Source organism: Psychromonas sp. (assembly GCF_047632955.1).
Lineage (GTDB): Bacteria > Pseudomonadota > Gammaproteobacteria > Enterobacterales > Psychromonadaceae > Psychromonas.
The window spans coordinates 1-57,671 of record NZ_JBLIED010000003.1 but is presented as its reverse complement, the minus strand read 5'-3'; the positions used below and the strand labels follow the sequence as shown (position 1 = coordinate 57,671).

Below are 57,671 nucleotides of genomic sequence, written 5' to 3'. Positions count from 1 at the left end.
TATGGCCTAACCAACTATCGAGTGTTGCATTTGTACAGGCAATACAAAAACCGGTAATGATACGCATTGCGCCAAGCATTAAGGGTTCACTGTTGAGCCCGGACAATAAAATGGCGACCGCGGTTAAACTGCCGCAAATTGCAAAAGTTTGGATATGACCGACGCGTTGTAATAATCGACGGCAGTAGATTGCACCAAATAAAAAACCGACCGAATACATCGATAGAACAATACCTATGTTACCGACATCAACACCATCGAACTGCATTCTAACGGGTAATAGAATATTACTCAGTCCATTCCCAAGCATTATTAAAAAACCGCTTAGTAACAACAATGGGAAAGGTTTTAAAGTATTTAACACGGAAATATCTCTTACAGTAGTTAGCTTAGCGGGGATTAGCAGTTGCCGTTTCCATTAAACTAGGAATAAAAAGGAAAGCTAAATGTTTTTACATGCAACATCAACGTAACATTATCATGAGGTTGAATATAGGGCAAAGTTAAACGACCAAAGAGGCAGTAATAAAACCAGTGTCGACTAATCATTAAGCAAAAGCCGGACTGTCGTTTTATAGAATGAATTATCACTAGCCATCTGCCTTAATGGCAGTAAAAGATATCTTTCACTCCAATAGTGCCAATGATAAACAACCCGAACAACAACCAGAAAAAAAAATTTCCGATAAACCATTATATTTTACGTGCTAGATTTAGCGCTTAAATTGTAAATTCACCTTCATTTTGATTTAAAGGGCATTTATTAAGATGGTATTTAAAGAAGAGAATTTAAATGAGATTGTAGTCCTATTAATTACATTATGTATGCGGGCCTACAGTTACGCGGCCACATTAGCAGGTGGAAAAGCGTATAATTTTTAGCTGTGGATGGTCAAAAATACAGTAACAAAATTTTCAAAAAACCAAATTCACACTGACCAATGGCATGCATCAGGTAGTGATCAGGTATTTAAATAATTTTCCTGAAGATGGAATGCTAACCAGTAAACCTTATATTTTTAATATACAAACGGATAAAAATACGATCATAGCAGTCGAGACATTCAACCATTATCAGCAAGCTAAACAGCAGTGGAGAAAGGCATTGTTTGGCATGTAACAAACCACAACTGCAGTACTAGGGTAAGGAGTGCCGATAGCCTTTTAGATAAAGGTTTTTTCCCCTACCAAGATATCGAAAAGTTGATTACTGAATACCATAAAAAGAACGCCATAATGTTAGCCATAAACGCAAAAACAGCAATGCCAAAACTGCATGGATCTTCTGCTCATTCACATAGCGCGCAAACAGAGCGGCAAATAAAGGTTTATAATTCAGCAGGGAAAGCGGATCAAAAAACGTTCAGAATTTGGTTGATTGAAGAAGAAATGAGATACCACGGTAGACATTTGCATAAATGAAGGCGTGGTTTTCTTATCTGAAAACCACACTGCTATTAACAGTTATAACTTACAATTCTGACGTTTTACATTAATTGCAGGTAAAGCGGCTATCTCGGCCTTTAAGTTTTGAATACGTGTCGAATTTGACGGGTGTGTGGATAATAATTCAGGCGGCTGATTTCCACCGGAAGCTTTAGACATATTTTCCCACAAGTTAATACTTTGCTGCGGGTCAAATCCAGCTTCAGCCATTAGTTTTAACCCTATAGTGTCAGACTCAGATTCCTGCGCACGCCCGTAGGGCATTAACACCCCATACTGCACGCCTAAACCAAGCCCTGCCATAGCCATACTTTGATATTCCGATCCTCCCAGAGCAACGTTCGATAATTGTAATCCGGTATTGGCTAACTGGGATCTCGACAGCCTTTCGTTACTATGGTTCGCCATTACGTGACCAATTTCATGGCCGATCACGGTTGCTAATTGATCTTGATTAACCGCGACCTTGAGTAAACCGCTATAAACCCCGATTTTCCCTCCCGGCAGTGCAAATGCATTGATCTGTTCACTATCAAAAACAACCACTTCCCACTCTGTAAAATCAGTTTTAGACGCTATACGGGCGGTAATTGCGTTGCTCACACACTGTACATAGGCATTGGTTTTTTTATCTGTATTGATCTTTTCCTGCGCTTTTATTTCTTCGAATGACTGCGCCCCAAGTTGTGACATTTGCGTACCGGAAAAGAGTAATATCTGCTGCCGGCCTGTAGGAGAATTTGCACACCCGTATAATGTCAATGACGCGGCAACCACGGTCGACAATAAAAATGGCTTTATCATTTTCATACTAAAAATTCCTTTAGTTATCATTATCTCGCTGAACACTATAAAAACGGTACTGCGATATTGTTCGGCAAAAAGCGTCATTAACAGCTTTTTTCCCGTTTATCAGCACCCAATAAAAGTTTGAATGTAGATGTGTTTTATAAATGAATTGTAACCTACAGCGGTGCAAAATACGGAGATAAATCTTACAATAAAAAGCAATAAATAGGATTTTATCTTTGTCCATCGAATTAATTTTCAACCCTATCGGGCAGAGATGCCAAAGCAAACATTAAATAGGGTTTGCTTTGCAGCCTCTGCCCTTGCTCACCTATTTCAGTTTGGTAATACCCATTAATTTAAGCATGTATTTTTCATAAACAGGCTCGGTTGTGCCATTCTTCATCTTCATCATAAAGTATTTTTCAAAGGCAACTTTTGCAAAATGTACCCATTTCCCTTTTTTAAACCAAGTCACATTTCTCGGCGGTATTTGTGGAATAGCCACAAAAGCGGCCCCCGTGTCCCCCATATCAGCAAGACAAATTGCGCTCCAACTGGCTTTATAGGAAGGCGCTTTACCGGCAATTACATCGCTAATATTCCGAGTTATCGCGGTCATCATTGACTCAATCATATAGCCTGTTTTTGGCACGCCAAGTGGCACCGGTGTATCTTCTAAGGGTTTAATCGCAATGCAGACTCCCGCCGCGTAAATGTTTTCATAACGAGGACTGCGCTGGTATTCATCAACAAACACAAAACCTTTTGGATTACACAGACCTTCTACATTGGCGACGGCAGAGACGCCACGAAAAGGCGGGATCATCATGGCATGATTAAAGCTCAGCTCATGATTTTTTATGACCTCTTTGCGGTCGTTATATTCTTCAACATACATTTTACCCGCTTCAACTCTGCTCACTTTAGCATTACAAATCCAATGAATATGATGGCCACGCAGGTCACTTTCTAATAATCCTTTTGAATCGCCCACGCCGCCAAGCCCTAAGTGCCCGATGTAAGGCTCGCAGGTGACAAATGTCATTGGAACACGATCTCGTACTTTTGCATCACGCAGCGCTTTCTCCAAAATAAAAGCATACTCATAGGCAGGGCCAAAACAGCTTGCTCCCTGAAAGGCTCCCACTACCACAGCACCCGGATTTTCAATTAACGCTTTAACATTTTCAAAGGAAGCTTCTGCGTGATCTAAACTGCACACGGATTGCGTAAAACCGTCGGGACCGGCCCCCTCTATTTGATCAAATGCCAGCTCAGGTCCGGTTGCAATCACTAAATAATCGTAATCAAGTATCTGACTATCATCAATTTTCAACTGGTTTTTATGTGCAATAATCTCGGTCACTCGCCCGGCAATAAACTCAATTCCCTTTTTATTAACACACTCTTTTATCGGCAGACTAATTTGTTCACGTTTACGCCAGCCGACCCCGAGCCAGGGATTTGAGGGTACAAATTGAAAATCTTCACGTTCATTAATTAATGTAATCTGATGTTCACTTTTACTCAGTGCATCACGCAGTTCATAAACACCTGACATTCCCCCTGTTCCTGCACCTATTACCACTATATGAGACATAGTATTCCCCTTGTTAGTCTCCTGTTTAGATGCAGCAAAACAATCAGCGCATCTTTTATGGCACAGCACAAATCAGCACTCTTCACTTAGTTCATGCTTAGAACATAGAACATAGATGTTAAGTACAGTTAAAAATTAGGCTGCTATTAAAAAGTATAATTGCAATCAGAAAATAATCCATCGCCAAGGAGTCAGAGAATGAATTTCGAATATAAAGAACAATTTTTGTTATTGTTAAGACTTATCAAGGCTAAACTTAAAGCTGCGCTAAAATCCAAATTGCCACTAATTAATATCAACACGGCTTTAGTCACAGCGCCTAATTACGTTTTTTTTGTTGATTTAATTCTATTCAATGCCTTGAGCTGTTATGGTTCTGAAATATAGCTTTTTATAGCGTCTGCAACTGAGGAATGTCATGCATTTTCTGTCCTTATCCATCTTCTTAATCTGTTTTAACTCATCCGTTTATGCCGATATCCAAAATACATCAGCTGCACCACAAATAATTACCGCAGAGCAAGTTGAACTGCCGCAAAACAAGCAACCAGCAATCCAGAATCAGATCAGTGCAATTGAAAAAATCGCACTGCCCATGTCGGAAAAAAGTACTGAGCTAAACACTGAACTGAACATTGAACTAAGCGCTGAAAAAAGTACTGACAGTGCAATAAATTTACAGCAGCAATTAGACAAACTTAAAGTAGATATCGAAACAATTAATGCGCAAAACAGCGCCATTAATCAGGGAGATAGCTTACAATTCAGACAATCAATCCGGATTTTAGACAAAGATATTGTTATTGATAATAGTTTGTTGGCAATATTAATCGCCCTATTAAGCTTATTGGTTGCTTTTGTTGCCTATATCTCCGCACTTAACGCAAAAAATAAAGCCATCAAGAATGCTAAAAAAAGTGCGGAAACACATTCGCTTATGTGGTTGGAGGAGCAAGAGCCTGAAATTATTAATCGTCTGATAGAAAAAACCGAATCTTTGCACATTAACAGTATGCAAAAAACCTTAGGCTTATTGGATGAACGTGTATTTACCGCCCAAAAAACTGCTGCAGATCTGGGCCGTTTGTCGGACTTATACCAATCATTAACAGACCAATATGAAAATGATATTAGATTTCGGCTTACTCAGTTTGATCAAACATCAGATCCTGACGATATTAAAAAATTTGAGATCACTTTAAATAATCGCTTAATGCATAAAGAAAAAATTGATTATTCAGCAGCCGACAGCTTTGACCAGGCTATCGTATTATTTCACCAAAAAGACTACCTGGTATCCATCTCATTTTTAGACAAGGTTATCAACAATCCAAATAGCAGTGATTTATTACTGACAAATGCATTGTTTAACAAAGCTCATACCTTGCAAACATGTCAGCGTACAGAGGAGGCCATCACAGTTTATGATGAAATTATTATACGTATCACGGCAGATGATCCTCTTGAATTACAACAACAGGTTAGCAAATCATTTTTTCAGAAAGGGTTTTTACTAAAGCAACTCAATCAAGTTGAACAGGAAATTGCTGTTTATGATCAAATCATCGCCAGATTTTCAGATTCAACGGGGCTGTTTTTCGAAGTTGAGATTAACCGTGCACTCATTCATAAAGCCCTTGCACTCTGCACAAAAGATTCAACAACTGAAGTATTAGCTATTTTTGATGACCTGGTATCAAGATTGGGAGAAAGACCCGAAATAGAAATGCAGCAGATTGTGGCTCAAGCGCTGGTCAATAAAAGTGATTATCTGGATAAAGTCGGACAGCAAAAACAATCAATTACCGGTTACGAGTCAGTTTATACACGTTTTGCAGACAGTGCGGATCCACAACTTCAGAATCTGGTGACTCAATCACTGGGTAAGATGCTTACAATATTTGATCTGCAGGAGAAACCACTCGCGGTGATTGAACTGTGCGATAAGATACAAATTCGTTTTGCCCGTAGCAACGAATTGATCTTTAAACAACTCCTCGCACGAGCCTTACAAGATAAGGCAATGATTCTTTTGAAATTTAATAAAGCAAAAGATGCAATTAAACTTTTTGATAAAATTATTGGCCGTTTTGATAAAAGTAGTTCATCTTTCTTAAAGGAAAAAGTGAAAGATGCATTAACCTATGCTGCGCAGGTGTCGCTGCTCTGTGAAGAGATTGAAAGCACGAAGGACAGAATACAACAAGCCGAGAAAGCAAATCTCAAAAGTTCATTGAATTTTACGGTACTAACCTTTGTACGTTTTTTGATTGATGAGGCAACGGTCGAAACATTTATCGACAATGCCGAACAATTATCAGCAGACACAAAATTTGATCGCTCTTTTACCACTCTTAAAAATTTTATAAAACGTTTGCCACAGGTAAAACAGATACAGGCCAATGCGGTGGTTGATTTTTTTGAAACACACCATGATATTAATAAATTAAAACAACTGATAATTCACTAAATCCTTAATGATATATATCTTTTGGTATCAGCAGTTGCTGATACTACTCATTAAGTGGTCTATTTAGGCGCAGGAAAATGCATGAAAACAAGACATGAAAACAAGGCATGAGTTATAACTCCCATAAATGTACAGAAAATATTATATACAAATTAATGTCAGGTTTTTTGTAGTTAATCGGCAACAAGTTTGTCGATTAATCTGATCAGGTCTTTAATTTCAGTGCGCAGGTGAAGCAACTGTTTTTCTGTTAATGTCGAGCTTATTTCAAAAAGTAACTGCATCGCAAGTTGCCGATTTTCATTTGATTTTTGCTTGTACTCCGGAGTCATAAATTTACTTGAATCATTTAGCAATTTGTTCAATTCAACCCTTAATGTCCGCGGGTTTTCAGACTCAAACGTGGACCTTAATGCCTGCTGATAGCGCCTGACATAAGCCACATATTCAACCTGAGTTAACTCTGATTTTGACACAAAATGCTGCACAAAAGATTTTTGCCGAACAGTCGTTGAGCCTAAACGATCCTCTATAAAATCAACGATTCGTTGATATTTTTTGTTATTATATTCCTGCAGACTCTGCGCCTTAAACTGCTGCAAGCGATGTTGATTTTTTTGTTCTAAATAATCGAATAAATAATTAACCTGCTGTGCATTTAACAGTGGTGCCATTTGCGATAAATAATAACTGCCCTTCCTGCGTAATCTTTGCCAGTGCATCTCAATGCTATGCAGATGTGCTTGCAATTTTTCAGTCGATATTGGCAGTTGCTTAAGATCATCTGAGAATTTAACAAGTTGATTTCGATATTCAGCTAATTCATGGTGACGATGCCAGTAATGAACGGCATTTAACTGCGAGGCTAAAAAAATGTTTTGTTGTGCGTTTAATTCAACATAATCATCTAAATACCATTTGGAAATCCAATCCATATTATTGTAAACAAATTTATTTGTACAACCGTACAATAAGCAGCAAAAGCTCAGCAGGAAAAACAGTTTATAATTCACAATAAAGGTTTCCAAAGTTAAAATTGAACGCGGCTGAATAAAAGGTGCATTGGAAAATTAAAAGAGTATGGTTTTTAATATAAAACTGTAGATCTGAGCTGCACATTAGTCAAAGCTATAATGTTTTATTAGGCTACGCTAATGTATAAAACAATTTTTAACCTTGTCTATAAGGACAATACCAACATGAAAATAACGACGCTTACCATGCTGACGGTTTCTCTTATTTTAACTCTCAGTGCCTGCAGTGAAATAAATTCGCCACAGAGCGACCACTCTGCGGCGATTATTGAAGATTGCCCCAGTTCGCCAAATTGTGTTTCAAGCAATGCAAACGATAAAAATCACTTCATTTATCCCTTTCAACTGGCAACCACAGCAGATCGGGCATGGCCTGTTGTGCAGAAGGTCATTAGTGAGATCCCGCGCTGCAAGATTGTTCAATTAACAGATAGTTTCTTACAGGTTGAGTGCCGAAGTGCAGTGTTTCGATTTGTTGATGATCTCAAATTAAAACTGCAGGCAAGTGACGGTATTATCGAAGTTTATTCCGCAGCGCGTGTTGGACATTCCGATTTTGGCGTTAACCGTGATCGTATTGAGACATTACGGGCAGCATTGATCAAACGCGGTGTAGTAAAATAACTGGCTGTTTACGAATCTTTTTTAAATTGAGAATGAACAGTTCTTAGCGGAATCAGGAAAGCAGACCGTTGCGCACCAAGCCTCTGCGCACATTTTTGCATAATTTGGCAAAACTAGAGATATCTTGAAAAGTGGGTGTTTCTCCGCATGCAAGTTCCGATTCCCAGTGCATGATTTCCGTTTCAACTAATTCAATTAATTTTTTGGGGCAGCCAACACAACTGTCCCCGCAAATATTAATATTTGAATCCTCAAAAGGAAAGTCAGCTCTTACCAGTGTAATGATATTGAGCATTGCTGTTTTACAATCTGGTTTTTTAGTCATTTTTATTGTGCCTCCTTGGCAAAGCAAGTATAAAATGTCATTGATAATAATCCGCACAATGCCATCATCAACACCATCGGCCAGGCACTGCCACTGGGTAACACAGAGACCGCAGCGGCCACCAGTGCACCTGAACCAAACCTAATGGATCCGGCCAAAGAGGATACCGTACCCGCCATTTCGGGATATTCATTTAATAACAACGCCATACTATTACTGCCTACGGTTGAAATAGTACTCACAAATAACATCACCGGCACAACAACTCCCCATAAACCTAGATCCAGCATCTGTGCTAACACTAATAATAAGCTTGCGAGCAGTTGCACAGTCAAGCCTGCACGAAGCAGGAAATGCGAACCCAATTTTTTTACGTATTTGCCATTTAAGGTCGTCATTAACATCATCAAAAGTATATTTAAAGAAAATAAATAACCAACATTTGCTACGTCTACATCGTATAATTCGACATAAATAAAAGAGCCTGCCGTTAAAAATGCAAACATACCCGCAAAAGAAAAAGCCCCGGTAAAAATCAACCCGAATGCCATCGGTCTGGTAAATAAAGTATAAAAATGCCGAAAGGTAGTGCGCAGACGAAAAGGCTGTTTATTTTCATCTTTTAAGGTTTCAGGAATAGTTAAGCTGGCAGCGATAATCACCGCAAATGCAGTAAAGGCCAATAACCAAAAAATAGAGCGCCAACCGAACCAAACGGCCAGATGCCCTCCCACTAAAGGCGCTAATAAAGGGGCAATTGTCATGACCAGAATAATAAATGACATGGTACGAGCGAAATCTTCTTTGGCAAACATATCTCTGACGATAGCTTGTATAACAACGACTGCAGCGGCGCCGGCAAAACCTTGTGCCGCCCGTCCCCAGATTAATCCGTCAATACTGCCGCTCATTGCAATTATGATAGCGGCAAGCGCAAAAAAGAATATTCCCAGCAGCAAAACCGGTTTACGACCAAAACTATCGGATAAAGGACCGTGCACCAGCTGACCAATGGCAAAGCCGCCAGTATAGGCTGTTAAGGTAATTTGGATGGCACCGGCATTGACCCCAAACTCATTGGCAATACTTGGCATGGCCGGTAAATACATATCAATGGCAAGCGGAGTAAGTGCGGAGATAGCCCCCAGAATAATAATTAGCAAAAAACTTAATTTGGTACTATTGGCACTAGAAGATGAATCCATCTTGGTCTCTGGAATAAAAGGGAGGAAAAAATAAGATTAACATGAACCCGCTCTCCTTTATCAATTTTTTTCCACTTGACACATTGAATTATTATTATTGAGGATATTCGCTATCAGAAGGGGATCAAGACAGATAAAATGAGCTCGTTAGTGTGGCTCGAAGAAATTTTACAAAACGACTAACATTAACAGCGGATCGATAAACTAAAAAATGTCCGGTTACTGTATAAAGTAACCGGACACAAGGTCAGCTAATTCATTGTTTGCTTTACGCTACTTTTTCACTCTGTGCTAATTTGATCGCCATCACTTCGGCGTCAGGCTGATTTTCCGGGTTAAATTTATCAACGATAACCGCACAGGCAGCATCACCGGTTATATTTAACGCGGTTCTAAGCATGTCAAAGATCCTATCCAGCGCAAACAACAGCGGTAGACCTTCGATTGGAATACCGGCTGATAATAATACCGCAACAACCAGAAAGGAAGGACCGGGAACGCCCGCCTGGCCGATTGCCCCAATAGTTGCGGTAAAAATAATAGCCGCATAAGCCGTCACACTAAGGTCAATATTAAATATCTGCGCAAAAAACACCGCAACTAAACCATAGTAGATGGCGTTACCACTCATGTTAATAGTGGCACCTAAGGGTAATACGAATGAAGCGGTAGAGTTAGAAATATGCAGCTCTTTTTCGACTGTGTCCATGGTCACCGGTAAGGTTGCCATGGAAGAGGCCGTAGAAAGCGCAACTGCTTGAGGACGTTTCATCGCAGAGATAAATTTCCACACGGGTGTGTTAGTTAATATTTTGATTAATAACGGATAAAAACCAAAACAGAATAACAGAATAGCGGCAACATAAACAACAAATAACTTCATCACCACAGTTAACACATCGAAACCAAAGGTACCAACGGACTCCGCCATCAGACCAAAGACACCAATAGGCGCTATGCGCATAACAACGTTGATCATCCAAACAAAGGCATCCACCAAACCGTTAAGAATATTTAAAAGTGGCAATCTGCGATCTTCTCTTACCTTAGACATTGCAATGCCTAAGAAAAGACAGAAAACCAATATTTGCAAAATATTGGAATTAGTAAGTGATTTAAATATATTGGTCGGGATCATTCCTAATACGGTTTGGAAAAATCCGGGCACATTACCTTTGTCCGCATATTCATTAGAGAAAATACTGTGCAGGCCCGATAAATCAAGCCCTACTCCGGGTTTAAAAACCTCTCCCATGACAAGCGCCAAAGCAACAGCAACGGCCGATGTGAGCATGAAAAACACAAAAGTACTGATCCCAATTTTTCCTGCGGCCGGGCTATTCCCTAGATTTGCAGCTCCCGTAATAATAGCAACGGCAACCAAAGGCACCACTAACATTTTTATGAGGTTAATAAATATTGCGCCTAAAGGAGAAAATACCGAAGCCGATTCCCCCATATAAACCCCTACCAGGGTTCCTAAGATCATAGCTAAGACGACCTGCGCTCCGATGTTATTGATGATGCCTGATTTTTTAATTGTCACTTTTTTCCCTTCATTAATTTCAATTTTGATGATACTAAGCGGTTTTTAACGGGAATTAACCCGGCGGAATTGTCAGTAAAAAATACATATAAAAGTCATGGTTTTTAGTCATTTATTTTTATATCTGTGCTGTGATGATTTGGTTTATTTACTCGACGGCGCTTATTCTCTCATTTGTTACCTCGGCAAGTAACAAAAACAATTAAAAATTAATATCTTGCAGTGAAATTGTGCAGATTAATAGCGGGCTCGCCTACGAGGAGGCTTTATGAAGAGGAAACGGCCAGTTTGGTTTGAATAAACATACTGTGTTCAACGTATATTAATGTAGCAACCTTACGAATAATTGCCTCTTCAAGGGGATCAAGATGGCCATCGGCATAAGCCACTTCCCACATTGCTCTTATTAAATTAATCCGCGATTGCCTGTCTAACTCTCTTAATTTAGAAGTAAAATCGAACAGTGAATTTGAAGATTTTATTGTTTCTGTAGCGATCAAAACTAACTCTTTTGCTTTGGATTTATCAATGGACAACAGCTTGCATAATGTACTTTCTATCGCAGCAATCTCTTCCGGCTGCATTGTTTTATCAGTATGAGAGACCTCACAAAGTAGACAAACAATGGCAAGAGTATCATCATAGGCAGCGGTTTCGGGCTCTGCTTCCATCATCGAATTTAAAAAATCATGAATTTTGCTAAACATTTTTTGTACTCACTTTATTTATAAAGACACGCATTATGTCTTTTAGAACAACCTATGGTTAACAGATTGTCTGATATAACAGAAAAATACAATCTATATTGTTTTGCTGTTATTATTTATTATTTATTATTTATTATTTATTATTTATTATTTATTATTTATTATCAAATTTAATGGAGCGACTGATATGTCTGCGTATAAATTTATTATAATGTTTTTTGTTGTTGGATTAAGTGGATGTACTCAGCTGCAACAATTACAAGATTTAGAAGTGAGTTTAGTTAATATAGCGCCCGCAACGGTAACGGGTCTATCGCCTCGTTTTAATGTACGTTTATTAGTCTTAAATCCAAATGCTCAAGATTTAGAAATTGAAGGCGTAAATTTAAGCCTAAATATTAATGATAAAAAAATCTTATCCGGTGTGTCCAGTCAAATCCCTAAATTAAAGGGTTACAGTGAGACAACTGTCGAGATACAAACGGCTGTTAATATATTTGATTTATTTAAATTATTAACCTCTCTAAGCCAACATTCTGGTGATGATATTAAATATCAACTTAAAACAAGAATCGATCCTAAGGGGTTTATTGCCTTTAATCTTAACAAAGAGGGATTTTTAAATGAAAATCTTTTACAAGGATTAAGCGGCCGGTCTGAATAACCCCCATCACCAACCGGACAAACTAACGTACAACTTCGACTCGCACTTTAATAACACCTGAGTCAGGATTACCAATAGCGCGGAATGCCGAGCGTGACAGGTCAATAATACGCCCTTTAGCAAAAGGGCCCCGGTCATTGATGATGACAACAACCGATTTGTTATTTTTTAAATTGGTGACTTTCACTTTTGTACCAAAAGATAACTTTTTATGCGCTGCTGTTTTAGCATTTTGATTAAAAACAGCTCCGCTGGCCGTTAGTCTTCCTTGAAACTTATTTGCATAAAATGAGGCTTTCCCAACCTCTTTATAGCCTGTACGTTGCTCGCTACCCTGAGAGGGTAGCGCCGTACAAGCGACTACATTGACGGCAAAAAAAGCTATCATTAATCGTTTAATACTCACTTTCATCATTTAACTCGCTTTAATATAAACCGTTACAATACGGTAGGTGATAGCTATAACAACTAAAAAATTCAGCTCTCCGGGGTAAATATCGGCTTGCTATCAATAGAATTACATTTTAGCCTTACATTTTTTTACGATGGCTTTTGTCATGCCCTTGAAGATAAATAAGTGTGCGGGCATCAGTGCAAACCAATATAACAAACCTGAAAAACCGGCAGGATGCCACCAGGCTCGAATATCTAATTCCCGATAAGCCCCTTTATCCACGATCCTAAATTCAAGCCGTCCTAATCCTGGTGCTTTCATTCCCATTAATAAAGACAAAAATTGATTCTCTTTAAGGCCGATTACTTTCCAGGAGTCGATTCTATCACCTAAGGCTATTTTATCAGGCTGGCTACGATAACGCGTTAAAGAATTCCCACCAGCAAGGTGATCTATCCATTCTCTTATTCGCCATAAATAATTTGCATAAAAATAACCTTCCTGCGTACCAATTAATTGAATCTGCCGCCAAAGGCATTCTGCACTGACATCCGTTTTCAAAGAGTGACCCGTTTGCTTGGGATAATATGCGTAACCGGGTCGCCAATAAGAGAGCGCATCGGGATCAAATCCCCATACGTCACTGTTAATAATATTCTGTTCATTTTCTAAGGTTTGGGCCACGGCCTGTTCATAGGAAAGTAATGTTTGTGGAATAAGAGACTGAATCTCTTTGCCGTCGGCCGTTAAGTCGTAGCACATTCCCTCGACCAATGCTCTGACAATATTTGTGGGTACCGAGGTAATGACTTTAAACCCGAGGGCGGCAATCTTAGGTGTTAAAATAGACAGCGGGATAATACGTACTTTTTTACCCGTTAAATTGGCAATTATCTGCATCTGCTTTTGATAGCTAATTAACGCAGGCCCTGCCACATCAAGAATTTTATGCTCAGTGGCAGTCACTTTTAATAACTCCAACAGGTAATAAAGCAGATTTTGGAAGGCAATAGGTGAGTTGTGAGAATTTATGCACTTAGGGGCTATCATAATAGGCAGGTGATAAACTAAATCGCGCATCACCTCAAAAACTGCGGAGCCCGGGCCAACAATAATTCCGGCCCTTAATTCAGTGACGATAACATTGCTTTTTCTTAAAATGTCACCGGTTTTTTTGCGTGCGATAAAATGTTTGGAGTCACTGGAAGCCGGTTGCAGAGAGCCTAAATAGATAAGCTGTTTGACCTGACTCATTTTTAACTGGTCACTAAAGTTTCGAGCGTTATCAAGTTCAATATCAACAAAATTCGAGCCGTTATTCATGCTGTGCACAAGATAAAAAACCACATCAATATCCCGCAGAATAAGCGATAAATCAGTATTAACGGTTAAATTTAATGCCACTACTTTAATATTATCGAGTTTGCTCCAACTACCCTGTGAAAATAGGCCAGGATCGCGCACTGTCGCCGTGACATTATAACCTTTTTGCGCCAGCGCCGGGACCAGTTGACTGCCAACATAACCCGAAGCCCCCACCACCAAAATATTTTTTGTCATTAATAAGTCCCCCTTCTTATATTTATCATGAACAGCACATTGATGATGCGGCATATATTGTAAAGAGCAAGGCGACAAACCTGGCTCTTAGTTGGTACACAACATTTTTCGTTTAACTAGATGACTTTTCTTCTCTCCGGAAGTTCATCATTGACGGTATTACTAATGACGGTATCTTCAAGTAATTCGGGGTATGTTATAGATTGTTGACTCTTTTGCTGTGCCAAATTAGCCAGATAAAAAGTGGTATCTAATAAACGATTGGCAAATCCCCATTCGTTATCACACCAGACTAATAGTTTGACTAAATTCCCGTCACTGACGCGGGTTTGCGTGCCGTCAATAATACAAGAGCGGGGATCGTGATTAAAATCAATTGAAACAAGCGGCGCCTCGGTGTAACCCAAAATATCCGTTAAGTTAGTTTCAGAGGCCTTCAGCAGACAGGCATTAATCTCTTCAATAGTGACATCTTTACTGACCGTAATGCTGAGATCCATGGCGGTCACGTTAATGGTTGGCACGCGCACTGCAATTGCTTCAAATTTATTGGCAAATTTAGGCAGGATACGCTCTATTCCGGCCGCCAATTTGGTATCAACGGGAATAATCGACTGGCTTGCAGCGCGGGTGCGGCGCAAGTCGGAATGGTATGCATCGATCACCGGCTGATCATTCATGGAAGAATGGATGGTCGTAATAGTGCCGCATTTAATGGCAAATGTTTTATCCAAAGTATCGATTACCGGCACCATACAGTTAGTCGTACAGGATGCGCCCGAAATAAAGGTTTCGTCACCGCTCAGTTGTTGATGGTTTATTCCGTAAACAACCGTGGAATCAACATCGGAACCTGCCGGATGAGAAAAAATTACTTTTTTAGCGCCGGCTGCGATATGCGCATCGGCATCGGCTCTGGAGCCGTAAATACCGGTACAATCTAACACGACATCGATATCGTGTTCATGCCAGGGTAAATCAACAAGTTCAGAGACACGCAGCAAATGAATATCATCATTTTTAATTCTTAAACAATTATTGTTTAATTCAACGGGAAAAGGAAAACGCCCATGAGTGGAGTCATACTGCGTTAAATGGGCAATTGCCGACGGTTCAGCAAGTTCATTAATAGCCACAACTTTGATCTCATCTTGACGGTTATTTTCATATAATGCGCGTACTACACTGCGCCCTATCCGTCCGTAACCATTAATAGCAATTCTAATTGACATATAATTGTAAAACACCCAATAAAAAAACGAACACCATTGTAGGATAAATTTGCCCAGAAGCGAATATATTAAAGGCTTTAATTGCACTAAACCGCCTGCGGTAAGGTCATAACCATTATCATAAGCAATTGATTTAATATTACATTTACGTTTTCAAATCGGTCACAGTTGAAATAAAAGCGGCGCAACTAAAGGCGTTGGCATATTAAAATACACAGAATAAATACACTCATCCACGCTATAGCCCTCAACACAACGGCACTTGATGACACAATCAATTAACGGCAGCGACAACATTTGGCGGGTCATCTCGGGTGGTCGTTAACCGTTCTAACCAATAGGCGATAGTGTAAATAATTAACAATACAACAAGCAATTCAAAGGCCCGCAGAATGATTGAATTAAGTCCAAAGTTATTACCATATTGGCCAATGTAAAGTTGATATGGAATTAAAAAACCCATCAATGCATCGCTGTGAATCAGCCCTTCATTTTTATCCGGATGGTTACACCACAATAAAATGGTAAAAACCAATACGCTGGAAATAAATAAATAGGTAAATAAGTTAATTTCAGTACCTGAAAAAAATATCGCAACAATAAGGGCAAGACTGCATCCGCCCACCTGAGACAGCATTTTATTACGCGAATGAGTTTTCATCAGATCGTGTGTCGGTTGCATTGCCGATGTAATAAGTGGCACTAAACAAAATACGGCGCTAGTCACTTGGTTAATCATAATAAACGCCAGACCAACACCCACCAGCAGCAGCATTTTCAAACGATCCACCCCCCTTACCGGCATGGAAACAATAGGTGCCATCACCATCTTTTGTTTTATGGGCATAATGTGGTTGATAAAAGCGGCAACTAAAGCGGTAATAAGCGTGCTTAAAACAAGGTCTCTTACAATGTCGGGTATCGATAAGATGTATGCCGTGCTATTGGCATAGGTATCAATGAAAATGATCATAAATAGCGGCAGCGTGACCATTCTTGCTTTCAGGTTTGAATCGACTTTACGGCGCACATGGTCGAAGTACAGAATGCTGCATGTCCAAATAATAAAAGGATGCATCGCAAATACTTGGTTTACCATTACCGCCCCTAACGCTGCAAATAACGAGGGTAATATGCGTTTAATAATTTCCCAAATATGGCTCGAATCACAAGTCGTCGCAATCACGATAGAAAATAACACGATATAAACACTGACCGTTAGATGAAGCATTTTACTTAACATCAAGCACAATACGATAATCAGTGTTTTGCGAATTAACTCATACATTAATAAATATACCTTAACCAGCTTAATAGTCTCATCCAACTATCTGAAATAATTGAGCCGTCTCTGAGCATCACACTTGCGCGGCTTCCTGCAACAATTAAATTCAATTTTTGCTCTGGGATCACGCGCACCCGAATCTTCTGTTGTGGCCTAATCCAGCGCGTTTCTGAGGTTATTTCACCAAGGTATTCATGATTACTCAAGCCACTACTAATGGCTTGATCTATCGATGCGATTTTTCCTCTAAATACTTTATTGGGCAGCGCATCATAAACAATATTGACTTCCTGATCGCGTTTTAACGAACTTAGCCCTTTTTCAGTGAAATCCGCTTCAATCCATTGCTGCTCATTTTTAACCAAATGAATCACAGAGGTTAATGGCGAGGCATACATCCCCTCGGTGAAACTCAAATTAGTGACAATACTGATTTCTTTTGCTTTGACCAGCGTCCGCTCAAGATTAAGTTGCGCCATTTTCAGGCTGGCTTGCGCTGATAAATACTCGGCATAGGCTATCGTTTCATCTGATTGTGCACCATCAAGTGCTTCTTTACTGACGGATGATCCTTTACGTAATGATTTAATACGTGTTAAATATTTTTGCGCCTGAGTCCAACGACTTTTCATCTGTACAACGGCAGCTTGTGATTTTTGCTTTTCAATCTGATAGGGTTGCGGATCAATTTGAAACAGTGCTGTCCCCGGTGCAACGGTCTCACCTTCATGAACAAACAGCGCCTGGATATAGCCCTTCACTTCCGGCACAACATTCACCGAGGTGGTTTTAACTGTTGCTTGGGTGGTGAACGGCAAAACATTATCGCTGTAAATAAGGAATGCACTAAACCCGAATGCAATCACCAGCGTGACTGTGGTTATATATGCATAGACATCACGTTTCATTTATTATGTACCCTATTTTCAATAACTTATAAACCCCTGATTTAGAGTATAAAACAGGGGTAACTTAAGGTTTAATTAACCTTTTAACAGGGCTTCGAGCGCGCTTTGTTTGTCAGCATAAGGTGCTCTTAAACGTGACGTTTCTGCGCTAGTTGCACTTTGAATAACAACGGGTTTAGCATGAGAAAATTGCTTAAAACCATGCTCTCCGTGATAGGCGCCCATGCCTGAATGACCAACACCGCCAAAGGGCAGATCATCAATGCTGACATGGGTCATCACATCATTAATGACCAAACCACCGGAGGTTGTATGATCGGCAAAATGTTGCTGATTTTCTGGGTTATTACCAAAATAATATGCAGCTAATGGTCGTGCATTGGCATTGATGTAGGCAATAGCATCGAGACGATCCGTATAGGTTTTAATCGGCAATAGCGGTCCAAAGATTTCCTCCTGCATAATCGCCATCTGATCATTCACACCAATCACCAAATGGGGTGCGATAGTGCGGGTGAGCGCATCGTAAGGTGCTTCTTCCGCAGGCGCTAAACTGATAATTTGTGCGCCTTTGTCTTCGGCATCTTTTAATAAGCTAATTAAACGTTGGTAATGTTTATCATTGATGATGCTGGTGTAATCCGGATTATCAGCAATAGACGGAAAGGCTTGACTAACAAAGTGTTTCGAAGCTTCAACAAAACCGGATAATTTATCTTCTGGCAGCAGTACATAGTCCGGGGAGAGACAAATTTGCCCGACATTAAAAGTTTTTACCGTTAAGGTTTTTTCTACAGCGTCAGTAATATCCGCATCGCTATCAATCATTACCGGCGATTTTCCCCCTAACTCAAGAGTGACGGGGACCAGGTTTTCTGCTGCGGCGCGCATAACATGTTTACCAACGGCGCTACTGCCGGTGAAAATCAGATGATCAAAAGGTAACGCACTAAAGGCTTGGCCGACTTCTGCGTCTCCTAAAACAACTTCAAGTTCATCGGTGCCAAAGCTCGCGCCCACCAGCTCAGCTAATAATTCAGAGGTGCGTGGTGTCAGCTCCGATGGTTTTAACATTGCGGTGTTACCGGCAGCAAACACGCCAGCAAGCGGACCAAAAGCCAGGTTGATCGGGAAGTTCCATGGGCTGATGATACCGACCACACCAAGAGGCTGATGTTGAATACGCGTTTGCATACCAGGCTCGGGAGCATCAATCAGGGTTGCTTTCATCCATTCTGGCAGGTTCTCAAGTGCATGCTGCAACATCTTCATCGTAGTGCCCAGATCGGCGACCTGTGATTGGTATGAACTACGATGTCCAAAATCGTCATTCATTGCCTTAGTGAGTCTTTGATAGTTGTTGCGGATTAAATTAATACTACGCAGTAAGCGATCTTGACGAAGTTTAACATCGGCAGGACCATGGGTTAAATGCGCGCGTTTCATGGTTTGTAATACTTGCTGTAATGCTACATGCGAATTTGATGATTCCATCATAATAATCAATCCTTAACCTAAAAGTGTTTAACCTTGTGCTTTTGATTATTTGGCATATTGGGTTAGTGCGTTGATAGTAATAAAAGTGGTGCTCTGCTGCCAACAATGTTATTTTCGTAGGGGTATAAATAAATTTATGGGCACCTAATTAACTGAGGTTTATCATGTCACTTGTTCGTCTGCGCACTTTTATCGAAGTCTATCGTCAACGCTCCATCAGCAGCGCGTCTCGCATGCTCAATCTTACCCAGCCTGCTGTCTCCCAACACATCGCCGGATTAGAAGTCGCTATTGGTCGTCCTTTATTTGAAAGGTTAGCAACAGGTGTCACCCCGACTGCCGCAGCTGATGAATTGGCGCTTGATATCGGAGATAAATTAGATTTAGCAGAAGCCGCTTTAGCCTCAGCAAGAGCAAGGTCGATGGATGTTGCCGGTGTCTTGCAGTTTGTTGGCCATGCGGACTTTATTTCGGAGGTCTTATCGGAACAACTTTTACCGCTCCTCGAAGCGGGAATACGCGTTAGAATGCATACCGGTGATGGCCCCTTCGTCAATAACATGCTCATTGAGGGGCATTGTGACCTTGGCATTTCAGCTCATCCGGTTATCGACAGCCGCTTAAAAAGTGAAAGAATCATGACCAGTCGCGCCTTACCCGTTGCATCTCCTGATGTTGCACAACGGATTATCGAGGCGAAAGATTTGACCTTAGCGCTAACAACAGAGCCGATGCTCGCTTACAATTTAGAACTCTCACTGATTAATAATTGGATAATAAAAAATAAATTAAAAAGTGAACGCTTAATCCCGGCTGTTGTTAGTCAGGACTTAAGGGCGCAACGAAAACTGCTTATTCAAGGTTTTGGTTGGTCTGTCTTACCCGAATTTTTGTGCAGAGAACAAATTAAAAACAATGAACTGGTTGAAATCCCCTCTCCCGTTGGCACCTGTGAACTTCATTATTATCTGATTTGGGCACCAAGCGCACTTCGTCAGTTTCGGGTTGCTCATGCCAGACAAACGCTGCTACAAGGTTTAAAAGATCACCGATAAGTCCTACACATGATTCTCATGGCACACTTAATTAGCTTCTTGCACGGTAACTCTTCTTTTGTTCCTGCTGCGATGTTCTGACGTGTTTAATCAACTCACACCTTGCAGTTAATTCAAAATAAACTTTAGTTAGAAAGTTAACTATTTTAGTTGCTCTTCGCTAATTAATAGAAAGCTCCCTTTGGTAAAAGGGAGCTTGAGTCTTAAGTGTATTAATTACTTTAAATTTACGTTAGGCCAATGCAGCTTCAGCTCTTGATTGACGCATTTTTTTAAGTGTTAGACAAACCATTGCTGTTACCACTGCACCTGCTGCCATACAGAACAACGCAAGAGCAGGTTTATTCATCGCACCTAACAGCGCAACGATCGGGCCACCGTGAGCAACACTATTAGTGATACCGAATGAAAATGCCATCACGGCTGCAACCATAGAGCCGAGTACATTTGCCGGAATAACCGAGAGTGGATCCTGCGCTGCAAATGGGATCGCACCTTCGGAAATACCCACCAAACCCATTGCACCGGCTGCTTTACCTGCTTCAATCTCTGATGCTTCGAAGAGGTTAAATTTACGACCAAGTACCGTTGCCAGCCCCATACCTAATGGTGCAACTGGGATTGCACAAGCCATTGCCCCCATAAATTGAGTTTGACCACTTGCAATCATGCCCACAGAGAAGAGGAATGCCACTTTGTTAAACGGCCCGCCCATATCAAAGCCTGCCATACCACCAAGCACAATACCCAGAAGCACAACATTCCCGGTACTCATGTTAGTGAGTAGTGCATTCATGTTGTCCATTAAGCTTGCGATTGGCGCGCCAATAACAAAGATAAATAGAACAGAGATAAACAGTGAGCCGGCAATGGGGGCAATCATAATAGGAACAAGGGGTTGAAGAAACTTGTGCCAATTAATATTGACCAGCCATTTAACAAAGTAACCGACTAAAAGACCCGCAACAATAGCACCGATAAAACCGGTTCCTGCATCTGCATCGTAGAAAGAGCCGTTATTTGCAATCCAGCCTCCGATTAAACCCGGCGCTAAACCCGGGCGATCGGCAATCGCATAAGCGATGTAACCGGCCAAGATTGGAATCATTAGTGTAAAGGCGACAACACCGACATCAAGCACCTTGTTCCACAGACTTCCCGCGGGAATAGCCATTCCGGCTTCTGTTGGTTCACCGCCAATGGCAAGTGCTAGTGCGATTAAAAGACCACCCGTTACAACAAAGGGGATCATATGCGATACCCCGTTCATCAGGTAACGGTAAAGATTTGTGCGGGTTTGCGATACTTTACTCTCCGTAGATGAAGAAGCCTTATTCTCTGACTTGTATATCGGTGCAGTTAGCGCTTTATTAATTAACCCTTTGGCATCTGTGATCGGCGCTTTTACACCCGTTTCGATCAATCTTTTCCCTTCGAACCTATCCATATCAACCTGTTTATCAGAGGCGACGATAATGGCATCGGCACGTTCAATCTCTTCAGCTGTAGGACTACTCTTAACACCAATGGAACCATTGGTTTCCACTTTGATTTTGTAACCTAATTGTGCGGCACCTTTTTCAAGCGCTTCTGCCGCAAGGTAAGTATGGGCAACACCCGTAGGGCAGCCCGTAACACCAATAATAAACCCTTTGTTGGGCGCAGTAGAAACTTTGGTTGGCGCTACTTTTTCAAGCAGAATTTCCAGCGCCTGCGCCGGGGTTTTAGCAATTAGAAATTTATCAATGAAGCCTTCTTCAATCAATTTTGAAGAAAGCTCTGCTAACACGTCAATGTGTTGATTCGAGGTATTATCTGGAGAGGCAATCATAAAAAATAGTTTTGATGGTTTTCCATCTTCAGCGCCGTAGTCAACCCCCGCTTTACTTACGCCAATGGCAACCGCCGGTTTTATTACGGCAGTACTTTTTGCGTGCGGTAGTGCCACTCCTTCTTCAAAACCGGTATTGCCCAACTCTTCACGGGCTTGAACATCAGCAAGAAATTGTGCTTTATTGCTGATCCGCCCTTCAGTATCTAGTGCATCAATTAATTCTACAAAAACATCTTGTTTGGTTGTGCCTTTAAGATCAAGGCGAATCAAATTTTCATTGATTAAATCAGTGATCATCATAATGTTATCTCCATTGTCTGCTCATAGGTGTTATCTCTTTTGCTTAGTAATATTGTCGTCTAGAGTTAAGGGGAGCGACAGTGTATAAGAAAGACATTTACTGGAATATTGTAACTACATTGTTTGAGTGTGATCTTGCGCATAATTGATATTTTATTTTCAAACCGATTTGATCTGCATTTTATTACATTAAATCAATCATTTACGTATTCATCAATAATTTACCATGTGTCAATCAAGCATAAAGATAAATATTATCTTTTACCTTTCTGGATTTAAGTGATGTAGTAAGGGTGAAAAAAGATGATAATATTCACTTTTTTGGCATAACGTCTGCTATTACTAAAAGGAATTTTCAATGGATAATGTTTTTCATGATTTACTTGAAATACTACTTTCCGAGAGAGAAAACATTAACCGGATTTGGTTTGCAGGCAATAATCTCACCCCGCCACTGTTTAGTTACCAGGTTAACTTTGCTCGTTTAGAGTTGGTGATTAGCGGTGAGTATGTCAATCAGATAGAAGATCCTGACCAGGGGATCGTTGATATCAAAGTGCTTGCCGGCGATGCGCTTTATATTGCGCCTAACTGCTGGAATAAACCCGATTGGAATACCGACTGTTCGGTATTGAGCTTACTGTTTGGCCGCAGACAGTTAGGTTTTAGCCTGGTAGATAAAAGGAAAGGAGAAGCAGGTTTTCTGGATGTACGTAAGCACAGTATTCAAACTAGAACAGGTCATGCAATTGATCATATACTGGAAGCGCTGAATGCGCTTGCCAGTGAATCACGTAAAAGTCCAATGGATGAATATTTGTTATTTGCATTAATGAGTTATAGCCAGTCAATGATTGCAGATCCCGCTCACACTGCAAAAAAACGCAGTGAAGATTTGTATCAGGGAATTTGCATTTATATTCAGGAACACTTCCACTGTGCGATTACTCGTTCAAGCATTGCCACCCGTTTTAATATTTCCCCCAATCATCTATCGCGAATGTTTCGCCATCAGGGTCATATGACACTTGCGGATTATATTAGCTGGGTGCGAATAGACAGGGCAAAATTTATGCTCAAAAAATATCCATTCCGGCTGAACGAAGTTGCCACTCGCTGCGGTTTTCAGGATGTGAACTATTTCTTTCGAGTTTTTAAAAACAAAACGGGCCATACTCCAAGTGAATACCGAAGTATGTCTTAATGTTATAACGTTCTGTTATTTCTGGCCATAATATGAAGAACAATGGCTTTAATAGCTTCAGGCTCAATCGTACTGGTTAAAAAGTTACAGTTAACGGGATCCAGCAGCGCGCGTGAAATTTGAGTGAATGCTTTCACCACCTTCAGGCTTGCTGGTGCCGGAATTAACATGGCGATAATAAGCGTTATCTTGCCGCGGTTGCAATGCCAATCGACAGGTTTATCTAACCGCAACACCACTATTGCGGGTTTCGTTATACCTTCAATCATGATGTGGGGAATAGCGATACCATTACCGATGCCCGTCGATGATATTTTTTCTCTTTTGAGCATCGCTGCCAACAGGGATTGGGCCATTACTTTGTTAAAAATCGTGCTGATTTTCGACATTAAAATGCTTTTCCCAATGTCATCGTCAACCTCTATGGCTTCAAAATAATAATTGAGTGAAAATGGAAGATGAAAGGTAGGGTGATTTTTAATTATTGAATTACTGTAGTTTTCACTGCGCTTATGGGAGGTGTTAACGATTTCAAACTGATCGGCAATAAAGTCGGTAAGTACCATACAGGCAAGTTCTGCATCAGAGCCTTCGATCCAAAGTTGGCAGAGATCATTTTCCTTACAACCAAGGCTCATCACTTTCAGAGAGTGTTCGCTATTACTGGCTTCTGTTGTGGTGATATTTTGTAATATAATAACCGAGCGAAAATAGCCAGCAAGAGTTTTTAAGCGGGTTAATTTCCATACAGCAAAACCGTCATCACCTATAACAAATGTAATGCGCCGCTCTATTATCATTCAGTTATAGCCGCAAACAGTCTGCTAAAACACTGTTTGCATCGGTTAATACTTGTTCAATAGTGACATGGCGAATTTTACTGCCGGCAAAACGCGCACGCTGTTCAATTTCAATATCAGATGCAATTAAAACCATATCTGCATGGCTGATATCAACAGAATTTAACTGATCTTCAATGCCCATAGCACCTTGAGTTTCAACTTTTATTTGAATTTTCATTTTTTGCGCTTCTTTACGCAAAGCATCGGCTGCCATATAGGTATGTGCGATGCCTGTTGGACAAGCTGTGACTGCAACAATTTTCATTTCTAGGACACTTCTGCGAATTATTATTTATTGAAGGATATTCTATCGTAAAAACGCTATTTATCTTAATAATGAAACGAAAAATAAGTGTCTAATGTGATCAACGATATTATTAAAACAGTCTCTATCAGTCACATTAAGTAGAAACCCTAAAGCAACAGCTAGTCCACTGTTTCGACTGTGTATATCTCAACCTATTTAGCGATCAAGCAACCCATTTTTATTGAAAAATTAGAGATTCTTTTATTACTCATTAAGACAATTTGTTATGGCTGATCAAAAGCATAAATTGAACGATTTTTTCAATCAATTAATTTCTGAATAACGAAAAATTAGGAATGTCGCGGTTTTAAAGCAGCAGAAGAAGCTTGATATCAATCAGTCGGAGCATCACTTTCTATCCTTGAAGAGTTGAGCCAGCGTTAGCAATTTACTGCTAGCTAATTGGTGTCATTTTCTGGCTAAATATCCACCGTATTTACTTAGTGCCCGCGAGGTGCCTACCGTCACTTTAATTTAATTAGCAAATTCTGTGCTGACTATCACCAGGGAAAAAACTTACAAAAATAATTTTAAATAATTGATATTAAATAATAAAATTTAAAAACCCGCTTTAACAACAGCGTTAAAAACCCACCAGCACTTAATAAATAAAAGCATTGACAGAATCTTTTATGACGATAGACTGCACACCTTAATGATAATGATTACTATTAACAACAAGAAGGGACTACTATGCGCTTTAAAAAAACTTCACTGGCTTTGACTTTGCTTGCCGCTTTATCCATGACAAATACAGTTCAAGCCGTGACCAATGTTGACAGCGAGTTACAGCAATATAAAACCTTTGCTGTCAATAAAATTGACGCCCTTGTTATTCAAACTCAACAATTCGTTGATTACCTTGACCAGGGAAAAATAGCAGAAGCAAAAGCGCTTTATCCCCTTGTTCGTATGAACTTTGAAACCGCCGAGCCCATCGCTGAAAGTTTTGGTGATTTAGATCCGCGTATTGATTCGCGTAAAGCAGACCTTGAACCGGGTGAAAATTGGACTGGTTTTCATCCCATTGAAGAAATTCTTTGGGTACACAATACAACGGATGGCACTGAAAAATATACGGCACAGTTAATGTCCGATGTGAAAGAACTGCGCGCAAAAGTTGCCACTGTTGAGGTAACACCCGAGTTAATGGTACAGGGTGCGGTCGATTTACTTAATGAAGTCTCAACCAGTAAAATTTCTGGTGAAGAAGAAATATTTTCCCATACCGATCTTTACGATTTTCAAGGCAATATTGATGGCGCAGAAAAGATTTTCGTTATTTTCCGCCCTAAGCTAGCGGCAAAAAATGCCGACTTAGTCAAAACCCTTGATAACCGTTTTGCAGCAGTAAACCAATTACTTGCGGCACAAAAAATCAATGGCAAGTTCAAGTATTACACCGAGCTAACCGACCAGGATATTGCCGGTTTAGCGGAAGCGGTTAATAAACTGGGCGAACCTCTCGCGCAAATGGGAATTATTCTGGAGTAATCTATGACAAGTAAACGACAAACCAATGCGGTTGATAATTGTTTAAGCTTATCGCGTCGTCGCTTGCTAAAAGGAGCTGCCATTGGCGGCTCTTCACTTTTTTTAGGGAAAGCACTAGCAGCAACATCGACGGACCAAGAAATAACAACGACCACCAATACATACGCTGCGGGACAAATTCCTTTTTACGGCAAGCATCAAGCCGGAATCACAACACCAGCGCAACGCAATGCATACCTTATTGTCCTTAAGTTAGATAACTCTGATAGGCAGGCCGTTATTAAGCTTTTCAAAGAATGGACAAGACAAGCAGCTTTACTTACTCAAGGTCAAAATATTGATTCTTACAGTACAAACAAATTTCTTCCCCCTACAGACACCGGTGAGGCCGATAATTTAAACGCTTATAATTTAACCCTAACCTTTGGTGTTTCACCCTCTTTTCTAGAAAAATTGGGGCTTCAAGACAAAGCACCTAAAGAATTCAAACCGCTGCCTCACTTTCCTCGCGATCAGCTGCAGGCACAATACACGGGGGGTGATCTTTGCATTCAATCCTGTGCAGATGATCCTCAGGTGGCTTTCCATGCTGTCAGACAATTAATTCGTTATGCACGTACTTCAATGGTCTCTATGTTGTGGTCACAAAGTGGCTTCAATGCGCAAGACAGTAAAGATGAAACACCACGAAACCTGTTTGCTTTTAAAGATGGAACAGCAAATAAATTAACCTTATCCACGCCTGAAGAATATATTTGGGTTGATAACCAAGATTGGATGAAAAACGGTAGTTACATGGCCGTTCGCCGTATTCAAATGCATCTGGAAACCTGGGATCGAACTAGCTCTGGTGAACAAGACAATACCTTTGGACGCCATAAAAAACATGGTCAGCCAATGGGTCAAAAAAATGAGTTTGATAAGGTTGATAGTTCTTTAACCAAAGAAAATGGAGAACCGGTCATGCCTGTCGATTCTCATACACACCTTGCGCATAATACGGGTGTGCAATTGCTGCGTCGTTCTTACTCATATGCAGATGGTATTGACCCGCGCACCAGCCAGTATGATGCCGGTTTATTATTTATTTCTTTCCAGAAATCACCACAGCAGTTCATTACAGTACAAAATGCCTTTGGCAACGTCGATAAAATGAATGAATATATTACCCATGTCGGTAGCGGTCTTTTTGCCTGCTTCGGCGGTGTCAAAGAGGGAGAATACCTTGGACAAGCATTACTCGAAGGTTAGTTTTTATCGCCTTGCGAAAACCGTTACTTTTTGTTTTTTTATTGTTTTTAGCGGTGCATCTATTGGCGCTGAAAAAATAAATTTTTCACCGGCTTACATTAAGCTTTCCGATGCTATTGGCGCAACAAAAAGCAGCCAACAGGAAGTTGCTAAAAATAATTTACAGGAAATGGCTAACTATTTAAATGGTTTAAATATTGCTCAAACAGCCAATAAACAAGTCGTTTTTAGTGCACTAGAAACGGCTAAGAAAAATCCTTCAGTGGATAATTTAACGGCCTTATCTTCAGCTTTAATCAAACTTGAAAAGTACGTTAATCCCGTTGATTACAAGAGCATGCGTAAGCAGTTTATTAAACGGGTAATGCCAACTTTCAATGCGATGGCAGAGGCGGTAAATGATAAAGACATGGATGCGCTGCAAACAACCTTTCGCATATTCAACCGCGCCTGGGCTAAAAGGGAGCGTGTTGTTCACGAAACCAGTATGGGCCACTATGGCAGAATAGAAACGGCCCTTGCTCTGTTAAATGTTGCCAAAGCGAGAACAGCACTATCATGGGATGAAATTGCCTTACAAAGTAACCGCTTAGGTGAAACGCTGAGGAGTTTTAATAATGGCGAAATCATTGCTACCAGTAACAGTGATATGGGTTTAAGTGAAGGTATAACATTATTAAATACCGCATTAAGTGATTACCAACAGCAAAACAGTCCGGCAGGTAATCAACACTTACTTACCTTCATAAAAAATTGGCCGGTATTTGAAAATGAAGTCAGTACCCGTTCGCCTGGCTTATATACACAAGTTGAAAGTCACCTGCCTTTGATTATTGCCGCTGACGGCAACACTAAAAGCCAAGTAAAATTAGCACAATTGATCACCCATTTGTCAGCGTTAAATCCCGGCGCAAATTATACCGCTATGGATGCGGCGCTAATTTTACTGCGTGAAGGTTTAGAAGCATTGCTTATCGTGATTGCTTTATTCTCGGCAATGAAAGCAACGCAGCAAAAAAGTGGTCAACGTTGGATTATCGGTGGTGCAGCATTAGGGTTAGTGGCCAGTTTATTAATGGCATGGGGATTAGTACGCTTTTTACCCTCGAACCTCGCCGGAAGCACTCGAGAAATGCTTGAAGGGATAGTTGGCATTGTTGCCGTGATCATGATGCTCTTTGTCGGACTGTGGTTGCACAGTAAATCTTCCGTCGTTGCCTGGAGTAAATTTCTACAAAAGCATACTGCATCGGCAGTAACCGCGGGAAGTTTATTGTCACTTGCCACCTTAAGCTTTCTGGCTGTATTTCGTGAAGGCGCTGAAACGGTACTCTTTTATGCGGGAATTTTACCTAAAATAGCACTGAGCCAATTCTTTCTCGGTATTATCATTGCGTTGCTGATTTTGGCATTAATTGCCATTATCATTTTAAAAACTACGGTTAAATTTTCCATTCCAGTGCTCTTTAAAGTATTTACCTGGTTGATTTACTTCCTTGGATTTAAGATGCTGGGTGTGAGTATTCATGCATTGCAGCTAACCGGCGATAGCAGTATTCATGTGCTTGATTTTTTACCGACAATTAACTTTATTGGTTTTTATCCAACCACCGAAACAGTCGTTGCCCACTCTGTTTTTGTCTTTATTGTTTTTGCCTCTATTTCCTGGCAAAACAAAAAACAGTAAATAACAACATCAAAGGGGAACATCTATCTCCCCTTTGTTTAAACAGTCACAATCAACCACAATTAACCAAGTATTCAATTAAGTAATCAACCAAGTATTCAATTAAGCAATCAACCAAAAATCAACTAAGTCAGCGGTTTTTATCACGCCAATAATCTTGGGTGCCCATGTTGATTCTATTGACCTATACACGTGTAAGACAATCAACTGTTACATGTCAAATTATGTAAACTTGCATTTGTACATCGCGTGTATTTATGTAAATATACAGAGGTGATACGCGATTAATTTGGCAAGTAAATTTTTTTAAGGACAATCTATGAAAATAAATATTTCTGGTCACCATGTTGATGTTACTGATGGCATCAAAGAGCATTTAGAAGCAAAATTCGCTAAAATAGCGACCCATTTCCCTACACTTCTCTCGCTAGATATCATCATTTCCAAAGAGCACGGTGAGTATGATGTTGAAATTCGCACCAATTATGAAGGAACCAGCATTGCCGCTAAAGGTAGTGATTCGGTCATGTACCCCGCTATTACGAGTGCCGCTAAAAAATTAGATACCGTATTAAAGCACCGCAAAGGTCAATTAAAAGCAGATTTACATGAAAAGCCAGATGTGACTGAACCTGAAACTGCTGAAGAAACAGAAGAAGAACTTAAATTAAATTAACCCTACTCGTTAATTAACTACCCCAAAACGCAGCCCAGGCTGCGTTTTTTGTTTGGGTGCTATAAACGATTCAAGTTAGATGTCACCCATTTTTATACCAATAATCATGGGCGGCCATGTTAATTAGTTGAGGAGGGTTACGTGAAAGAAATCTATGCTAATCCGAAAAATAATTATACTAAACGTTTATTGAAAGCCATTCCAATTATGCATCCAAGCCAACGAAAAAGAGATTATCAGCGAACACCTGATAAGACTTTCCTTCAAGTAAATATCAAAGAAAACCATACCTATAAAAGCATGGTTTTCTTTTAAAGTTAAGAGCAAATTGTTCTATGAAATCAACAGATTACCTAAATAATTTAAACCAAACCTATTTAACCGTTCACCGAAAAAAAGAAGACTTTTTTTGGGAAACTTATATGGGGTTAAGCGATGACCATGCAGGCTCAACAGCAGCCGAAGCAAATTGGATTAACTACCTAAGCGAGTCTTCAAAAATCGGTGAAATTGAAGCACATATTGAATTGACTGAAGAGATACAAGACCAACAAGAAAAGCAGAAAACCATTTCAGGCCTTAAGGGTTGGTTAGCCATGTTCCGTGCGCATGCCATGGAATCAGATCAAGCTAAGCAGCAAAAACAAGGGCTTATTGAATTTGAATCGACATTGTTTGAGAAAAAGCAAAAGTATGTAATGACCTACTCCGATGAAAAAGGACAAACTTGCGAAGGGTCTTTACCTGTTTTAAGTTCAGTGATCCGTTCAAGTGATCATCAAGCAACTCGACAATCAGCGCATGCCGCATTATTAGAGTTGGAGCAATGGATACTTCAAAATGGTTTTATCGAGTTAGTTAAAAAAAGAAATGCCTTTGCTCGTTCCTTAGGCCACGACAATTTTTTTGATTATTCCGTTCTAAAAACGGAACATATGACCAGTGAAACGCTATTTTCAATTTTAGATGAATTTGAAAAACAAACTGCCGATGTGAACCAAGCAAGCCTTGATAACCTCAAAAAAGAAAAAGGTGATCAAGCCTTAGCGGCCTACAATTTTTCTTACTCTTTTGCTGGCGATGTGATGCGAGAGTTAGATCAATATGTGCCATTTTCTAAATCATTAAAGCGTTGGGTTGAGTCTTTTGGACGTTTAAATATTCAATACTCTGGTGCTGAGTTGACCCTTGATTTATTAGATCGTAAAGGTAAATACCCAAATGGTTTCTGTCATGGTCCTATTCCTTCATATTATGACCAGGGTAAATGGGTTGCTGCAAAGGTTAACTTTACCAGTAATGCAAAACCCGATCAGATGGGCAGTGGCTATGACGGCATTAATACATTGTTCCATGAAGGTGGGCACGCAGCGCATTTCTCTAACGTAAAAATGAATTCACCTTGTTTCTCAATGGAATTCGCGCCAACTTCAATGGCGTATGCTGAAACTCAATCTATGTTCTGCGATAGCTTACTAACCGATGCGGATTGGTTAAAAAGCTATGCGCTTGATGATCAAGGCGAAGTGGTCCCTGACAGCGTGATCCAATCGATGATCAATAGTAAACAGCCTTTCAAAGCCTATGGAGAACGCAGTATTCTGGTAGTGCCTTACTTTGAGCGTGCTTTATATGCACTAGCGGATGATCAATTAACAGCAGAACGTATCACTGAATTGGCTCGTTTCACTGAGAAGAAAATATTAGGATTAGCATGTAGTCCTCGACCTATGTTAGCAATCCCGCACTTATTATCAGATGAATCCGCTTGTTCTTATCAAGGATATTTATTAGCGCATATGGCTGTTTATCAAACTAGATCTTACTTTATGGAAAAACTGGGTTACCTAACAGACAATCCTAAAATTGGGCCGCTATTAGCAGAGCATTACTGGAATAAAGGCAATAGCGTTAACCATAATGATGGTATCAAATCGCTGACTGGTGAAGGATTTAATCCGAAATATCTGGCCGATGCCTGTAATTTGACCGCACAACAGGCTTGGCAAGAACAGCAAAGCAAAATTGCCGCGTTAGCGATAAGGGAGACTGCGCCGATCCACTCTTTGAATGCGACGATAAAAATCGTTGATGGTGCAACGGTGCTTGCCGGTAATCAGGAGTCGGATGAAAAAATGTGTCAGGATTTTGAGGATTATATTGTTGCACGATATGGCCGCTGATCTGCAACTGAGACTTGAGCAATAGGCTGCAGAGTAAGTACTAAGTACGGGACACCCAATGGTTTAAAAAACTTAACTTATTGATTTAATTAAAATCAGTAAGTGGGTGTCCAAACCTTCCCATCCAAATTTCCCTAAAATTCCCTAAAATTTCCACGTTACGGTAGTTCATCAGCATGAAAAAAAGCAACAATCATTTTTAAAAATAAAGTTCTGATAATCTCATATCAGTTATCTAACATATGTATTAAACACAACAAAACACTTGCATGAATGCGCAAGTGATCATATATTATCGCTAATTGAAATTTAACAGAGAGATAATATAAGTATGGATAAATTAACGATTGCACTAAATGAATTCATTCATGTGGGTGGCGCGCTTGTTGTGATAATAGGTGCCGTTTCTATTTTAACCGGATTTATGCGTGAGTATATTCCACAAGATAAATTACAAAAAAAACTAACCAAGCATGAGAAATGGGGACCTTTATTTGCCGCTTTACTGGGTATGTTAACGCCATTTTGCAGTGCCTCGGTTGTTCCTGTCTCAATGGGGATGGCAAGCATGGGAGTGTCGCTTGGCACTGTTATGAGTTTCCTGATCTCAGCACCTCTTTGTAATTTCATTGTATTAGCAATGATTTATGTCGCATTTGGCTTAAAACTGACAGCTTATTATCTGTTGATTACTTTAACAGCGGCTATTTTGGGCGGTTGGTTTATTAGCAAGACACCTTGGAGGAATGAAATTAAACGAGATGGAGAGCTCAATAATAAAAAAACACCACCCGCTTGCTCTGCATCTACACCTAAAACTCAATGTGCTTCAATGCCTAAACTTGTGCAAACCTGTGGTAGTGCGAATATAGGCAATGAATCAGTGGGTGTTCTGTCTATCGCAGAGATCGAACCAAGTAAGACTGTCAGTGCATTACGTTTTGCGATGGCTCTATTCAAAAGGATTATTCCTTATGTGTTACTAGGCGCATTGATAAGCGGTGTATCGGCAGCTTATTTGCCATCAGAGTTAGTTGCTGAATATGTTGGTGGTGACAATATCTTTTCTATCGTTCTTGCAGCGGTCATTGGTGTGCCACTCTATTTACGTATTGAAATGGCTATTCCACTTCTTAAAGTGCTAATTGTAAAAGGAATGGGAATTGGACCTGCAATGGCGCTTATTATTGGCGGAACTGGCGCCAGCCTTCCCGAGATTGCAATTGTTTCTTCTCTCCTAAAACCAAAAGCTGTGATTGCATTTGTTACGATTATATTGACAACCGCCATTATTGGTGGGCTTTTATTTCAATATGTAATCTAAAAACAAGTCAATTTGAGGTGCCTCTTCTCGATTTATTAGAGCGTGGGTTTTGTCATTAACCAACGTTAGTTTGAATAATTTTGTTTTATTGGATTTATTATGAAAATTGGGATTTTACTTTGCGGTGATGTACCGCCCTCTTTAGTCGAAGAGTTTGGTAATTATGCAAGTTGCCTACAAAGACAATTAAATTTAAACCGTTACGGTGATGTGACTATTTGGAACCTGTATGAAAAATCAGAATTACCCGAACATACTGACATATGCGATGTTTACATTATCGGCGGCAGTCCTGCTGGGGTTAATGATAATTTGGATTGGATCAATGCATTGGCAGGATTTATTCGCAACGTTTTTTGTAAAGGAAAAAAGCTTTTTGGTATTTGTTTTGGACACCAAATTATTCATCATGCACTAGGTGGTGTTGTGGCACGATCCCCTGATGGTTGGGGGATTGGTCCTTATAGCGTCACTTTTTTACAAAACTTTGAAAAAATAAAAACAGGAACCCCCCTTTCTCTGTTGGCAATACATCAAGACCAAGTCGTTGAGCCAGCTAAGTCTTTTAATGTCGTTGCTGGCAATTATTTTTGTCCAAATTATATGACTAGATTTAAAAAACAGGTATTAACCATTCAGGGGCATCCTGAATTTAACTTTCTTTTCTTTTCCGCTTTAATAAACCAGAGAAAAGATATCTTATCGAAACAAGCTTCAAACGCTCCCTTTGAAGAAGGCAATAGCTCTGCGGATAGCCGTTACTTTAATACCATGATTAACCTATTTATTTTTGAACGATAGAGGTAGTTGTTAATGAACGGAATATTACTTACAGAAACAGTAACAAAAATAGCCACTCGATTAAGCAAATTGTGTGCTTATTGCTATATATATAAACTGCTTTTAACACTTATTAATAGGGGGAGTTATCCGAACTGACAAAGAGTGGCCGTAACATTGCATTGTTAGGTATTTTCTGTCCTTTTTTCTGGTACGCTTTATTTTCAGGAGCAGATTCATCAACACTTTTGCTTAATGCGGTACATTCAGGCATCGTTTTCTTAATTGGAGTTGTTATAATGTTTGTCAGTTTTAAAAAGAACAATAAAAAATGAATAATGAACGATATATCGATGCTTTAAAGGCCTTGGCTGAACCACATAGATTGCGCCTATTCTGGTTACTAATACATGTTGATCAACGTATTACGGTTGCTGAAGCGATGGATGTGACTAAAGATTCGCAATACAATGTATCGCGCAACTTAAAAATGCTTTATAAGGCTGGGCTGCTCACCCAAGAAAAATGTGGCAAATGGGTTTATTACACGCTTGCACAACAAAAACTTCCTTATTGGTGTTTTCTTGTCGAGTCTGTGCGGGCTCTTCCTTCTGCTGGTTTCTCTGATGTATCTTCACGTTGTATCAAACGATTAGCAATGCGAGTAAATAATCAATGTGTAGTGGGCCCGAATAGTGATGAGTGGCTAAACCAGTTGTTACATGATAAATAATGAATCTAAGCTTTGATCATAAGCCGTGGCCAGTGCAGATTGATCGTGTAATGACAAAGCAAAAGGCTAAGGGCCGTGGCAATACAATAAAACAATTATAATACAACAATAGGGATGTTATGACTTTTGGATTAAAAAATCAGCCTCTTACTATAATGTAAAAGGCTGGTATAGAATCGGCAAGTTATTTATGGATGTAAAAACTCATGGCGAGTTGCTGGGTTTGATTTAAAAGTACCACCAAGGGACGTGGTCGTTGTTGAACTGGTTGAGTCCATGACACCACGAGATTTAACACAATAATGTACCGCATCTATTTTAACGGCAACATCTTTCGTTTCCAGCAAAGTTTGTAAAGCAACGAGAATCTGCTGTGTTAAACGCTCTTGTACCTGCGGTCGTTGCGCAAAGAAACGCACAATGCGATTAATCTTAGATAAGCCAATAATATTTTTCTTGGGTAAATAGGCGACCGTTGCTAAACCATCAATGGTCACCAGATGATGTTCACAGGTACTTATCATAGTGATGTCATTGACCTTAACCATTTCATCGAAATGCATTTTATTCTGGATGACGGTTATTTTAGGAAAGTTAGCGTAATCTAACCCTGAAAATATCTCATCAACATACATTTTTGCAATACGTTTAGGTGTCTCGGCTAAACTGTCATCGGTTAAATCTAATGACATTAGCTTTAAAATCTCTCGCATATGCGATTCTATCTTCACTTTACGTTCTTCAGGACTATATTGAGTAGGCGTCATTGGGGTTTCTAATCCACGCTCCATGAGAGCATCGCGTACTTGAATCGCTGATTCACTTAACATTACTGCTGATTTTGACATATTTCCTCTATTAATAAATAACCTTAATCAATAAAATTATTTGTATAGTCATATGGATATTTGCTGAAGCTGGACTATTTGTACTGAATAACATGTGCATTTCAGTACAAGCCATAACGATGAATATTATTTTGCGATGATTATAAATCAAAAGATGAAGAAGAAGTGAAATACCACCTAATTCTTCGGTTTAACATTATTTATGGCTGGAAAGTTTATTGCTTTATCGTTTAATGGATAAATTTAAATAGCCAAGCGCACCGTAGACGACTGCCACTTGCGCTGATCCAATAACCCTACATGAGTAAAGAACAAAATAATGCAAAATGAAAGACTTGACCCCAGAGCCTCCACAGAGCCTCCAGAGCCTCTGGTAAAAATAGAAGTTAAAGACTGTAGGCGTTCGACCATCCATTGTCTGCGATGCTCAAAGCTTTTTCCGCTGAATCTATCTTCGCCACATAAAAAAGCACGACGTACACAACGGGAAATACAATGATAGTAAGGCGTATCAACCAAGGAAATCTGTGTTGCACGATATTGCGTCATAATGAGCTCCTAATCATTCAAAACAGTGTCTGAATGAAATATAGGAGCGGATTAATACTTAGTCAATTAGGTGGGTGTCCAGCTATTTGTTCATTTTTGTACAGCTATTTTTGCAGCTATTTTTGAGGAACACCATTGTTGGCATAAACAGGCGTAGAGATTGCCAATGTAACAACTAAAATAATTTTATGAAATTTAATATACTTCCTTTCGTGGGTAACACCGCATTCACTAGCGAGTAAGATAGCGTTGTTTTTGCTACTCTTTCTTTTAGCAAAAAAACGCTATAATTGTATCGAATCAGCGGGCAGAAATTTGTTGTTTTTTTGTATTATCGATAGGCCAATCTTTATGGGCTAAATAAAGTAAAGCAATAAAGTTAGCTACTGGAATTAAGAATAAAATACCCATTCCCCCCTTGAAGCCGGCTCTAGAAAATATACGCCAACCTGCAAAAGCGATTAACGCCCAAATAGTAATAAGAATAATATAACCCATTATAATTCTTCCCTAAATCGAGGCCATTCTATAAAAGCTAAATACAGCAAGAATGCAAGATTCAATGCTGGAATCCAAAAAACGAATTTTGGAGTGTCTTTAAAGCCTGCTTTAGAGTAAATTTTCTCTATTGCATGTCCACTTGCAAACCAAATTGCTAATACAATTACTATTTCTACTACTGCCATACTATTCTCCTTTATTGATTGGTGGTGAAAAACTAACGCCAGCAGTAAACGGCGTATCACGGTTGATTTGATTACCTAGTTAGCTATCGGTTGCAGGTTCTTGACCTGTTAATATTTGTTGCTTTCTTTGAGCTTCAGGTAAATCATTTATGCAGTAATTGATGTAATACACTGTTAGAAAGAATGCATAAAAGGTATTCATTCTTAAGTCTATTTTATGCTCAGTTAAAGCGTATTCTTGCAATGCACTTTTAGCTCTAAATGACCAAACAATATATAAAACCCATGACGCAATTGAAACTAAACCTGCAATAACGTCAAACATTTCGTCTCCAAGATTTGATAATGTACCACCAAGCCCGATACAAATAGCTATCCAAGTTAAAAAAGTATTATCCGCTATTTTTTTGGAAGTTACTTTTTCTAACTTTTGAGTGTTGAGGAATATCCATATTATTGGATAGATACCAGCCGTCGCTATTGTTAAAAGAATAAAGTTTAAAGTTTTGGTGTTGATAGTATCTTTTAGTTCCGTGATTGTTGACATAATGTCACCTTGTTATTGATTAATTTGGCTTGAAAGCTAATGCACTGTTTAGCTTTATGATAAAGGTTTGTCGTTATAAAGATCACTTCCACAACCACTTAAGATAAAAGAGAAATTGAAATGATTTTTTTCATATGGGACATCCTGTTTATTGTGTTATTTTATTGTTTGTGTTCTATGTTCAGTAAATAATTAGTCGATGGTATTGTGTCTCCTTACTTTGAACCAGTTAATAAAAAAGCTAACAGCTTTATAAGCATCACTCGGAACAAAAATCGGCGCTGCCTCTCTCATAAAAAATGATCACAATAATATCTATTTAACATCACTAAATCAATATTTTAAGTAAAAGCTTAGTGAACTTTTACTTAAATATAGATATTAAGGTGCCACTTATCCGATTTTATAAAAAGATCCTAACCTGTTAATTTACAAACTAATTTAAGGAGCCCCGAATATCACATGCAGGATGATGCTTATCACTGATAAAATCATTAAAATAGCACCCTAAAGATCAACGGAGAACTCCTTATTATAAGTTTCCTCAGCGATTTTAAGCAGGTATGAGTATGCGAAACTTGTGCATCGATGGTTCATATCAGGGGCAATAAAAGTAATCTTTTGACTGGCATTCCCGTGAATGCGTTCATGGGCAGAAGTGTATTCAGAGGACTCGATGCTATTGGCCATTTTGGCGCGTATTGGGTTTAAATCAACGTAAGCCATGCAGGTGAGCAACGCATTTTCATCTAATAGAGCCTGTGATTTAAAACGCCCTTCCCACCAATATTTAGGGAGAATATTGGAACAGCTTTAGCTGGCCCGCAGGGTGAGCGCCATGGATGGCAGCGAATAGAATCGACCCGCGCAATTGTCTTCTTTATTCGCTTTACGGGCGATAAATTCATTAATACTGCGCATACTAATTTATCGGGAATAAATTAGAACAGCTTTAGCTGGCCCAGAGGGTGAATGCCAAGGATGGCGGTGAATCAACCAAGAGATATCCATTAACCTTTCTCGTCATCTATCGATGACCGCTTTTACCATTAATGACTGCCCTTCAGATAACCCTCCGCTTGCCTGCCATTGGCTTACCAATGTTGGCATTGAATAAAGACAACTCCAACGCAGACAAACTTCTTTATCGGTTAACTCACTGTTTTCTAATTCATTAACATGTAAAACCAAATGCCTTTTATTTTAACTACGGGGATTAGACATAATGGCATAAGCTCAGATATCCATATTAAAAATAAAGGTTAAAAATGGAGGTTAAAACTGTAGGCGTTCGACCATCCATTGTCTGCGATGCTCAAAGCTTTGTCCGCTGAATCTATCTTCGCCACATAAAAGAGCACGACGTACATAACGGGAAATACAATGACAAATTTTTAGGGAATAAATTTGAACAGCTTCAGCTGGCTTCGAAGAAGTGAATAACAGGGATGTTATTCATAAAATAAGGCGTATCAACCAAGGAAATCTGTGTTGCACGAGATTGCGTCATAATGAGCTCCTAATCATTCAAAACAGTGTTTGAATAAAATATAGGAGCGGATTAATACTTAGTCAATTAGGTGGGTGTCCAGTTATTTTTCGTTTTTTGCGGCTTTTTGTTTTAGCAAAAACCGCAACAACTGTATCGAGTCCGAGTGCAACGCCTTGTTAACTATATTTAACTTATTCCAAACTGTTTTTTTAAAAAAGAACTAAGCCCATAATGGTCAGGAAACTGACTGTAATAATCAATACCAAATAACTGCAGATAAAGTTTCAATGGTTCTATCAAATTAACTGGGATGTCAATTTTTTTCACTGCAGCGGGGCATTGCTTTTCGATACTATCTTGGGATTTACAATGCACAGTAAATCGCCCTCGTTGAGCAGCAATGCGACGATTACTATGAGGTGGTTGAATCGAAAATGGTTTTGTAAACTGACTCTCTCTCAATAAAATTTTTGAAACATCAAAATTTTTATTATAATTAGCCGTATGAGAATTCAACTGAGCAGTATCATAAACAATTGAATTATGGGTGCTTTGCTGACTCAACTCATATGGATCTAGTAACCAAATACAAGGAGATGGAGAATTTCCATTTAAAGCAAAGAATAAGGCAGTACCTAATGATGTAGTCCAATCCAACATCCTAGTAGGTAACCCGTAATGTTGCATATCTAAAAGAAGCGCCCAGTCTTCTTTATTACTATTATTGATAGCTGCAACATTAGCTTTATATTCATAAAACAGCCCTATCTCATTTATATCCTGAGCGCGATAGATAGTTGGTACCAATTCATAATTGGTTTCGGAATGGCCTCTATACCAAATGTCATCATGAGGCAGTAACGTTCTTGACTCGGAAACTATTTTATTGAAAAACGCTTCTATTTTCATATAACCTTTATATAGTTAACGAGGCTGTAGAATTTCTCCATCTTCAGAAAAAACACAATTTCTCTAAATTTAATTTACTTTTTAAAACAACAAGTTAAAAAGTATAAATTTTGATAAATTTATAAAAAACAAGTTATTCTACAGCCTCAACGCCGCGCTAAGCGGACTAAAAGAGCCTTGTTAGCATTATAGATTATTAACATCTACACGTTCAACATCCTGAGACAGCCTATCTAAAAACATGCATAAAGATGAAAATAGAACATCAAATGAATACCGAACACCAATTAAGGATATTAAATTTTTGTTGTCTCTAACAATACCATTATCTTGAAAAGCTTTATTTATACTTTCCCAAAATGCTTCTTCCAATTCAGGGTTTTTATTCAGGATCCCCTGCATTTTACTTCGGTTTTGCTCACTATCAAGTTGTGCATCAGTTATTCGATGAGCAAAATCATTTCTAATACTTTTAAAGAGTTGTAATTGCTCTACAGCGTGTGCTTTAAGAAAACCTAATCTATAACACATTTCAATTTTAGCGGAAAAACTACCAAGCGGTGCATATGCACCACTTACTAATTTATCTGCTTTTTTCAAAGGAGGAAGTAGGAAGGAAAGAATTAAATTTTCGAGAGTAACATCAAGAATTGAGCCAGCTAGTATGACAGCCCCTCTGTCACTCTCGGATGAAATGAGAATATGATATTTAGAAAACAAATCGCCACTTTCTTTATCTACGATATCAGACATAATAATTCCCTATAGTGCTAACGCCGCAATAAATGGCGTTTTGGATTGGCGGTGTTTTTGCGGCTTTTTGCAAAAACAGTGACAAGACTAAAACGTCCGATTTAATTGCTTTGTTATGTGTTTATTGCTGATCTTCTGGTAATGCGTGAGTTTGGAAATAACCATTGGAACGCCGAGTTATTGTATTACGACAATAAGGGCAAGTTATGTCTTCTGATTCCTTTGAACCTGGCATTTGCCCACCTGACTCAGTGACTTGATAATTTTTTTTACAACTACCGCACTTTTCTACTTCTGACATTTAATACTCCTTTAGGCAATCGATGTATTACTAGCTTATGACTTTTCACTTTCGACTTTATCTTTAGGTTGAAAGTCGGACCACCAAGCTATATGGTCACAGTCCATACATATTAAATCTTGTGTATCTTGCCCCATTATTTTCTCTTTAGCAGGGGTACTCGTTGAACCACAATTTGGACAAACAGCTCCGGCACGTTTCATATAAACCTCTTTTTGTTGTTAATTAAAAATTCACTAGCAATGGACAATACTGACACATAACAACTTATAAGCATCACTATGCACGAAAATCTGTGCCACCTATCTTATAAAAAATAATCATAATAACATCTATTTAACCTCAATAGATCAACGCGTTAAATAAAAGTTTAGTAAATTTTAAATTTAAGATAGTTGTTAAGGTGCCACCTCCCTCATTTCAAATAAAACACCCTAACCTGTTAATTTATAAATTAAATTTAAAACCTCTAAAATATGCCCTGCTGGGTGATACTCATCACTGATAAAATCATTAAAATAGCACTCTACAAATCAACGAGGTGACTCATTAATATAAGTTTCCTCGTAGATTTTAAGCAAGTATCAAGTATGTGAAATTGGTACATCAAGGGTTTCTATCGAGTGCAATAAAAGTGGTAACTGAAATGGGGTTATGCTTAACTTAAATTTCAAGCACCTTCGCATCTTGTTGAAAAGAACAGCCGGATAACCAGCAGAATAAATATTAAATTGAGTGGTTAAAATGACAAAAAGACTTTTTCTGGGCATCGCATTAAATAAACAACAGACTCAGCAGCTCTGTGAACTACAGGCAAACTTTGACTCAACCGTCAGGCTGGTTAGTGCGACAAATTTACACATGACCCTGGTTTTTTTAGGGCAAGTCGATGCTGAAACTGAACTTCAACTTGAGCAGCAAATTTCACTGATGTTTAAACCCAAGTTCACCCTGTCGCTGGATACATTAGACCATTGGGCAAGGCCAAAAGTACTCTGCCTGACGGGTCAATGTGATGATCCGGTATTATTGACACTCGCTAAAAACTGCGCGGCACTGTTATCTCAACATCAATTGCACGACGAAAAACATCCTTTTACGCCTCATATTACTCTGGCAAGAAAGGCTAAACATTTGCCCGAAAACATGCCAACCATGACCATTAAGCCGCTTTTGTTAGCACCCACAGCTATCCATCTGTTTCATTCCCAAAGCACAACAGAAGGTGTTAAATATCAAATTTTACGTTCCTGGGACCTTGAATAGGGGCAACAGCTGACATAATGGTTCAAATTAAGTTATTCTTAGTATTCTTCTCTCTTTAGACAATGAACAGGTTTTATGAACAATCCAGAAATTACAAAAACACAGCTGATTACCCTTCTAAACAATTGGGGTGAAAAAAAAATATCATCGCAGCAACTGCAGGACTGGATGATTACATTCTACGATCCGCCGGAAGTTGTTATTGGACCTAGCGAGCCAGAGTGGACGCAGGCAGCAATGAACATCATTATGAATGAGTATGAGATAGCTAAAATAAGCAAGTACCGTATTGAAAATTATGCTCTGGCGATTGCTTTTGCGCAATGCACCGAGGAGACTTTTAATCAAACCAAACATCTTTTTATCTATGACGGTTTTTCTGACTGAGTTGATAAAAAACTACTTCAAGATACAAATTCAAAGCCTGGCTACAGATAACATCTTTTAAGTTAAATAATCATTAAATTCTGCAAATGCAGAATAAATGAGGAATATTATATTTACACTTTTGCTTGCTGATTGGTTTATTATATTCTTCAATTGAAGAATTAATTCAGCAAGGTAATATTGGATGATAAAAAATCACGTCGGTAGACCTGCCACTAAGACGGACAATCGCGCCAAATTGATCACAGCGGCACGCACACTCTTTGTTGTTAATGACTATGACAAAGTATCGATTCGTGCGATTGCCGCACAGGCAAATTTAGATCCCGGCCTGATCCGTTATTATTTCAAATCGAAGTTAGGTTTGTTTAATGCGATGCTTAAGGAAATATCTGATCCTCTGATGGCGCAGTTTAGTGTCGTTGCTGATCAGCTCAGCGATGAAACCCCATATATTATCATGCAGTCCTACTACCGGATAATGAGCCATAATCCGGATTTCCCCAAATTAATCTACCGAATTGCTTCAATGCAGCCTACAGACGTCAATCAAGAGTTAAAGAATATCCTTAAGAATATTTTACAGCCGAAAAATTTAAACCTGTTTTCGCGTTTACAGAATAACGGTATTTTAGACGACAATGTTGATCCTAAATGTGCGTATCTATCTTTTTTCAGTATGATGATATTTCCTTTTTTAATGCCAAATTTATTTAAAACTGCGATGGATATTACTATCGCCCCTGAGTTTATGGAGCATCTTGCAGAGCAGAATAACCAACTTTTACATCAGGGTATTTTTACCAGCAAAACCACCAACAAGGACGATTTAAATGACCAGTAATAAAAAACGCTTTGTATTCCCGGGCATCATTTTAGGTGTGGTGGTTTTGTTTGCGGCAATCACGCTAAAACCCTCTCCAAAATCACAAGAAAATGTTGATAAAGCGCGTTTAGTTGAGGTCCTGGTATTAAGTAAACAAAACAGCGCGCCTGAGGTTAAAGGCTTTGGCCGAGTATCCCCCAAGAATAGCTGGCAGGGCATTGCCGAAGTGAGCGGTAAAATTATTTATCGTCATCCGGCGCTTGAAAGCGGTCGTTTTGTGCCCAAAGGCACGCTGGTATTGGCCATTGATCCTCTTCAATATGAATTGAAAATAGCGCAGGCGCAGGCCAATTTAAATTCATCGCAAGTGCAATTAGGACGAATTGACCAGGAGCAGCAGAACATCAATGCCAGTCTCAGTATTGAACAACAAAAACTGAGTTTATCGGTTCAGGAATACAAACGACAATCATCACTGAAAGAACGAAATCTGATTTCCAGTTCGAATCTGGAAAAAGAAAAAAAGACATTACTGGCGCAGCGTTATCTGGTGCGCGAATTAACCAGCCGACTTGAATTATTACCCGATGATAAAAAAGTTATTCAAGCACAAATCAGCGTCAATCAAGCTTTATTGGCAGAGACCCAAAGACAGTTGGAAAACACCCGTTTTATATTGCCTTTTGATGCTCGAATTGCCGATGTTAATATCGAGCAGGCACAAGCGGTGAGCAGCGGCGCGGTGTTGTTTGAAGCCTACCAGCCGGATATTATGGAAGTTGAAGCGGCACTGTCACTGCAGGATGCAAACACGCTGCGGGCGAGTATTTCATCAACTTTTGATGATCAGTCAGGCTCCGTTGAAAGACTCAATCTTAAGGCCAGTGTCGAGCTGTTAATTGGCAATAAAACACACAGCTGGCCTGCAAAATTGACCCGTATTGCTGAAAAAATAAATCCGGATCAGGCGACTGTCGGTTTCTATTTAGAAGTGACTCAGAATATGAGCGATAAGCAGCTGCTCACTAAGGGCATGTTTGTCACCGCTAAAGTGCAGGGATTTGCATCACCACAGTTTTTAGTGCCCGAGAAAGCACTGCATGGCAGCCGAATTTATGTGATGGACAAAGCTAACAAGCTGCGAATAAAACCGGTCACCATTCTGTTTAGAAACGATCAAGGTGTTGCCGTTTCCGGTGAAATAAATGCGCATGAAAGATTAATTTTAAATGACCTGATTCCGGCTATTTCCGGAATGAGTCTAAAAACAGCAGAGATGGATTCAGCAGTATCCGAGGAGAATGTTCAGTGATCCAGTATTTCACTCGTCATCCAACCCTTGCAAATCTGATCATGTTAAGTTTTTTTGTATTAGGTTTAAGCGGTCTTAATTCCCTGAAACGGGAAACCTTTCCTGAATTTACGCCTCCTTATATTATTGCCACGGTGATTTATCCGGGCGCCTCTCCCGCTGAAGTTGAACAAAGTATCTGCCTGCGACTGGAAGATGCCATTGACGGTTTAAGTAATATTGAAGAAACAACATGTGATGCTCAGGAAGGCAGCGCATCGCTCAAGGTTAAACTTGGCGGAGACGTGGATATTGGCCGCAGCTTGGTGGATATTCAAACCGAAATTAATGCCATTCAAGATTTCCCCAGCCAGATTGAATCCCCTACTGTTAAAGAATTAGACTGGGCAGAACCAGTCATTGATATTGCCATTTCCGCCGACACCAGCATGCCTGATTTAAAAGCCTACGCCGAGCACTTAAAACGCCGTTTAAAAATAGATGCCGACGTAGAGCTGGTGACTATTAGCGGTTTTTCTGATCACCAGTTACGTATTGAATTGAATGAAACAGATATGCGCCGTTTAGGACTGACGGTCGCAAACATAGCCGATAAAGTTGGTCGGCAAAACATCAAGATGCCGGCCGGAACGATTGAACTGCCCGATAAAAATTTATTGATTCGTTTTGACGAGCGTAAATTAACCCCGGCAGAACTGGGTAAAATCATCATTTCATCGACCATCGATGGCGCAGTGGTTCGCCTTCGAGATGTTGCCTCCATAACCGATGTTTTTGAACTTGAAGAGGCTTATACCCTTTTTAACGGCAAACCCTCGGCGATGCTCAAGATTCAAAAAAATAAAGCCGGTGATGCGCTGCGTATTAAAGCAAGAGTACAGACTTTTGTTGAGCATCAGCAACTGTTAGCCCCCGAAGGCGTCACGCTGACGCTGACCAACGATTTGTCCTCTTTACTGCAGGATCGTCTCAGCATGCTGTTAAAAAACGGCCTGCAGGGGATCATCCTGGTGTTCTTTTCGATGTGGTTATTTTTCTCCTTGCGTTATTCTTTTTGGGTCTCAGCCGGACTGCCCGTGGCTTTTCTGGGCGGCCTGTTTGTGATGAGTATGTTTAGCATCTCGATTAACGTCATGACCCTGGTCGGTTTATTGATGGCAGTCGGCATTATGATGGATGATGCCATTGTTATCGCTGAATCGGTGGCGGCCCATGTTGAAAGAGGTCTTTCGGTGGATCAGGCTGTGATCAAAGGGGTCAAGAAAGTGGCGCCAGGTGTTATTTCATCCTTCTTAACCACTATTTTCATTTTCGGCAGCCTGCTGTGGTTAGACGGTCAAATGGGACAAGTACTCTCGGCAGTGCCGCTGGTTTTGATCATCATATTGACAATCAGTTTGGTTGAAGCCTTTTTGATCCTGCCCAACCACTTGAGTCATTCCCTCAATGCCAGTAAAAATGATCAACCGCCGCTTAAATTTAAACGTATCTTTTTAGAAAAGTTCGAGCACTTTCGCACTCACTCTCTGGTGAAGATGGTGACTTTTGTGGTTAAGTGGCGTTACGCAAGCTTAGGCTTAACGTTTGGTGTTTTACTGATATCAATCGCGTTACTTGCCGGCGGAATAGTGAAGTTTTCGCCCTTTCCAAAGTTAGATGGCGATATCGCCGTAGCGCGTATTATTTTACCGCCCGGCTCAACCCTGGAGCAGACTCAGAAAACCGTTGAACATATTATCAGTGCGGCAAAATTAGTTGGTGAGCGTTATACCCAGGAAAAAAATGAACCCTCGCAACTGGTTCGGGATATCACCGCGCAATATAATTTTAATGCCGATGCCGGTGAAAAAGGGCCGCACGTGGCAACCGTACGTTTGGACTTGCTGTCGGCGGAAACTCGCCATTCATTGATTGAAGAGTTTATTGGAGACTGGCGGTTAAAAAGCGGAGAAATGGCGGATCCGATCGTCACTGTATTTAAACAGCCGTCCATGGGCCCTGCCGGTCGAGATGTTGAAGTACGGCTGCAACATGATGATTTAAATACGCTTAAAACAGCATCAGTAGAACTGCAGAGCTATTTACATGAATTTACCGGAGTTAACGGTATTCTCGATGACATGCGTCCGGGTAAGGAAGAAATCTTAATTAAACTGAAAGATGGCGCAGAAAGTTACGGTGTAGACGGTCAAATGGTTGCCAATCAGCTGCGCGGTGCATATTTTGGGCAAACCGCCGATGAAATTCAGGCCGGACCGGAAAACATTAAAATTCAAGTGCGCTTAAATAAAGATCAGGCGGCAAGCATACAAGCGCTGGGTAATTTCCCCATTATACTCGCAGACGGTAATCAGGTACCGCTTAACGCCGTGGCAACCTTTGACTATGAACGCTCCTTTGTGAGAATTCAGCGCATTAACAGCCAGCGCACCATCACCGTAATGGCCGATGTTGACAATAGTAAAGCTAACGGCACAGAAATAATGAATAAAGTGCAGACCCTTTTTATTCCGAAGCTGCTCCTGAAATACCCGGGATTAAGTGTGGATCTGGAAGGTGCCAGCAAAGAGTCGGCTAAAACCGCCAGTTCTTTTATAAAAGGTTTTTCTATTGGGCTATTTGGGTTGTTTGCAATTTTAAGCTTTCAGTTTAGAAGCTACCTGGAGCCCTTGGTGGTTATGCTGGCGATTCCATTGGCCTTAATTGGTGTTTTTTGGGGTCATTGGTTAACCGGGAATAATCTCTCTATGCCTTCTATTTTAGGTTTTGTGTCACTCGCCGGGATTGTGGTGAACGATTCCATTTTATTGGTGCAGTATATTCGCCACCATATTGATATTGGTGAGAATATTTATGAATCCGTTGTGAAAGCCAGTCGCGATCGATTCCGGGCGGTATTTTTAACCTCGCTGACAACCGCTGCCGGTTTATTACCCCTGCTGCTTGAAACCAGTTTACAGGCTCAGGTTGTTAAACCTATTGTGATCTCCATTGTGTTTGGTATTTTTGCCTCTACGCTGCTGGTACTGTTTATCATTCCAAGTGCTTATGCGGTGCTTGCAGATTTTGGTTTAATACATAAACATCAAGAATTTAAGGAAACAATTAGTGCAAAAAAATAACAATCTCTTGAGTAGTTTTTTCGGGCATAATTATTTTGTTACATAGATCTATAAAACAACGCAAACCGGGAGATTCTGAGATGGGGAGTGCTATATTGAAGTTACTATTATTTGTCACGAGGAATCAATATGCTCAATGAAAACCATGCACTGATTATCGACTTTCCCGAGTTCAAAAAAGACATTGTTCAGTTAACCCACCACGATCCTTTGTTTAAAGAAAAATCACAGCAGTATCACGAATTGGATTATAAAGTTCGTCAGCTGGAAATAATAGGCACTCCAACTGATGATCATCACATGACTCAGCTGAAGTTGGAAAGAGCCAAATTAAAAGATTTATTATATCGACAATTAAAAGGTCATCACGACGAATTAGTGTAAAGGTTTTTTATACATTATCTATTAGACGGGCCCTGCCCTGAAAAATTAACCATGGCGCCGGGATAAGATCCACAGCGTCATTCGTAAAGCGAAACTAAAACCACATGCGGCTGTTTTACTTATAATTTAAAGCCTGACATATCATTATCCGAAGATGCCAGACGGACCTTTTACGGACGTCTGGTCTGATAGCGGACTACTCTAACATCAGCAACTGATCATAATTTTCGACTGCGATTGAACATGAATTTTATGTTCAATCTTCAGCTTGCCAGAATTTCTTTTACTTGTGCCAGTGCGCCACGGTGATCCTTATAATCCAACGCAATGGGATGCAATTGGCCGCGATGCGACAACACCATTGAAGGGAAACCCTGAATAGGCAGACTTCGCGCTAATGATAACTGCTGATTAAATTCATTGTTCAATTTTTCCGAGCTTAAATCAGTGCTGAACTGCTCAACATTCAAACCAAGTTCTTCCGCCAAAATAACATGAGTTTTAATATCAGAAGGGTTCATCGCGCGTAAATAGTAGGCTTTCTGCAGGGCAATATTCATTTCATGCATGGCATTTTGCCAGCTTGCTGCCAGCACTGCACGACAGGCCGGGTAGGTTGAGCGTCTCGGGGTGTTTTCTGACCAGAAATCAAAATTAAACTCTGTGCCGAGGAGATTACTGATTTTCTGCCAATAACCGCTAATGGCCTGTTGCTGATCCATGGGCATAGGCACATCACTGTCCGGTGCAAGGCCCCCTAATACATATTCAACGGGCAGTAACTCAGAAAGATGCGCCTCTAATTTTTGCCATTCAGGCAAATGTGCCCAACACCAACTGCACATCGGATCGTGCACATAATAGAAAAGGCTTTTATTGCTGCTCATAACGGAAACTCCTTAATGACAAATAATGCGCGCTTAATACCGGTGCGCATAGATAAATAACATAGATAAATAAGCCCAATCATAACTGAATAATCCTTAAAGGTAAGAAACACCTGTATTTATTACTAACCAAGTCATAAACAATTATTGTAAACTGAACTTTCTATTGCACATCGACACATGGACAGAATGATGAATAAAAACCCGCAAACGCTGCTGTTATGGATGACTTTTATCATGTCTCTGGTGTTTTCCGTGTGGCAGGTGTTATTGAATAATTTTGTTATCGAACAGGCACAATTTAGCGGTGCAGAAATTGGCATATTACAAAGTTTGCGCGAAATCCCCGGCTTTTTAGCCTTCACTGCTATTTTTATTTTAGTGTTTATTCGCGAACAACTGTTTGTCATTCTGGCGCTCGCAGTGATGTGCATCGGTGTCGCGATTACCGGATTCTTCCCCGCCGTCCTGGGGCTATACTTAACCACCGTATTAATGTCCATTGGCTTCCATTATTTTGAAACCGTTAACCAATCCCTTACCCTGCAATGGATTGATAAAAAAGATACCGCGGGATTTTTAGGTAAAGCGCTGGCCTGGCGCTCCGCTGCGGCACTTTCAGGTTATGCGAGTATCTGGCTTGTAATGACCTGGCTGAAACTGGATTATGTCTGGATGTACGGATTAATTGGCTGCTTGGGTTTGTTGATGGTCGTGACAATGGCCTTTTACTTTCCCAGATATGATGTGACTGAAATCCAGCATAAAAAAATAATATTACGCAAAAAATACTGGTTATATTACCTGCTCACTTTTTTATCCGGCGCCAGACGACAAATATTTATGGTCTTACCCTTATCTTCAACAAAAAACTTTAAAATATCCAAATTATTTCCCCTAAAGCTTATATACATTGCATCGCAGAGAGTTTCAAAAAAAAATATTGCTTACAATTTTGACTGATTTTGTAAAACATTATCTATTTCGATTAAATCAACCAAAATAACCACACAAAAAGAGTAATATCCTTTACAAAAAAATCCTCTTATTTGCACTGTAGTAAATGATAATTAATTGCACTATGTTAATTGTATAACAAAGTATGGAAAGTCCACATAGATAATTGCCATATTAATTACCCCCCCTGTTCTCGTCAAGATTCTACGGAAGGGAGACTGCAGTAAAAAGCATCCGGATATTCAATCATTACGCAGAGCAACAGACATCAATCAATAAGCAAAAAATCTAACTCACCCGGTGTCCCGTTGCCCTTTATAAATTACAAATGAGAGGCCAAAGGAACATAGCCACTTCATTCGTGATTTTAGATTGCCAGAGTAAAATAATCAGTATGTTCCTGTCAATATTTTTTGCAATATTTAATTACTGCATTTTATAGTTGACTAGTATTTATATCTGCGCCAAGATACTATTTCATAAATTAATGAAATGTCATTAGCGCTTGAATAAGAGGCAACTGGCAGTACTAACGCACACATAAAAAAGGCTAAATTAACTCAATGAATACAATGCTTTGCGATATTGCAGACATTCGCCCAGGGCATCCGTTTCGTGGCACTATTGCGCCAGTGAAAGATGGTGAAATTCATGTAGTACAGGTTCGAGATGCCGATTTAACAGGTGAAATAGTTCAGGATGAAATGATCACAACCAACTTGCCGGGTAAAAAACAGCCTGATTGGTTGCAGGACGGTGACGTGTTATTTGTCACCAAAGGTGCCAAGAACTTTTCCGCCTTGGTTGAAAACTTACCAACCACAACCGTTTGCTCTCCGCATTTTTTTTTGGTGCGTTTAAAGCCGAAAATGAGAAACAAGGTATTGCCAGCCTTTATTTGCTGGCAATTAAACCAACTCCCTGCCCAGCGCTATTTCCAGGCAACAGCGGAAGGCTCCCTGTACGTCAGCATACGCAGACAAGTATTAGAAAACACCCCCTTTGTGCTGCCGACAATGGAAAAGCAACGCCAGTTAGTCGCGCTGCATCGCTGTGCAGTGAAAGAGCAAAAAGTATTACAACAGCTTATTGATAACAGGCAACAGCAGCTTGATGCCATCGCTATCGATCTGCTTAGCCAATAATTTAACGACCAAAGAATTTATTATTAAGGAATAAAAACAATGCCGAATAGCCAAATAAATCAGGATGATATCAATAAGGCAGTGTGGGCCGCCTGTGACACTTTTAGAGGAGTAATAAGCGCGGACACCTACAAAGATTTCGTACTGACCATGCTGTTCTTAAAATACATCTCCGATGTATATAGAGACGATCACGCCAAGTTAGTCGAACAATACGGTGATAACCCGGCACTCATTAACGCCATGATGGCAAAGCAGCGCTTTGTGCTGCCCGACGGTGCCAGCTTTTGGCATTTATATGAACAACGCCATCAAGCCGGTAACGGCCAGCGTATTGACCAGGCACTGCATGCCCTTGAAGAAGCCAACGGCACTAAACTGCAAAATGTGTTCCAGGATATTAGTTTTAACACTGACAAACTCGGCCAAGAAAAGCAAAAGAACGAGCTACTGCGCCACTTATTAGAAGACTTTGGTAAAGAGATCCTTAACCTAAGTACAAGCCGTGTAGGAACCTTAGATATTATTGGCAACGCCTACGAATACCTGATCAAAAATTTTGCCGCAGGCAGCGGCAAAACAGCGGGCGAATTTTATACGCCACCCGAGGTCTCCGACTTACTGGCCACCATCTTAGAGCCCCAAGAAGGCGACCAAATATGCGATCCCGCCTGTGGTTCAGGATCGCTATTAATGAAATGTGGGCGCATGGTGCGCAACAACTTCAATGGCTCTAAAAAGTACGCTTTGTTTGGCCAAGAATCCATTGGCTCCACTTGGGCACTGGCAAAAATGAACATGTTCCTGCACGGTGAAGACAACCACCGCATTGAATGGGGCGATACCATTCGTCACCCTATGTTGTTAGACAAAGAAGGTACTGGCTTATTACATTTTGATATCGTAACAGCCAATCCCCCGTTTTCATTGGATAAATGGGGCCATGCTGATGCCGGCAACGACCCCTATGGCCGCTTTCGCCGTGGCATTCCACCCAAAACCAAAGGTGACTATGCTTTTATCAGCCATATGATTGAAACCCTCAAACCTGAAACAGGCCGTATGGGTGTTGTGGTGCCGCACGGGGTGTTATTCCGAGCATCATCTGAAGGTAAAATCCGTCAGCAACTGATTGAAGAAAACCTGCTCGATACTGTGATTGGTTTACCTGAAAAACTGTTCTTCGGCACCGGCATTCCTGCTGCGATTCTAATCTTTAAAAAGCATAAAACCGATAACAAGGTATTGTTTATCGATGCCAGCCGTGAATATAACAAAGGCAAAAACCAGAACGAATTAACATCGGAAAATATTCAAAAGGTTATCAACACCTACAAAGATCGTGAAACGACAGATAAATATTCCTACCTTGCCAGCTTTGATGAGATTAAAGAAAACGACTTTAACCTTAATATTCCACGCTATGTGGATACCTTTGAAGAAGAAGCAGAGATTGATTTAATGGCGGTGCGTACTGAGCGTGTTGCGCTTAAAAATGAACTTAATACGCTCGAAGCAGAAATGGAAGGCTACTTAAAGGAGTTAGGTTATGGTGCCTAGTGGATGGGAGCTAAGTAACGTATCCGAAATATCTGATACTGCAATGGGTTATGCTTTTAAAAGTTGCGATTTTGTAACAGATGGAATGCCGTTAATACGGATGGGAAATCTCTACCAAAATCAACTGCAGCTAGATCGTAATCCAGTTTATTTGCCTAATAGTTTTGCTAAGGAGTACTCTCGTTTTGTTCTCCGTTCCGGAGATTTAGTGATGTCTATGACTGGCACTATGGGGAAACGAGACTATGGGTTTACGGTCAAAATACCAAAGGGGACACCCGACTCTCTACTAAATCAACGAGTAATGAAATTTGCAGCTAAAGAAAACACCTTAATTTCATTCCTCTTATATTTACTAAAAAGCGAATATGTTTTAAACCGTCTCTATGCTTTCCCTGGCGGAACAAAGCAAGCTAATTTGTCAGCTAAACAGGTCGGTGAAATACCATTTTTTCTTCCACCCCTCCCCGAACAAAGAAAAATCGCTGAAATCCTATCTACATGGGATAAAGCGATTAGCTCCACCGAGCGTCGAATCTACAACAGTCAACAGCAGAAAAAAGCCCTGATGCAACAATTGCTGACAGGGAAAAAACGCTTTTCTGAATTTCAAAGTGGTTGGTTATTTGGTAGCTTTACAGATTTATTCAAAATAGAAAATGACAAGAAAACACAAATTAAATCTTCTGAATATTGTGAAACTGGCAAAACACCTGTTATTGACCAAGGAAAATCCAAAATTGCAGGGTATTCAGACCATACTTTTATTTACACGAACATACCTGCAATTATTTTTGGTGATCATACGAGAATTATTAAATGGATTGATTTTGCCTTTGTTATCGGTGCTGATGGAACGCAAGTACTCAAAACAACGAATAAATTATTTCAAAAATTTGGATATTTTTTGCTGACCAACACGAATATTCCGAATTTAGGTTACAGCCGTCACATGAGGGAACTAAAAAAAAATGATTTTAAATATCCTTCTGATATTAAAGAACAACAAAAAATCGCCTCCGTGCTCACGGCTTCTGATAAAGAAATTGAACTTTTAGAACAACAACTTAGCGATTTAAAACAAGAGAAAAAAGCCTTAATGCAGCAGTTATTGACGGGTAAACGACGAGTAAAAATTAAGGAGGTAGAAGCTGCATAGCGGTTTCTTATTAACGATATGGATATCAAAAAATCACAAGATCTAGTAGATAAAGTGAGACAACTGCCGATCATTGAGCGTGAAAAAACCGTGTTTGATATTGGAGTTCGCGGACACTTTGAAAACCCAACAACCGAAGTGCTGGCCTTTTTCTGTGATGCGTCGGCAGAGCACGGGATGGGCGATTTAGTGATTAATAGCTTTATTTCCCTGCTTAAAGATAATGGCTTAGATATAGCTGACACGCCGGTTTACGCAACGCCAGAGAGAGAGGTAGTCACCGAAACAGGCAAGCGAATAGACCTGCTGCTCAGTTCCGATCAATGGATACTGGTTATTGAAAATAAAATCTGGCATGACCAAGTAAATCCATTTAAGGACTACGAAAATTATGCAGATAAGCTGGTTGAAAGTGATGAACATAACGACAAGAAACCCCTATTTGCTGTGCTTTCGCCACAAGGTAAGGTGGATAATCCCAAGCTGAACCCCCGCTGGGTTGGTGTTTCCTACTTTGATTTAATTCAAAAAATTAAAACCAATCTACACCAACACTTCTTTGATAAACCATTTAACAAATGGTTACTGATCCTTAAAGACTTTTTACTGCATTTGGAGAACCTTATGAGTGGACAAAAACAAGATGAGTTGCATACACAATTTGCTTTAGAAAATTTGCCTGATATCGGCAAAGCTTGGCAGTTGCTGGGTAATAGCCTGATAAATATTAAAGAGCAGGTCATCTCTGAAACGTCTGAAACACTGGATTGCTCGCTAATCTGTCAAAAGCACTCTTGGTTCGGCATCCCCTCTTTTAAGTACATTATCAATGGGAATCAAGTTGAACTTGTTTTGTTCGGCTCAAGTGATGGTGTAGGTAACGACAAGCTAGGCAATAATCAGCTTAACGATGGAAAGTTTCTCTTTATCCAGGTTCATGTACCCAAAAATCACTCAGATCAACTTTACCAGCAGATAGCCAGCAAACTCAAAATGAGCATTGTTAATCATTGGGATGATAATAAGACCCGTTATTTGAGGTGGCCTGTTACTGATTTATCTTCAACAGCTATTGTCGGTGAAATGGTTTCTACACTGTTTATTATCCATGAAGAGGAACAAGAGTGCATAAATTCTACCCTTATGCTTAAGGAGTCAGTGTGACTCAGCAAATAGCCAACTTCAAAGAAGAATCCAGTGCCAAAATCCCTGCATTAACCCTGTTAACCAATTTGGGGTATCAGTTTATTCCGCCTGAAAAATGTGAAGCGTTACGCGGCAGCAGCTTTTCAAGCAACTCGTTATCTGACAAAAAATCCACGGGTAAGGTCTTGCTATTACCCGTGATGCGCGCCTTTTTAGCCAAACAAACCTTTGGTTTTGCAGGTAAGCAGCATCCTTTATCCGAAGCCGCCATTGATAAAATTATGCATGAGCTTAACCCTGCCATGAACTTAGGGTTAAAGACGGCGAATGCAAAGATTTACAATGCGATGACCTATGGTGTGGGTGTCACTGAATTTATTGATGGTAAAAAAACCTCACCGACCATTCAGATAATTGACTGGCATAATATCGATAACAACCAGTTCCACTTTACTGAAGAACTCATGGTACAAAATAGCGAAGGGACGGGTAATCGCATTCCTGATATTGTCTGTTTTGTAAATGGGTTGCCGTTGGTTGTTATTGAAGCTAAACGCCCGGACTCAAACAAAGAGGGTAAATCAACTTGCTCTGAAGCGGTATCCCAGCAGATTCGAAATCAAGGGCAAGCAGAGATCCCTCACCTCTTTGCCTATAGCCAGTTATTGCTTAGTGTAAACGGCCACCAAGGTTTGTATGGGACTTGCGGTACGCCTGAAAAATTTTGGGCTAAGTGGAAGGAAGAACAAATTATAGAAGCGGAGTTTGTTCGCTTAAAAAATAAAAATCTGAGTGTTGAACAGTTAGCGGCCATCTTCAACCACCGTCCTAATTCTGCCAGAGATGAATACCTCTCGTTGCTTGCTGCGGGTGATTTAACCGTCACCGATCAAGACCGACTGATTGTCAGCTTATTACGCCCGGATCGTTTGCTGGAAATGACGCGCTTATTTACTTTGTTTGATGATAAAGCAGGCAGAATTGTTGCACGATACCAGCAATTTTTTGGCATTAAGGCATTGCTTAAGCGCATCAATTCATTTGATGCAATGGGCGCACGTGAAGGTGGTGTTATTTGGCATACAACGGGTAGCGGTAAGTCATTTACTATGGTGTTTTTATCAAAAGCGCTGATATGGCTGGAAGAACTTGCCCAATGCCGAGTGATCATGGTAACAGACCGTGTGGATTTGGAAGATCAATTAAGCCGTACCTTTGCATCCAGTGGCGTATTAACAGATCGTGATAAAAAAGATGCGATGGCAACTTCAGGTAAACGCCTTGCGGAGCAAATTGGTAAGGGTAATGAACGGGTTATCTTTTCAATCATCAACAAGTTTGGCTCTGCTATTAAACAAAAAGCATGCTTTAACGACAGCCCGAATATTATTGTATTGGTGGATGAAGGTCATCGTAGCCAAAACGGTGAAAACAACATTCGAATGCTGCAAACATTGCCCAAAGCGGCGTTTATCGCTTTTACGGGTACACCACTGTTAAAAGATGACAAGACTGAGAACAAGTTCGGTAAAATCATTCACTCGTATACTATGCAGCAAGCCGTGGAAGATAAAACCGTAACACCACTCTTATATGAAGAGCGTATTCCAGAGCTTAACGTCAACGATAAAGCCATCGATGCATGGTTTGAGCGCATGACAGCAAAGCTCACTCCTGAGCAAAAAACTGACTTAAAAAGAAAATTCTCACAGAAAGGCCAGATATATCAAACTGAAGGTCGTATTGAGTTGATCGCCTATGATATTTCGGATCACTTTCAAAACTTCAAACAGCAAGGCTTAAAAGGCCAATTAGCTTGTGACTCTAAAGCGTCTGCCATTCGTTATAAAAATGCCTTAGATAAGATTGCTAAAGTCACCTCGGTTGTGGCTATGTCAGCACCGGATACCCGTGAAGGCCATGATGTCGTTGACCAGGAAAGTAAAGATATTGTGCAAAACTGGTGGAAAAAGAATGTGGCGCAAACCTATGGAGGTGATGAAAAAGCCTACACCAAAGCTATTATAGAAGACTTTAGCCGTGATGATGGGCCCGACATCATGATAGTGGTTGATAAGCTTCTGACAGGCTTTGACGAGCCTAAAAACACCGTACTTTACATAGACAAGCCGCTTAGAGAGCACAACCTTATTCAAGCTATTGCTCGCGTTAACCGACTACACAGTAAAAAGCAGTTTGGTTATTTAATTGACTATCGTGGCATCTTAAAAGAACTGGATACTACTATTGAGAAGTATCAAGATTTGGCTGAACGTACCCAAGGCGGCTTTGACGTTGACGATATCAAAGGTTTGTATAACAGCATGGATACGGAATACAAGAAGTTACCAGGGTTTTATAATAACCTTTGGGCAATTTTTTCCGACGTTAACAACAAGCAAGATTCGGCCGCACTTCGCCAGGCATTAACGCCAAAAGTCAATGAGGTTGAGGGTCAGTTCGTTGATACCAATCT

Annotated in this window: 53 protein-coding genes and 5 pseudogenes (1 of these 58 running past the window's edge); 28 read left to right on the top strand and 30 right to left on the bottom strand. The window is 40.0% G+C overall.

All coding sequences use genetic code 11. The annotated features are described in order from the left end of the window. Positions 1–364: the 5' end (the start) of an MFS transporter gene (locus ACJAZP_RS03505; RefSeq protein ID WP_415229346.1), read on the bottom strand. 1,778 nt of this gene lie to the left of the window's left edge; 364 of the gene's 2,142 nt are visible here — the first part of the coding sequence; its start codon is at positions 362–364; the stop codon falls past the left edge of the window. A gap of 567 nt (positions 365–931) precedes the next feature. Here ACJAZP_RS03505 and ACJAZP_RS03500 point away from each other — a divergent pair. Together ACJAZP_RS03500 and ACJAZP_RS03495 are read left to right on the top strand one after the other, a co-directional pair. Beyond that, a pseudogene (locus ACJAZP_RS03500) lies at positions 932–1,120 on the top strand (DUF2057 family protein); the annotation flags it as partial. Next, positions 1,093–1,422, top strand: coding sequence for a DUF2057 family protein (locus ACJAZP_RS03495; RefSeq protein ID WP_415229345.1), 330 nt, complete (start codon positions 1,093–1,095; stop codon positions 1,420–1,422). The pseudogene ACJAZP_RS03500 and the gene ACJAZP_RS03495, both read left to right, overlap by 28 nt. A 42-nt stretch (positions 1,423–1,464) precedes the next feature. On the opposite strand, the gene ACJAZP_RS03490 is transcribed toward ACJAZP_RS03495, so the two are convergent. Next, positions 1,465–2,250, bottom strand: a complete 786-nt coding sequence (locus tag ACJAZP_RS03490) for a M48 family metallopeptidase (protein WP_415229496.1) — start codon at positions 2,248–2,250, stop codon at positions 1,465–1,467. Positions 2,251–2,566: 316 nt separating this feature from the next. Continuing rightward, positions 2,567–3,838 (bottom strand): NAD(P)/FAD-dependent oxidoreductase, encoded by a 1,272-nt coding sequence (locus ACJAZP_RS03485; protein ID WP_415229344.1) that lies wholly within the window; start codon positions 3,836–3,838, stop codon positions 2,567–2,569. 418 nt (positions 3,839–4,256) lie between these two features. Between ACJAZP_RS03485 and ACJAZP_RS03480 the strand changes: the two genes are divergently transcribed. Next, positions 4,257–6,308 carry a tetratricopeptide repeat protein gene (locus ACJAZP_RS03480; RefSeq protein WP_415229343.1) on the top strand — a complete coding sequence of 684 codons (2,052 nt, stop codon included), beginning with the start codon at positions 4,257–4,259 and terminating at the stop codon, positions 6,306–6,308. A 173-nt stretch (positions 6,309–6,481) separates the two neighbouring features. On the opposite strand, the gene ACJAZP_RS03475 is transcribed toward ACJAZP_RS03480, so the two are convergent. Next, positions 6,482–7,321 (bottom strand): DUF6279 family lipoprotein, encoded by an 840-nt coding sequence (locus ACJAZP_RS03475; RefSeq protein WP_415229342.1) that lies wholly within the window; start codon positions 7,319–7,321, stop codon positions 6,482–6,484. 141 nt (positions 7,322–7,462) lie between these two features. On the opposite strand from ACJAZP_RS03475, the gene ACJAZP_RS03470 reads away from it, so the two are divergent. Next, on the top strand, positions 7,463–7,966 hold the full coding sequence (locus tag ACJAZP_RS03470; protein WP_415229341.1) for a DUF1499 domain-containing protein: 504 nt from the start codon (positions 7,463–7,465) through the stop codon (positions 7,964–7,966). Between the two features lie 52 nt (positions 7,967–8,018). On the opposite strand, the gene ACJAZP_RS03465 is transcribed toward ACJAZP_RS03470, so the two are convergent. The 4 genes from ACJAZP_RS03465 to ACJAZP_RS03450 form a co-directional block, all read right to left on the bottom strand. Next, positions 8,019–8,291, bottom strand: a complete 273-nt coding sequence (locus ACJAZP_RS03465) for a hypothetical protein (RefSeq protein ID WP_415229340.1) — start codon at positions 8,289–8,291, stop codon at positions 8,019–8,021. Positions 8,292–8,293: 2 nt separating this feature from the next. Beyond that, entirely contained in the window at positions 8,294–9,496 is a 1,203-nt protein-coding gene (locus ACJAZP_RS03460) for a Bcr/CflA family multidrug efflux MFS transporter (RefSeq protein ID WP_415229339.1), read from the bottom strand. 268 nt (positions 9,497–9,764) lie between these two features. After that, positions 9,765–10,985: a dicarboxylate/amino acid:cation symporter gene (locus ACJAZP_RS03455; RefSeq protein WP_415229495.1), complete on the bottom strand. Its 1,221-nt coding sequence runs from the start codon at positions 10,983–10,985 to the stop codon at positions 9,765–9,767. A 323-nt stretch (positions 10,986–11,308) separates the two neighbouring features. Next, the gene (locus ACJAZP_RS03450; protein WP_415229338.1) at positions 11,309–11,749 is read right to left on the bottom strand and encodes a TerB family tellurite resistance protein; all 441 of its coding nucleotides are present in this window, start codon (positions 11,747–11,749) and stop codon (positions 11,309–11,311) included. Between the two features lie 187 nt (positions 11,750–11,936). On the opposite strand from ACJAZP_RS03450, the gene ACJAZP_RS03445 reads away from it, so the two are divergent. Further along, on the top strand, positions 11,937–12,413 hold the full coding sequence (locus ACJAZP_RS03445; protein ID WP_415229337.1) for an LEA type 2 family protein: 477 nt from the start codon (positions 11,937–11,939) through the stop codon (positions 12,411–12,413). 22 nt (positions 12,414–12,435) lie between these two features. Here ACJAZP_RS03445 and ACJAZP_RS03440 read toward each other — a convergent pair whose 3' ends face one another. The 6 genes from ACJAZP_RS03440 to ACJAZP_RS03415 form a co-directional block, all read right to left on the bottom strand. Next, positions 12,436–12,828, bottom strand: a complete 393-nt coding sequence (locus tag ACJAZP_RS03440) for a septal ring lytic transglycosylase RlpA family protein (RefSeq protein ID WP_415229336.1) — start codon at positions 12,826–12,828, stop codon at positions 12,436–12,438. A 102-nt stretch (positions 12,829–12,930) separates the two neighbouring features. Further along, positions 12,931–14,367, bottom strand: a complete 1,437-nt coding sequence (locus ACJAZP_RS03435) for a DUF2867 domain-containing protein (protein WP_415229335.1) — start codon at positions 14,365–14,367, stop codon at positions 12,931–12,933. Between the two features lie 116 nt (positions 14,368–14,483). Next, positions 14,484–15,599 (bottom strand): erythrose-4-phosphate dehydrogenase, encoded by a 1,116-nt coding sequence (gene epd, locus ACJAZP_RS03430; protein ID WP_415229334.1) that lies wholly within the window; start codon positions 15,597–15,599, stop codon positions 14,484–14,486. A gap of 274 nt (positions 15,600–15,873) precedes the next feature. Next, on the bottom strand, positions 15,874–16,887 hold the full coding sequence (locus tag ACJAZP_RS03425; protein WP_415229333.1) for a DUF2955 domain-containing protein: 1,014 nt from the start codon (positions 16,885–16,887) through the stop codon (positions 15,874–15,876). Beyond that, positions 16,887–17,792 (bottom strand): efflux RND transporter periplasmic adaptor subunit, encoded by a 906-nt coding sequence (locus ACJAZP_RS03420; RefSeq protein WP_415229332.1) that lies wholly within the window; start codon positions 17,790–17,792, stop codon positions 16,887–16,889. The genes ACJAZP_RS03425 and ACJAZP_RS03420 overlap by 1 nt, the downstream gene beginning before the upstream one ends. 75 nt (positions 17,793–17,867) lie before the next feature. Continuing rightward, positions 17,868–19,289 carry a coniferyl aldehyde dehydrogenase gene (locus ACJAZP_RS03415; protein ID WP_415229331.1) on the bottom strand — a complete coding sequence of 474 codons (1,422 nt, stop codon included), beginning with the start codon at positions 19,287–19,289 and terminating at the stop codon, positions 17,868–17,870. Positions 19,290–19,453: 164 nt separating this feature from the next. Here ACJAZP_RS03415 and ACJAZP_RS03410 point away from each other — a divergent pair, with 164 nt between their 5' ends. Continuing rightward, positions 19,454–20,344: a LysR family transcriptional regulator gene (locus ACJAZP_RS03410; RefSeq protein WP_415229330.1), complete on the top strand. Its 891-nt coding sequence runs from the start codon at positions 19,454–19,456 to the stop codon at positions 20,342–20,344. Between the two features lie 232 nt (positions 20,345–20,576). Here ACJAZP_RS03410 and ACJAZP_RS03405 read toward each other — a convergent pair whose 3' ends face one another. After that, on the bottom strand, positions 20,577–22,478 hold the full coding sequence (locus tag ACJAZP_RS03405) for a fructose-specific PTS transporter subunit EIIC (protein ID WP_415229329.1): 1,902 nt from the start codon (positions 22,476–22,478) through the stop codon (positions 20,577–20,579). A gap of 358 nt (positions 22,479–22,836) precedes the next feature. Here ACJAZP_RS03405 and ACJAZP_RS03400 point away from each other — a divergent pair, with 358 nt between their 5' ends. Beyond that, the gene (locus ACJAZP_RS03400) at positions 22,837–23,682 is read left to right on the top strand and encodes a helix-turn-helix transcriptional regulator (protein ID WP_415229328.1); all 846 of its coding nucleotides are present in this window, start codon (positions 22,837–22,839) and stop codon (positions 23,680–23,682) included. A gap of 2 nt (positions 23,683–23,684) precedes the next feature. On the opposite strand, the gene ACJAZP_RS03395 is transcribed toward ACJAZP_RS03400, so the two are convergent. Then, positions 23,685–24,482, bottom strand: a complete 798-nt coding sequence (locus tag ACJAZP_RS03395) for a PTS sugar transporter subunit IIA (protein WP_415229327.1) — start codon at positions 24,480–24,482, stop codon at positions 23,685–23,687. A gap of 4 nt (positions 24,483–24,486) precedes the next feature. After that, positions 24,487–24,789, bottom strand: a complete 303-nt coding sequence (locus ACJAZP_RS03390; RefSeq protein WP_415229326.1) for a PTS fructose transporter subunit IIB — start codon at positions 24,787–24,789, stop codon at positions 24,487–24,489. 735 nt (positions 24,790–25,524) lie between these two features. Between ACJAZP_RS03390 and efeO the strand changes: the two genes are divergently transcribed. From efeO to ACJAZP_RS03350, 8 genes and pseudogenes are all read left to right on the top strand, one after another. Beyond that, on the top strand, positions 25,525–26,325 hold the full coding sequence (gene efeO / locus ACJAZP_RS03385; protein ID WP_415229325.1) for an iron uptake system protein EfeO: 801 nt from the start codon (positions 25,525–25,527) through the stop codon (positions 26,323–26,325). Between the two features lie 3 nt (positions 26,326–26,328). Beyond that, positions 26,329–27,576: an iron uptake transporter deferrochelatase/peroxidase subunit gene (efeB, locus tag ACJAZP_RS03380; RefSeq protein ID WP_415229324.1), complete on the top strand. Its 1,248-nt coding sequence runs from the start codon at positions 26,329–26,331 to the stop codon at positions 27,574–27,576. Continuing rightward, positions 27,551–29,263 carry an FTR1 family iron permease gene (locus ACJAZP_RS03375; RefSeq protein ID WP_415229323.1) on the top strand — a complete coding sequence of 571 codons (1,713 nt, stop codon included), beginning with the start codon at positions 27,551–27,553 and terminating at the stop codon, positions 29,261–29,263. Before efeB ends, ACJAZP_RS03375 begins: the two co-directional genes overlap by 26 nt. A gap of 319 nt (positions 29,264–29,582) precedes the next feature. Then, a complete protein-coding gene (hpf, locus tag ACJAZP_RS03370) occupies positions 29,583–29,939 on the top strand; it encodes a ribosome hibernation-promoting factor, HPF/YfiA family (protein WP_415229322.1) in 357 nt (118 codons plus the stop codon). A gap of 138 nt (positions 29,940–30,077) precedes the next feature. Beyond that, a pseudogene (locus ACJAZP_RS03365) lies at positions 30,078–30,254 on the top strand (hypothetical protein); the annotation flags it as partial. 20 nt (positions 30,255–30,274) lie between these two features. Next, positions 30,275–32,122 carry a M3 family metallopeptidase gene (locus ACJAZP_RS03360; protein ID WP_415229321.1) on the top strand — a complete coding sequence of 616 codons (1,848 nt, stop codon included), beginning with the start codon at positions 30,275–30,277 and terminating at the stop codon, positions 32,120–32,122. 331 nt (positions 32,123–32,453) lie between these two features. Further along, positions 32,454–33,446 (top strand): permease, encoded by a 993-nt coding sequence (locus ACJAZP_RS03355; protein WP_415229320.1) that lies wholly within the window; start codon positions 32,454–32,456, stop codon positions 33,444–33,446. A 99-nt stretch (positions 33,447–33,545) separates the two neighbouring features. Further along, positions 33,546–34,247 (top strand): type 1 glutamine amidotransferase, encoded by a 702-nt coding sequence (locus tag ACJAZP_RS03350; protein ID WP_415229319.1) that lies wholly within the window; start codon positions 33,546–33,548, stop codon positions 34,245–34,247. 112 nt (positions 34,248–34,359) lie between these two features. On the opposite strand, the gene ACJAZP_RS03345 is transcribed toward ACJAZP_RS03350, so the two are convergent. Beyond that, positions 34,360–34,500 (bottom strand): hypothetical protein, encoded by a 141-nt coding sequence (locus ACJAZP_RS03345; protein ID WP_415229318.1) that lies wholly within the window; start codon positions 34,498–34,500, stop codon positions 34,360–34,362. 57 nt (positions 34,501–34,557) lie between these two features. Between ACJAZP_RS03345 and ACJAZP_RS03340 the strand changes: the two genes are divergently transcribed. Beyond that, positions 34,558–34,959: an ArsR/SmtB family transcription factor gene (locus ACJAZP_RS03340; RefSeq protein ID WP_415229317.1), complete on the top strand. Its 402-nt coding sequence runs from the start codon at positions 34,558–34,560 to the stop codon at positions 34,957–34,959. Between the two features lie 188 nt (positions 34,960–35,147). On the opposite strand, the gene folE is transcribed toward ACJAZP_RS03340, so the two are convergent. The 11 genes and pseudogenes from folE to ACJAZP_RS03285 all read right to left on the bottom strand — a co-directional run bounded on the left by folE (position 35,148) and on the right by ACJAZP_RS03285 (position 41,247). Continuing rightward, the gene (gene folE, locus ACJAZP_RS03335; RefSeq protein WP_415229494.1) at positions 35,148–35,789 is read right to left on the bottom strand and encodes a GTP cyclohydrolase I FolE; all 642 of its coding nucleotides are present in this window, start codon (positions 35,787–35,789) and stop codon (positions 35,148–35,150) included. 393 nt (positions 35,790–36,182) lie between these two features. Further along, positions 36,183–36,356: pseudogene (locus tag ACJAZP_RS03330) on the bottom strand (Type I secretion system protein TolC); the annotation flags it as partial. 300 nt (positions 36,357–36,656) lie between these two features. Then, positions 36,657–36,854 carry a hypothetical protein gene (locus ACJAZP_RS03325; RefSeq protein WP_415229316.1) on the bottom strand — a complete coding sequence of 66 codons (198 nt, stop codon included), beginning with the start codon at positions 36,852–36,854 and terminating at the stop codon, positions 36,657–36,659. Next, positions 36,854–37,042, bottom strand: a complete 189-nt coding sequence (locus ACJAZP_RS03320; RefSeq protein WP_415229315.1) for a hypothetical protein — start codon at positions 37,040–37,042, stop codon at positions 36,854–36,856. Before ACJAZP_RS03320 ends, ACJAZP_RS03325 begins: the two co-directional genes overlap by 1 nt. A 79-nt stretch (positions 37,043–37,121) precedes the next feature. After that, positions 37,122–37,589, bottom strand: coding sequence for a DUF4234 domain-containing protein (locus tag ACJAZP_RS03315; protein ID WP_415229314.1), 468 nt, complete (start codon positions 37,587–37,589; stop codon positions 37,122–37,124). Between the two features lie 639 nt (positions 37,590–38,228). Beyond that, positions 38,229–38,510, bottom strand: a pseudogene (locus tag ACJAZP_RS03310) (hypothetical protein); the annotation flags it as partial. Between the two features lie 102 nt (positions 38,511–38,612). Then, positions 38,613–38,780 carry a hypothetical protein gene (locus ACJAZP_RS03305; protein ID WP_415229313.1) on the bottom strand — a complete coding sequence of 56 codons (168 nt, stop codon included), beginning with the start codon at positions 38,778–38,780 and terminating at the stop codon, positions 38,613–38,615. 487 nt (positions 38,781–39,267) lie between these two features. Continuing rightward, complete coding sequence (locus ACJAZP_RS03300; RefSeq protein WP_415229312.1) at positions 39,268–39,990, bottom strand: FRG domain-containing protein; 723 nt, start codon at positions 39,988–39,990, stop codon at positions 39,268–39,270. Positions 39,991–40,176: 186 nt separating this feature from the next. Then, positions 40,177–40,743 (bottom strand): hypothetical protein, encoded by a 567-nt coding sequence (locus ACJAZP_RS03295; protein ID WP_415229311.1) that lies wholly within the window; start codon positions 40,741–40,743, stop codon positions 40,177–40,179. Positions 40,744–40,864: 121 nt separating this feature from the next. Continuing rightward, positions 40,865–41,044 carry a hypothetical protein gene (locus ACJAZP_RS03290; protein WP_415229310.1) on the bottom strand — a complete coding sequence of 60 codons (180 nt, stop codon included), beginning with the start codon at positions 41,042–41,044 and terminating at the stop codon, positions 40,865–40,867. A gap of 35 nt (positions 41,045–41,079) precedes the next feature. Further along, positions 41,080–41,247 carry a hypothetical protein gene (locus ACJAZP_RS03285; protein WP_415229309.1) on the bottom strand — a complete coding sequence of 56 codons (168 nt, stop codon included), beginning with the start codon at positions 41,245–41,247 and terminating at the stop codon, positions 41,080–41,082. Positions 41,248–41,788: 541 nt separating this feature from the next. On the opposite strand from ACJAZP_RS03285, the gene thpR reads away from it, so the two are divergent. From thpR to ACJAZP_RS03255, 6 genes are all read left to right on the top strand, one after another. Beyond that, on the top strand, positions 41,789–42,310 hold the full coding sequence (gene thpR / locus ACJAZP_RS03280; protein WP_415229308.1) for an RNA 2',3'-cyclic phosphodiesterase: 522 nt from the start codon (positions 41,789–41,791) through the stop codon (positions 42,308–42,310). A 75-nt stretch (positions 42,311–42,385) separates the two neighbouring features. Further along, complete coding sequence (locus ACJAZP_RS03275) at positions 42,386–42,697, top strand: hypothetical protein (RefSeq protein WP_415229307.1); 312 nt, start codon at positions 42,386–42,388, stop codon at positions 42,695–42,697. Positions 42,698–42,881: 184 nt separating this feature from the next. Further along, positions 42,882–43,541 (top strand): TetR/AcrR family transcriptional regulator, encoded by a 660-nt coding sequence (locus tag ACJAZP_RS03270; RefSeq protein WP_415229306.1) that lies wholly within the window; start codon positions 42,882–42,884, stop codon positions 43,539–43,541. After that, positions 43,531–44,835, top strand: coding sequence for an efflux RND transporter periplasmic adaptor subunit (locus ACJAZP_RS03265; RefSeq protein ID WP_415229305.1), 1,305 nt, complete (start codon positions 43,531–43,533; stop codon positions 44,833–44,835). The genes ACJAZP_RS03270 and ACJAZP_RS03265 overlap by 11 nt, the downstream gene beginning before the upstream one ends. Next, positions 44,832–47,957, top strand: coding sequence for an efflux RND transporter permease subunit (locus tag ACJAZP_RS03260; protein ID WP_415229304.1), 3,126 nt, complete (start codon positions 44,832–44,834; stop codon positions 47,955–47,957). Before ACJAZP_RS03265 ends, ACJAZP_RS03260 begins: the two co-directional genes overlap by 4 nt. A gap of 129 nt (positions 47,958–48,086) precedes the next feature. Next, positions 48,087–48,341, top strand: coding sequence for a YdcH family protein (locus ACJAZP_RS03255; RefSeq protein WP_415229303.1), 255 nt, complete (start codon positions 48,087–48,089; stop codon positions 48,339–48,341). A gap of 263 nt (positions 48,342–48,604) precedes the next feature. On the opposite strand, the gene ACJAZP_RS03250 is transcribed toward ACJAZP_RS03255, so the two are convergent. Further along, positions 48,605–49,228, bottom strand: a complete 624-nt coding sequence (locus ACJAZP_RS03250) for a DsbA family protein (RefSeq protein WP_415229302.1) — start codon at positions 49,226–49,228, stop codon at positions 48,605–48,607. Between the two features lie 192 nt (positions 49,229–49,420). Here ACJAZP_RS03250 and ACJAZP_RS03245 point away from each other — a divergent pair. The 6 genes and pseudogenes from ACJAZP_RS03245 to ACJAZP_RS03220 form a co-directional block, all read left to right on the top strand. Continuing rightward, positions 49,421–50,077, top strand: a pseudogene (locus ACJAZP_RS03245) (MFS transporter); the annotation flags it as partial. Positions 50,078–50,748: 671 nt separating this feature from the next. Next, complete coding sequence (locus ACJAZP_RS03240) at positions 50,749–51,330, top strand: restriction endonuclease subunit S (protein ID WP_415229301.1); 582 nt, start codon at positions 50,749–50,751, stop codon at positions 51,328–51,330. 39 nt (positions 51,331–51,369) lie between these two features. Continuing rightward, positions 51,370–52,890 carry a type I restriction-modification system subunit M gene (locus ACJAZP_RS03235; RefSeq protein WP_415229300.1) on the top strand — a complete coding sequence of 507 codons (1,521 nt, stop codon included), beginning with the start codon at positions 51,370–51,372 and terminating at the stop codon, positions 52,888–52,890. Beyond that, complete coding sequence (locus ACJAZP_RS03230; RefSeq protein ID WP_415229299.1) at positions 52,880–54,049, top strand: restriction endonuclease subunit S; 1,170 nt, start codon at positions 52,880–52,882, stop codon at positions 54,047–54,049. Before ACJAZP_RS03235 ends, ACJAZP_RS03230 begins: the two co-directional genes overlap by 11 nt. A gap of 18 nt (positions 54,050–54,067) precedes the next feature. Then, entirely contained in the window at positions 54,068–55,213 is a 1,146-nt protein-coding gene (locus ACJAZP_RS03225; protein WP_415229298.1) for a PD-(D/E)XK nuclease family protein, read from the top strand. Then, positions 55,210–57,671 (top strand): type I restriction endonuclease subunit R (locus ACJAZP_RS03220; RefSeq protein ID WP_415229297.1); only part of this gene is annotated, 2,462 nt, incomplete at its 3' end. The genes ACJAZP_RS03225 and ACJAZP_RS03220, both read left to right, overlap by 4 nt.

Bases quoted from the DNA above. Each gene is read 5' to 3' on its own strand.
- ACJAZP_RS03250 (WP_415229302.1), bottom strand. From the start codon at position 49,228: ATGAGCAGCAATAAAAGCCTTTTCTATTATGTGCACGATCCGATGTGC.
- hpf (WP_415229322.1), top strand. From the start codon at position 29,583: ATGAAAATAAATATTTCTGGTCACCATGTTGATGTTACTGATGGCATC.
- ACJAZP_RS03225 (WP_415229298.1), top strand. From the start codon at position 54,068: ATGGATATCAAAAAATCACAAGATCTAGTAGATAAAGTGAGACAACTG.
- ACJAZP_RS03315 (WP_415229314.1), bottom strand. From the start codon at position 37,589: ATGTCAACAATCACGGAACTAAAAGATACTATCAACACCAAAACTTTA.
- ACJAZP_RS03325 (WP_415229316.1), bottom strand. From the start codon at position 36,854: ATGGGTTATATTATTCTTATTACTATTTGGGCGTTAATCGCTTTTGCA.
- efeB (WP_415229324.1), top strand. From the start codon at position 26,329: ATGACAAGTAAACGACAAACCAATGCGGTTGATAATTGTTTAAGCTTA.
- ACJAZP_RS03255 (WP_415229303.1), top strand. From the start codon at position 48,087: ATGCTCAATGAAAACCATGCACTGATTATCGACTTTCCCGAGTTCAAA.
- ACJAZP_RS03345 (WP_415229318.1), bottom strand. From the start codon at position 34,500: ATGCCTGAATGTACCGCATTAAGCAAAAGTGTTGATGAATCTGCTCCT.
- ACJAZP_RS03290 (WP_415229310.1), bottom strand. From the start codon at position 41,044: ATGTCAGAAGTAGAAAAGTGCGGTAGTTGTAAAAAAAATTATCAAGTC.
- ACJAZP_RS03490 (WP_415229496.1), bottom strand. From the start codon at position 2,250: ATGATAAAGCCATTTTTATTGTCGACCGTGGTTGCCGCGTCATTGACA.
- ACJAZP_RS03410 (WP_415229330.1), top strand. From the start codon at position 19,454: ATGTCACTTGTTCGTCTGCGCACTTTTATCGAAGTCTATCGTCAACGC.
- ACJAZP_RS03460 (WP_415229339.1), bottom strand. From the start codon at position 9,496: ATGGATTCATCTTCTAGTGCCAATAGTACCAAATTAAGTTTTTTGCTA.
- ACJAZP_RS03455 (WP_415229495.1), bottom strand. From the start codon at position 10,985: ATGATCTTAGGAACCCTGGTAGGGGTTTATATGGGGGAATCGGCTTCG.
- ACJAZP_RS03395 (WP_415229327.1), bottom strand. From the start codon at position 24,482: ATGATAATAGAGCGGCGCATTACATTTGTTATAGGTGATGACGGTTTT.
- ACJAZP_RS03275 (WP_415229307.1), top strand. From the start codon at position 42,386: ATGAACAATCCAGAAATTACAAAAACACAGCTGATTACCCTTCTAAAC.
- ACJAZP_RS03390 (WP_415229326.1), bottom strand. From the start codon at position 24,789: ATGAAAATTGTTGCAGTCACAGCTTGTCCAACAGGCATCGCACATACC.
- ACJAZP_RS03485 (WP_415229344.1), bottom strand. From the start codon at position 3,838: ATGTCTCATATAGTGGTAATAGGTGCAGGAACAGGGGGAATGTCAGGT.
- ACJAZP_RS03235 (WP_415229300.1), top strand. From the start codon at position 51,370: ATGCCGAATAGCCAAATAAATCAGGATGATATCAATAAGGCAGTGTGG.
- ACJAZP_RS03415 (WP_415229331.1), bottom strand. From the start codon at position 19,289: ATGATGGAATCATCAAATTCGCATGTAGCATTACAGCAAGTATTACAA.
- ACJAZP_RS03340 (WP_415229317.1), top strand. From the start codon at position 34,558: ATGAATAATGAACGATATATCGATGCTTTAAAGGCCTTGGCTGAACCA.
- ACJAZP_RS03450 (WP_415229338.1), bottom strand. From the start codon at position 11,749: ATGTTTAGCAAAATTCATGATTTTTTAAATTCGATGATGGAAGCAGAG.
- ACJAZP_RS03350 (WP_415229319.1), top strand. From the start codon at position 33,546: ATGAAAATTGGGATTTTACTTTGCGGTGATGTACCGCCCTCTTTAGTC.
- ACJAZP_RS03405 (WP_415229329.1), bottom strand. From the start codon at position 22,478: ATGATGATCACTGATTTAATCAATGAAAATTTGATTCGCCTTGATCTT.
- thpR (WP_415229308.1), top strand. From the start codon at position 41,789: ATGACAAAAAGACTTTTTCTGGGCATCGCATTAAATAAACAACAGACT.
- ACJAZP_RS03480 (WP_415229343.1), top strand. From the start codon at position 4,257: ATGCATTTTCTGTCCTTATCCATCTTCTTAATCTGTTTTAACTCATCC.
- ACJAZP_RS03470 (WP_415229341.1), top strand. From the start codon at position 7,463: ATGTATAAAACAATTTTTAACCTTGTCTATAAGGACAATACCAACATG.
- epd (WP_415229334.1), bottom strand. From the start codon at position 15,599: ATGTCAATTAGAATTGCTATTAATGGTTACGGACGGATAGGGCGCAGT.
- ACJAZP_RS03230 (WP_415229299.1), top strand. From the start codon at position 52,880: ATGGTGCCTAGTGGATGGGAGCTAAGTAACGTATCCGAAATATCTGAT.
- ACJAZP_RS03265 (WP_415229305.1), top strand. From the start codon at position 43,531: ATGACCAGTAATAAAAAACGCTTTGTATTCCCGGGCATCATTTTAGGT.
- folE (WP_415229494.1), bottom strand. From the start codon at position 35,789: ATGTTAAGTGAATCAGCGATTCAAGTACGCGATGCTCTCATGGAGCGT.
- ACJAZP_RS03355 (WP_415229320.1), top strand. From the start codon at position 32,454: ATGGATAAATTAACGATTGCACTAAATGAATTCATTCATGTGGGTGGC.
- efeO (WP_415229325.1), top strand. From the start codon at position 25,525: ATGCGCTTTAAAAAAACTTCACTGGCTTTGACTTTGCTTGCCGCTTTA.
- ACJAZP_RS03465 (WP_415229340.1), bottom strand. From the start codon at position 8,291: ATGACTAAAAAACCAGATTGTAAAACAGCAATGCTCAATATCATTACA.
- ACJAZP_RS03285 (WP_415229309.1), bottom strand. From the start codon at position 41,247: ATGAAACGTGCCGGAGCTGTTTGTCCAAATTGTGGTTCAACGAGTACC.
- ACJAZP_RS03440 (WP_415229336.1), bottom strand. From the start codon at position 12,828: ATGATGAAAGTGAGTATTAAACGATTAATGATAGCTTTTTTTGCCGTC.
- ACJAZP_RS03240 (WP_415229301.1), top strand. From the start codon at position 50,749: ATGAATACAATGCTTTGCGATATTGCAGACATTCGCCCAGGGCATCCG.
- ACJAZP_RS03270 (WP_415229306.1), top strand. From the start codon at position 42,882: ATGATAAAAAATCACGTCGGTAGACCTGCCACTAAGACGGACAATCGC.
- ACJAZP_RS03300 (WP_415229312.1), bottom strand. From the start codon at position 39,990: ATGAAAATAGAAGCGTTTTTCAATAAAATAGTTTCCGAGTCAAGAACG.
- ACJAZP_RS03400 (WP_415229328.1), top strand. From the start codon at position 22,837: ATGGATAATGTTTTTCATGATTTACTTGAAATACTACTTTCCGAGAGA.
- ACJAZP_RS03295 (WP_415229311.1), bottom strand. From the start codon at position 40,743: ATGTCTGATATCGTAGATAAAGAAAGTGGCGATTTGTTTTCTAAATAT.
- ACJAZP_RS03320 (WP_415229315.1), bottom strand. From the start codon at position 37,042: ATGGCAGTAGTAGAAATAGTAATTGTATTAGCAATTTGGTTTGCAAGT.
- ACJAZP_RS03435 (WP_415229335.1), bottom strand. From the start codon at position 14,367: ATGACAAAAAATATTTTGGTGGTGGGGGCTTCGGGTTATGTTGGCAGT.
- ACJAZP_RS03360 (WP_415229321.1), top strand. From the start codon at position 30,275: ATGAAATCAACAGATTACCTAAATAATTTAAACCAAACCTATTTAACC.
- ACJAZP_RS03420 (WP_415229332.1), bottom strand. From the start codon at position 17,792: ATGAAACGTGATGTCTATGCATATATAACCACAGTCACGCTGGTGATT.
- ACJAZP_RS03425 (WP_415229333.1), bottom strand. From the start codon at position 16,887: ATGTATGAGTTAATTCGCAAAACACTGATTATCGTATTGTGCTTGATG.
- ACJAZP_RS03445 (WP_415229337.1), top strand. From the start codon at position 11,937: ATGTCTGCGTATAAATTTATTATAATGTTTTTTGTTGTTGGATTAAGT.